The sequence below is a fragment of the Enterobacter sp. UCD-UG_FMILLET genome, from assembly GCF_000762975.1.
In the GTDB taxonomy this organism is placed as follows: Bacteria; Pseudomonadota; Gammaproteobacteria; order Enterobacterales; family Enterobacteriaceae; genus Enterobacter; species Enterobacter dykesii.
The window spans coordinates 57,189-114,859 of the sequence record NZ_JRJC01000014.1; the positions used below are offsets into that span (position 1 = coordinate 57,189).

At 55.1% G+C, this 57,671-nt stretch carries 49 protein-coding genes and 1 pseudogene (2 of these 50 cut by a window edge); 26 read left to right on the forward strand and 24 right to left on the reverse strand.

Going from position 1 to position 57,671, the window contains the following annotated elements:
• A protein-coding gene (locus LA04_RS06780) for a dihydroxyacetone kinase subunit DhaK (protein ID WP_047650949.1) crosses the window boundary here: on the reverse strand, positions 1 to 840 show its 5' portion. The gene continues 801 nt to the left of window position 1, outside the view; 840 of the gene's 1,641 nt are visible here — the first part of the coding sequence; it begins with the start codon at positions 838 to 840; its stop codon lies beyond the left edge, outside the window.
• A 138-nt stretch (positions 841 to 978) separates the two neighbouring features.
• On the opposite strand from LA04_RS06780, the gene LA04_RS06785 reads away from it, so the two are divergent.
• On the forward strand, positions 979 to 2,481 hold the full coding sequence (locus LA04_RS06785) for a helicase HerA-like C-terminal domain-containing protein (protein ID WP_023309371.1): 1,503 nt from the start codon (positions 979 to 981) through the stop codon (positions 2,479 to 2,481).
• A gap of 85 nt (positions 2,482 to 2,566) precedes the next feature.
• Here the strand turns inward: LA04_RS06785 and LA04_RS06790 are convergent, their stop codons facing one another.
• The 3 genes and pseudogenes from LA04_RS06790 to LA04_RS06800 form a co-directional block, all read right to left on the reverse strand.
• A complete protein-coding gene (locus LA04_RS06790) occupies positions 2,567 to 3,286 on the reverse strand; it encodes a T6SS immunity protein Tli3 family protein (protein ID WP_047650950.1) in 720 nt (239 codons plus the stop codon).
• A gap of 9 nt (positions 3,287 to 3,295) precedes the next feature.
• A pseudogene (locus tag LA04_RS06795) lies at positions 3,296 to 5,465 on the reverse strand (T6SS effector phospholipase Tle3 domain-containing protein).
• Positions 5,466 to 5,827: 362 nt separating this feature from the next.
• Positions 5,828 to 6,760 carry a TIGR01212 family radical SAM protein gene (locus LA04_RS06800; RefSeq protein WP_152594356.1) on the reverse strand — a complete coding sequence of 311 codons (933 nt, stop codon included), beginning with the start codon at positions 6,758 to 6,760 and terminating at the stop codon, positions 5,828 to 5,830.
• Between the two features lie 687 nt (positions 6,761 to 7,447).
• Between LA04_RS06800 and gltB the strand changes: the two genes are divergently transcribed.
• The gene (gltB, locus tag LA04_RS06805; RefSeq protein ID WP_047650952.1) at positions 7,448 to 11,908 is read left to right on the forward strand and encodes a glutamate synthase large subunit; all 4,461 of its coding nucleotides are present in this window, start codon (positions 7,448 to 7,450) and stop codon (positions 11,906 to 11,908) included.
• Positions 11,909 to 11,917: 9 nt separating this feature from the next.
• Positions 11,918 to 13,336 carry a glutamate synthase subunit GltD gene (gene gltD, locus LA04_RS06810; protein WP_029740079.1) on the forward strand — a complete coding sequence of 473 codons (1,419 nt, stop codon included), beginning with the start codon at positions 11,918 to 11,920 and terminating at the stop codon, positions 13,334 to 13,336.
• A gap of 28 nt (positions 13,337 to 13,364) precedes the next feature.
• On the opposite strand, the gene sspB is transcribed toward gltD, so the two are convergent.
• The 5 genes from sspB to zapE form a co-directional block, all read right to left on the reverse strand.
• On the reverse strand, positions 13,365 to 13,862 hold the full coding sequence (sspB, locus tag LA04_RS06815) for a ClpXP protease specificity-enhancing factor (protein WP_047650973.1): 498 nt from the start codon (positions 13,860 to 13,862) through the stop codon (positions 13,365 to 13,367).
• A 5-nt stretch (positions 13,863 to 13,867) separates the two neighbouring features.
• On the reverse strand, positions 13,868 to 14,506 hold the full coding sequence (gene sspA, locus LA04_RS06820; protein ID WP_014885418.1) for a stringent starvation protein SspA: 639 nt from the start codon (positions 14,504 to 14,506) through the stop codon (positions 13,868 to 13,870).
• A gap of 308 nt (positions 14,507 to 14,814) precedes the next feature.
• On the reverse strand, positions 14,815 to 15,207 hold the full coding sequence (gene rpsI / locus LA04_RS06835) for a 30S ribosomal protein S9 (RefSeq protein WP_003860436.1): 393 nt from the start codon (positions 15,205 to 15,207) through the stop codon (positions 14,815 to 14,817).
• Positions 15,208 to 15,222: 15 nt separating this feature from the next.
• Positions 15,223 to 15,651: a 50S ribosomal protein L13 gene (rplM, locus tag LA04_RS06840; RefSeq protein WP_003860434.1), complete on the reverse strand. Its 429-nt coding sequence runs from the start codon at positions 15,649 to 15,651 to the stop codon at positions 15,223 to 15,225.
• Between the two features lie 289 nt (positions 15,652 to 15,940).
• The gene (zapE, locus tag LA04_RS06845; protein ID WP_047650953.1) at positions 15,941 to 17,065 is read right to left on the reverse strand and encodes a cell division protein ZapE; all 1,125 of its coding nucleotides are present in this window, start codon (positions 17,063 to 17,065) and stop codon (positions 15,941 to 15,943) included.
• 189 nt (positions 17,066 to 17,254) lie between these two features.
• Between zapE and zapG the strand changes: the two genes are divergently transcribed.
• From zapG to degS, 3 genes are all read left to right on the forward strand, one after another.
• Positions 17,255 to 17,653: a Z-ring associated protein ZapG gene (zapG, locus tag LA04_RS06850; protein WP_008502832.1), complete on the forward strand. Its 399-nt coding sequence runs from the start codon at positions 17,255 to 17,257 to the stop codon at positions 17,651 to 17,653.
• Positions 17,654 to 17,824: 171 nt separating this feature from the next.
• Positions 17,825 to 19,192 (forward strand): serine endoprotease DegQ, encoded by a 1,368-nt coding sequence (gene degQ, locus LA04_RS06855; protein ID WP_047650954.1) that lies wholly within the window; start codon positions 17,825 to 17,827, stop codon positions 19,190 to 19,192.
• A gap of 91 nt (positions 19,193 to 19,283) precedes the next feature.
• Positions 19,284 to 20,351, forward strand: coding sequence for an outer membrane-stress sensor serine endopeptidase DegS (gene degS, locus LA04_RS06860; protein WP_023309386.1), 1,068 nt, complete (start codon positions 19,284 to 19,286; stop codon positions 20,349 to 20,351).
• Between the two features lie 61 nt (positions 20,352 to 20,412).
• Here degS and mdh read toward each other — a convergent pair whose 3' ends face one another.
• Positions 20,413 to 21,351: a malate dehydrogenase gene (gene mdh / locus LA04_RS06865; protein WP_023309387.1), complete on the reverse strand. Its 939-nt coding sequence runs from the start codon at positions 21,349 to 21,351 to the stop codon at positions 20,413 to 20,415.
• 397 nt (positions 21,352 to 21,748) lie between these two features.
• Here mdh and argR point away from each other — a divergent pair, with 397 nt between their 5' ends.
• The 3 genes from argR (at position 21,749) to yhcN (LA04_RS06880) (ending at position 23,235) form a co-directional block, all read left to right on the forward strand.
• Positions 21,749 to 22,219, forward strand: a complete 471-nt coding sequence (argR, locus tag LA04_RS06870) for a transcriptional regulator ArgR (protein WP_013098972.1) — start codon at positions 21,749 to 21,751, stop codon at positions 22,217 to 22,219.
• 375 nt (positions 22,220 to 22,594) lie between these two features.
• Positions 22,595 to 22,858: a peroxide/acid stress response protein YhcN gene (gene yhcN / locus LA04_RS06875; RefSeq protein WP_023309389.1), complete on the forward strand. Its 264-nt coding sequence runs from the start codon at positions 22,595 to 22,597 to the stop codon at positions 22,856 to 22,858.
• A 110-nt stretch (positions 22,859 to 22,968) separates the two neighbouring features.
• Positions 22,969 to 23,235: a peroxide/acid stress response protein YhcN gene (gene yhcN / locus LA04_RS06880; RefSeq protein WP_032659672.1), complete on the forward strand. Its 267-nt coding sequence runs from the start codon at positions 22,969 to 22,971 to the stop codon at positions 23,233 to 23,235.
• 64 nt (positions 23,236 to 23,299) lie between these two features.
• Here the strand turns inward: yhcN (LA04_RS06880) and LA04_RS06885 are convergent, their stop codons facing one another.
• From LA04_RS06885 to aaeX, 5 genes are all read right to left on the reverse strand, one after another.
• Positions 23,300 to 23,572: a barstar family protein gene (locus LA04_RS06885; RefSeq protein WP_008502839.1), complete on the reverse strand. Its 273-nt coding sequence runs from the start codon at positions 23,570 to 23,572 to the stop codon at positions 23,300 to 23,302.
• A gap of 45 nt (positions 23,573 to 23,617) precedes the next feature.
• The gene (locus LA04_RS06890; protein ID WP_045403584.1) at positions 23,618 to 25,072 is read right to left on the reverse strand and encodes an NAD-dependent succinate-semialdehyde dehydrogenase; all 1,455 of its coding nucleotides are present in this window, start codon (positions 25,070 to 25,072) and stop codon (positions 23,618 to 23,620) included.
• Positions 25,073 to 25,162: 90 nt separating this feature from the next.
• Entirely contained in the window at positions 25,163 to 27,130 is a 1,968-nt protein-coding gene (gene aaeB, locus LA04_RS06895; RefSeq protein WP_047650955.1) for a p-hydroxybenzoic acid efflux pump subunit AaeB, read from the reverse strand.
• Positions 27,131 to 27,135: 5 nt separating this feature from the next.
• Complete coding sequence (gene aaeA, locus LA04_RS06900) at positions 27,136 to 28,068, reverse strand: p-hydroxybenzoic acid efflux pump subunit AaeA (RefSeq protein WP_047650974.1); 933 nt, start codon at positions 28,066 to 28,068, stop codon at positions 27,136 to 27,138.
• A gap of 7 nt (positions 28,069 to 28,075) precedes the next feature.
• On the reverse strand, positions 28,076 to 28,279 hold the full coding sequence (gene aaeX, locus LA04_RS06905; protein WP_003860416.1) for a p-hydroxybenzoic acid efflux pump operon protein AaeX: 204 nt from the start codon (positions 28,277 to 28,279) through the stop codon (positions 28,076 to 28,078).
• A gap of 179 nt (positions 28,280 to 28,458) precedes the next feature.
• Between aaeX and aaeR the strand changes: the two genes are divergently transcribed.
• Positions 28,459 to 29,385 (forward strand): HTH-type transcriptional activator AaeR, encoded by a 927-nt coding sequence (gene aaeR / locus LA04_RS06910; protein ID WP_047650956.1) that lies wholly within the window; start codon positions 28,459 to 28,461, stop codon positions 29,383 to 29,385.
• A gap of 219 nt (positions 29,386 to 29,604) precedes the next feature.
• On the forward strand, positions 29,605 to 30,219 hold the full coding sequence (locus LA04_RS06915) for a YagU family protein (RefSeq protein ID WP_047650957.1): 615 nt from the start codon (positions 29,605 to 29,607) through the stop codon (positions 30,217 to 30,219).
• 46 nt (positions 30,220 to 30,265) lie between these two features.
• On the opposite strand, the gene tldD is transcribed toward LA04_RS06915, so the two are convergent.
• The 8 genes from tldD to csrD all read right to left on the reverse strand — a co-directional run bounded on the left by tldD (position 30,266) and on the right by csrD (position 42,537).
• Positions 30,266 to 31,711: a metalloprotease TldD gene (tldD, locus tag LA04_RS06920; RefSeq protein WP_029740073.1), complete on the reverse strand. Its 1,446-nt coding sequence runs from the start codon at positions 31,709 to 31,711 to the stop codon at positions 30,266 to 30,268.
• 84 nt (positions 31,712 to 31,795) lie between these two features.
• Positions 31,796 to 35,599 (reverse strand): AsmA2 domain-containing protein YhdP, encoded by a 3,804-nt coding sequence (gene yhdP, locus LA04_RS06925; protein WP_047650958.1) that lies wholly within the window; start codon positions 35,597 to 35,599, stop codon positions 31,796 to 31,798.
• A gap of 42 nt (positions 35,600 to 35,641) precedes the next feature.
• Positions 35,642 to 37,111, reverse strand: a complete 1,470-nt coding sequence (gene rng / locus LA04_RS06930; protein WP_010436156.1) for a ribonuclease G — start codon at positions 37,109 to 37,111, stop codon at positions 35,642 to 35,644.
• Positions 37,101 to 37,694 carry a Maf family protein gene (locus LA04_RS06935; protein ID WP_023309398.1) on the reverse strand — a complete coding sequence of 198 codons (594 nt, stop codon included), beginning with the start codon at positions 37,692 to 37,694 and terminating at the stop codon, positions 37,101 to 37,103. Before LA04_RS06935 ends, rng begins: the two co-directional genes overlap by 11 nt.
• A gap of 9 nt (positions 37,695 to 37,703) precedes the next feature.
• Positions 37,704 to 38,192 (reverse strand): rod shape-determining protein MreD, encoded by a 489-nt coding sequence (gene mreD, locus LA04_RS06940; RefSeq protein ID WP_023309399.1) that lies wholly within the window; start codon positions 38,190 to 38,192, stop codon positions 37,704 to 37,706.
• Positions 38,192 to 39,208, reverse strand: a complete 1,017-nt coding sequence (gene mreC / locus LA04_RS06945; RefSeq protein WP_023309400.1) for a rod shape-determining protein MreC — start codon at positions 39,206 to 39,208, stop codon at positions 38,192 to 38,194. Before mreC ends, mreD begins: the two co-directional genes overlap by 1 nt.
• Positions 39,209 to 39,270: 62 nt before the next feature.
• Positions 39,271 to 40,314, reverse strand: coding sequence for a rod shape-determining protein MreB (gene mreB / locus LA04_RS06950; RefSeq protein WP_000913396.1), 1,044 nt, complete (start codon positions 40,312 to 40,314; stop codon positions 39,271 to 39,273).
• Between the two features lie 282 nt (positions 40,315 to 40,596).
• A complete protein-coding gene (gene csrD / locus LA04_RS06955; protein ID WP_047650959.1) occupies positions 40,597 to 42,537 on the reverse strand; it encodes an RNase E specificity factor CsrD in 1,941 nt (646 codons plus the stop codon).
• Positions 42,538 to 42,720: 183 nt separating this feature from the next.
• On the opposite strand from csrD, the gene acuI reads away from it, so the two are divergent.
• The 14 genes from acuI to LA04_RS07025 all read left to right on the forward strand — a co-directional run bounded on the left by acuI (position 42,721) and on the right by LA04_RS07025 (position 55,636).
• Positions 42,721 to 43,695: an acrylyl-CoA reductase (NADPH) gene (acuI, locus tag LA04_RS06960; RefSeq protein ID WP_047650960.1), complete on the forward strand. Its 975-nt coding sequence runs from the start codon at positions 42,721 to 42,723 to the stop codon at positions 43,693 to 43,695.
• A gap of 77 nt (positions 43,696 to 43,772) precedes the next feature.
• Entirely contained in the window at positions 43,773 to 44,774 is a 1,002-nt protein-coding gene (gene msrP / locus LA04_RS06965; protein ID WP_032659657.1) for a protein-methionine-sulfoxide reductase catalytic subunit MsrP, read from the forward strand.
• Positions 44,775 to 45,374, forward strand: a complete 600-nt coding sequence (gene msrQ / locus LA04_RS06970) for a protein-methionine-sulfoxide reductase heme-binding subunit MsrQ (RefSeq protein WP_047650961.1) — start codon at positions 44,775 to 44,777, stop codon at positions 45,372 to 45,374.
• Between the two features lie 234 nt (positions 45,375 to 45,608).
• Positions 45,609 to 46,061: a type II 3-dehydroquinate dehydratase gene (aroQ, locus tag LA04_RS06975; RefSeq protein WP_047650962.1), complete on the forward strand. Its 453-nt coding sequence runs from the start codon at positions 45,609 to 45,611 to the stop codon at positions 46,059 to 46,061.
• A 21-nt stretch (positions 46,062 to 46,082) separates the two neighbouring features.
• On the forward strand, positions 46,083 to 46,544 hold the full coding sequence (gene accB, locus LA04_RS06980) for an acetyl-CoA carboxylase biotin carboxyl carrier protein (RefSeq protein ID WP_010436174.1): 462 nt from the start codon (positions 46,083 to 46,085) through the stop codon (positions 46,542 to 46,544).
• A 10-nt stretch (positions 46,545 to 46,554) separates the two neighbouring features.
• Entirely contained in the window at positions 46,555 to 47,904 is a 1,350-nt protein-coding gene (gene accC, locus LA04_RS06985; protein ID WP_023333644.1) for an acetyl-CoA carboxylase biotin carboxylase subunit, read from the forward strand.
• 108 nt (positions 47,905 to 48,012) lie between these two features.
• The gene (locus LA04_RS06990) at positions 48,013 to 48,255 is read left to right on the forward strand and encodes a YhdT family protein (RefSeq protein WP_006178860.1); all 243 of its coding nucleotides are present in this window, start codon (positions 48,013 to 48,015) and stop codon (positions 48,253 to 48,255) included.
• Positions 48,245 to 49,696 (forward strand): sodium/pantothenate symporter, encoded by a 1,452-nt coding sequence (gene panF, locus LA04_RS06995; RefSeq protein ID WP_047650963.1) that lies wholly within the window; start codon positions 48,245 to 48,247, stop codon positions 49,694 to 49,696. The genes LA04_RS06990 and panF overlap by 11 nt, the downstream gene beginning before the upstream one ends.
• An 11-nt stretch (positions 49,697 to 49,707) precedes the next feature.
• The gene (gene prmA, locus LA04_RS07000; RefSeq protein ID WP_047650964.1) at positions 49,708 to 50,589 is read left to right on the forward strand and encodes a 50S ribosomal protein L11 methyltransferase; all 882 of its coding nucleotides are present in this window, start codon (positions 49,708 to 49,710) and stop codon (positions 50,587 to 50,589) included.
• A 128-nt stretch (positions 50,590 to 50,717) separates the two neighbouring features.
• Positions 50,718 to 51,458 (forward strand): carbonic anhydrase, encoded by a 741-nt coding sequence (locus LA04_RS07005; RefSeq protein WP_047650965.1) that lies wholly within the window; start codon positions 50,718 to 50,720, stop codon positions 51,456 to 51,458.
• A gap of 330 nt (positions 51,459 to 51,788) precedes the next feature.
• Positions 51,789 to 52,754 carry a tRNA dihydrouridine synthase DusB gene (dusB, locus tag LA04_RS07010; protein WP_023309409.1) on the forward strand — a complete coding sequence of 322 codons (966 nt, stop codon included), beginning with the start codon at positions 51,789 to 51,791 and terminating at the stop codon, positions 52,752 to 52,754.
• Between the two features lie 23 nt (positions 52,755 to 52,777).
• Positions 52,778 to 53,074 carry a DNA-binding transcriptional regulator Fis gene (gene fis / locus LA04_RS07015; RefSeq protein WP_000462905.1) on the forward strand — a complete coding sequence of 99 codons (297 nt, stop codon included), beginning with the start codon at positions 52,778 to 52,780 and terminating at the stop codon, positions 53,072 to 53,074.
• Between the two features lie 177 nt (positions 53,075 to 53,251).
• Entirely contained in the window at positions 53,252 to 53,416 is a 165-nt protein-coding gene (locus LA04_RS07020) for a DUF2556 family protein (RefSeq protein ID WP_008502862.1), read from the forward strand.
• A 138-nt stretch (positions 53,417 to 53,554) separates the two neighbouring features.
• Entirely contained in the window at positions 53,555 to 55,636 is a 2,082-nt protein-coding gene (locus LA04_RS07025; protein ID WP_047650966.1) for a putative bifunctional diguanylate cyclase/phosphodiesterase, read from the forward strand.
• On the opposite strand, the gene envR is transcribed toward LA04_RS07025, so the two are convergent.
• Positions 55,552 to 56,271: an acrEF/envCD operon transcriptional regulator gene (gene envR, locus LA04_RS23420; RefSeq protein ID WP_072015511.1), complete on the reverse strand. Its 720-nt coding sequence runs from the start codon at positions 56,269 to 56,271 to the stop codon at positions 55,552 to 55,554. The two genes, LA04_RS07025 and envR, sit on opposite strands and share 85 nt — an antisense overlap.
• Positions 56,272 to 56,658: 387 nt before the next feature.
• Here envR and LA04_RS07030 point away from each other — a divergent pair, with 387 nt between their 5' ends.
• Positions 56,659 to 57,671: the 5' portion of an efflux RND transporter periplasmic adaptor subunit gene (locus LA04_RS07030; protein WP_047650967.1), read on the forward strand. It continues 127 nt past the right edge of the window; 1,013 of the gene's 1,140 nt are visible here — the first part of the coding sequence; it begins with the start codon at positions 56,659 to 56,661; the stop codon falls past the right edge of the window.

Here is a 57,671-nt window from a genome sequence, read left to right on the forward strand (position 1 = left end):
CAGCGCCGAATGCGCCAGCTCTTTGGTCAGCAGCGCCATCTCCAGCGCCGATACGCCGCCGAGATTGTTAATCAATACCGCAAACCGCCCCTCGCCCGCCTGCGCGCGTAACGGCGTCACCAGCGTGTCGATAATGGCTTTGCTGTTCTGCGTATCCACGACGGAAGCCCCGGGCTCTCCGTGAATGCCCAGGCCCAGCTCGACATGGCCTTGCTTAATCCGCCCCTCTTCATCATCGCTGCCCGGCAGGTTGCACGTTTGCATCGCCACGCCCAGGCTCCAGAGGTTATCGCAGGCCTGTTGCGCAATATCCCGCACCTCGCTCAGCGATTTCCCCTGCTCCGCCGCATAGCCGGCAATCTTGTGCACCAGTGCCGTACCGGCAATACCGCGCGGCTGTTTGTTATCCGGCAGCGCGATATCGTCCGCCACGATCGCCATCTCCACCTTCAGGCCGTAGCGTTTGGCCTTTTCCGCCGCCAGACCAAAGTTCAGGCGATCGCCGGTGTAGTTTTTGACGATCAGCAGACAGCCGCGATCGCCCGTGACCGCCACAATGGCGTTCAGCACCGCATCCACGCTCGGCGAGGCAAACAGATCGCCACACACTGCCGCCGTCAGCATCCCTTTGCCAACAAACCCGGCGTGCGCGGGTTCGTGGCCTGAGCCGCCGCCGGAGATCACCGCCACGCGGCTTTTGTCCCAGTCGCCGCGCGCGACGATCCTGATGGCCGGATCGATATCAAGCTTGACGAGATTTGCGTGTGGCGCAGAAAGCAGTATGCCTTCAATGGCATCGTTGACCAGCTGTTTGCGATCGTTAAAGAAGAATCTGGACATCGTTTCCCACTATTTTTGTGAACCGTATGCAAAAGCATAGTCCGCGCTGGATAATGCGCCGCAAAGTCAGGAATTTACTCAACCAAATTGCGGTCAGGTTGCCTATACTCCACCCAGGACAAAGAGAGGAAGCGCATCATGAGTACACCATTGTTAATTGCCAGGACGCTGGAAAAAGAGCTGTATTTACTGCCCGCGATGGCGAACCGCCACGGTCTGATCACCGGAGCGACCGGGACGGGGAAAACCGTCACCCTGCAAAAGCTGGCAGAGTCGCTTTCGGAGATTGGCGTACCGGTCTTTATGGCTGACGTGAAAGGCGATTTAACCGGTGTGGCTCAGGAAGGGACGGCCTCTGAGAAACTGCTCGAACGGCTGAAAAATATTGGCATCACGGACTGGACGCCGCATAACAATCCGGTGGTAGTGTGGGATATCTTTGGTGAGAAAGGCCACCCGGTGCGCGCTACCGTCTCCGATCTCGGCCCGCTGCTGCTGGCCCGTCTGCTTAACCTCAACGACGTGCAGTCCGGCGTGCTGAATATTATCTTCCGTATTGCCGACGATCAGGGGCTGCTGCTGCTTGATTTCAAAGATCTGCGCGCCATTACCCAGTACATAGGCGATAACGCCAAATCCTTCCAGAATCAGTACGGCAATATCAGCAGCGCCTCAGTGGGAGCCATTCAGCGTGGGTTATTGACGCTGGAGCAACAGGGCGCCGAGCACTTCTTCGGCGAGCCGATGCTGGATATCAAAGACTGGATGCGCACCGACAGCAGCGGCAAAGGCATCATCAACATTCTGAGCTCCGAGAAGCTCTACCAGATGCCAAAGCTCTACGCCGCCAGCCTGCTGTGGATGCTCTCCGAGCTCTACGAACAGTTACCCGAAGCGGGCGATCTGGAAAAACCGAAGCTGGTCTTCTTCTTCGACGAAGCGCACCTTCTGTTTAACGACGCGCCGCAGGTATTGCTGGATAAGATTGAACAGGTCATTCGCCTGATCCGCTCCAAAGGCGTTGGCGTCTGGTTTGTGTCGCAAAACCCGTCGGATATCCCGGATAACGTGCTCGGCCAGCTCGGTAACCGCGTGCAGCACGCCCTGCGAGCCTTCACGCCGAAAGATCAGAAAGCGGTGAAAGCCGCCGCGCAAACCATGCGCGCCAATCCTGCCTTTGATACCGAAGCGGCGATTCAGGCGTTAGGCACCGGTGAAGCGCTGATCTCGTTCCTGGATGCGAAGGGCAGCCCATCCGTGGTGGAACGCGCTATGGTGATCGCGCCCTGCTCGCGCATGGGGCCGGTGACCGACGATGAACGCAACGGCCTGATTAACCACTCGCCGGTTTACGGGAAGTACGAAGACGAGGTGGATCGCGAGTCCGCGTTCGAGATGCTGCAAAAAGGGGTACAGGCGACAACCGAATCGCAGGATGCGCCTGCCGCTAAAGGGCAGTCCGTCGCCGTGGATGACGGTATTCTCGGGGGGCTCAAAGACATCCTGTTCGGCAGCACCGGGCCGCGCGGCGGCAAGCGCGACGGCGTGGTACAGACCATGGCGAAAAGCGCGGCGCGGCAGGTCACCAATCAAATCGTGCGCGGCATGCTGGGGAGTTTGTTAGGCGGCCGTCGCCGGTAGACGGGGATAAAGTAAAACTGTCCTATACTTACCTGAGATTCGCCTGTTTGAATACCTCCCCCGTTTGGGAAGGTATTCAAACGCCTCAGTGCTTATCCATATCGCAGCGCATATGATCCCAGCCGGTATAATTTTTTACCTCCGGTACCTTATCCGGCTGTCCTTGCCAGTTGATTTTAAATTGCTCAGTACTGCTCGGAAGCCCTTCTTTGGTCATGTACACCATGCCCCATGCCGCTCCCGGAGAGCGTGGTTTAATATGATGCACAGAGCCGTCCTCAGCTTCATAGGTTATCCCCGGCCCCCCTGTTGCCAGACGGGGGTCATCATAGGGTTTGGATGACATATATAGTCGGTGTTTGGTTTGCAAGAATCCCTGATCGTTTACGACAGTGAAAGAAAGCACGTCTTTGTAGTACGGCGCATCGCTTCCGTCCGGCTCATTCGGACCACGCATTGATGCCCCCCCTCTTTCCCAGGTTCGACCATAATCTTTTGAGACAGTAAAACCACCCGTGATGGTGTCCCACCATGGTATGGCGATATATCTCTCTGAAGGATGAATAAATGGTCTGGTGAAAATCTGATAAAACTGGTAGGCAATTTGCGAGTGAATATTACGTTGTTTGTCGATGTACCAAAGCTCACCTTCGCAATTCCAACCTTTCAGCTCCAGGTAGCGGTGGTCGTCAAAACGATACACTATCTGAGCAGGACGGGTATCTGCGGCAGGCTGATTCACCACCCAGATGACCACAATGCCGATAACTAATACTACCCATAAGATAAAAAATTTCCGGCTCATGCGGCATCCCTATTTTTCGTTAATTTGGCTAAGACTTAACGCCCGTGGCATATCCCATTGCAAAATATTTTTTTCCTCGAAACTGGCTGACTTCACAATTCCCGTATCAATTTCCAGCTTATTACGTTGATTAGGTCGTGTTCTTACATAATCATTCACCACGCCAAAACATCCTTTCGGAAGTACATCTTGGGGCTTATTCATAAAATCTTTAGTATTTTCCTTATTAAGGCGTCCCGTTTTATAATAATCGGTTGCATAGCTATTTTTATTCAACGGATCCCGCCAGTCCGCACGATGCAAAAGATCCTCCCAAAAACGGCCTGCCTTAAAATCAAATGACTTACATTGACCAATTGCCAAATCAAAAGCCATGGCCTGGGAAGGTGCACACTCGCTCATCACAATGGAGGAGTGCTGGCTGTACCCAACGGGATCAGCTTTCTTCCATTCATCTTCCAGCTCATCGCGGTTTTTCAGCCAAACCAGCGTCAGGTTTCTGAACGTATCGACGCCCGACACAACTCCCTGAATCACTTTGTGCTTCCGCTCAACTGTCATCTCTTGAAGCTCGTCAGGGGTCAGCGAATGGCCTGGCTTCATCGTTGGGTAATAATATTTATCCATAGGAAACATGCCTGAGGCTGTTCTGCTCAGGGCATGGGCTTTCGCGGAATACGATATATAGGCGTCGGGACTTTCTGGATCGATATAAGCTTCATAGGGTATATCGCAGGTTTTCGGGTCGTTGTCTTTTCGATTTTTCTCACCCTGTAATTCAAATACAAATGGCTCAGGTAATTCTTCGCCATTGATGACAACATCACGAGCAGAGTAAATCGCGTTCGTAACAGAACTGTATTTCGCATCCCCTTTATGTATTGCGGGCAGTTCGAAGCACGTTTTGTCTGGCGGGAGACCGACATGACCATGCTGGTAAAAGACCCGCTGATACAGGTTTGGAATATGACAGGCGATGTTTTGCGGGATGCCGCGCCAGCCAATGCCCTGAATGTTTTTCAGGGATACCGTTCCGTCGTTCGGGCAGAAATAATTATACACCTTGCCGTTATTATCCCGTCGGAACCGAGCATCCTGCCGTAATAGGTTATCTGACGGTTTTCGTAATGTGCAAGCGGCCTCCATCGCCAGCATGTCTGCCTCAGTCACCTCGCCACCTTTATACTGCGTTGCCATCAGGGCACAGAAATTGCTGAATGTCTGCTGACGGGCAGCGCTGGTCTGGTGATGGCCAGACTGGGCATTTTCTAATAGTCGCTCTTCCAGCGAATACGGGGAGTGGGTCAGAATGGTGCAGTTAACGGGATCATAACCAGCCTGCTTCACCAGCATATTAGCCAGCATTGTAATGATGGTGCCCTGGCTGTGCGCCACGATGTTAATCACATCGTTCTCTGTGACTGGCTCTTTTCGGATTTGAATAATCAAATCCGCCAGCCGCTGAGCGGCAAAAAACTGATAGATGCGGTGCGGATTAGGAAAGATCGGGTGGGTGAAATCACCGCCATTCGCATGCAGAGTCATAAAACCGGTGGCAGCGACGACAACCCCACCCGCTCCTGGGCCGAGCATATCCGGTATGCTGGTTGTCGCATTGGCAAACGTGCCTCCTCCTTTGGCAAAATTGATATCGAGAGCGTTTTTAAAGCAGTCGTTCTGAAAATACGTAGGCGCCTTGACTGTCATTACCCAGCGCAGCTCTCTTTGTTTCGTTGTCTTCCTGATAGGCGTCGTAAGGAATATGGGCTTCGTTGCCCAGCTTACCTACTTCATCCCGATAACGTTTCTGGTCGGCACGCCACTCCTCATGCGTAACCGGCTTATAGCCCCAGTAAAAGGGAATAACAGGAGAGCGACCAGGCTCACAGATTTTCTGTTGCGCCTCTTCGTTGTGGGACATGATGAAATCTTTCCACTCGTGCGCATACAGGTCCGAACGGTTCAGGCGCTTGCTTAATCCGGCAATGATGCCTTTTTCCTGGTTCTGATAAGCCTCTCCAACGTCGTTCACCCCGTGTACCAGAATCACAATGCATGGCATCGGGCGCGGAACGCCAACTTTACGGGTCTGGGCTACCAGGCCCAAACTTTTGTGAACAGGAATATCGTTTTCAGATATAACGCGTGGACAATACGGACTTTTTCTTACACCTGTCATCAACATATCTCCAGATAATGAATACCGCTGAGACGGCTAAAGCAACATAAATTACCTTCCATACGGAATATCCTTTTTAAGAGTGGCGATGTAAGACGTTACGCCTGTAAGAAAGACATTTAAATACGAAATAAAATATCAATAAACACCACAGAAGCTCGGATTATTCATCCAGTGAATAACTCACAAAAAAGAGAAAATGGATCCACTGCGATATTAATAGTCTGAGGACTACCCACAACTGAAACGAATAAGAACCATAGCGGCTTAAATAGATAAAACTCATCAAATAAACAAATAACAGTATTCATTTATATTGATAAGTTTTCATTAATACTATTCAAATTATTTATAGCAAAACGCTAACGGTCAGAAATTGGAACCCACGGCGTTCCCAGCGCCGAACCCTGCACACCGTTCTCCTGCAGATAGCGGTCAATTTCCACCATCCCCGTCCAGCGGTTCTCACACCATAGCGGAGCCAGAAGCGTTGGACGGCGGGCGCTGGCCGAGATGCGGTGGTAGACAATTTCCGGCGGGGTGTGGCGAATCATCTCCCCCGCCGTCACCGTATAGTCCTCAAGCTCAATACCGCTCAACCGCCCGGCCTCCCAGGCTTTTGCCATAATGCTTCCCGTAACGATATGCAGCGGGTGCAGCTTAATGCCGTCCACGCCTGTATCAACCACCTTTTCCAGCGTCTCCAGGCCGTGCTGCTGCCCTTCACCCGGCAAGCCAACAATCAGATGCGAGCAGACCTTCAGCCCGCGCTCACGGGCCAGGCGCGTGGTGCGCTGGTAGCAGGCGAAATCATGGCCACGGTTAATACGGTGCAGCGTTTTGTCATGTGCGGTCTGTAAGCCCAGCTCCAGCCAGATCTCGTAGCCTTGTTCTTTGTACTCGCTGAGCAGGTCCAGCACCGCGTCCGGTATGCAGTCCGGGCGCGTGCCTACGCACAGCCCAACGATGCTGGCCTGGCTGACGGCCTGCTGATACATAGAGCGCAGCACCTGCACCTCCGCCCACGTGCTGGTGTAGGCCTGAAAATAGGCCAGATACTGCTTCGCGCGGTTCACCAGGCTGGCCTGATGGGCAAGCTGTTCAGCGATAGATTTATGCTGCTGGGCTTCGTCAGCAAAGGACGCAACGTTACAGAAAGTGCAGCCGCCGCGCCCGATGGTGCCATCGCGATTCGGGCAGCTAAACCCGCCGTGCAGCGTCAGCTTATGAACCTTTTGCCCGTACCGCTGCAAAAGATCCCCACCAAACATATTGACTAATTTCTGTAACTGCATAATCTGATAGACCGTCCCGGAGAAAGGGGACAAGCCTGCCACTTTTAGCCTCTGTCGGCGATGACCTGGATCAATCGCCCCGGTCGGCCTTTATCTATATGAATAAATACTCAGGATTACTGCAATTTCATTCACGCCGCATGTGATTACTTTTCCTTATGTTCTGATTGTTTTTTTCATTTATAGCGCCACCACTGAAAAACAGTGGGTTTATGCGGGTTTGCAGTCAATGCCAGATTATTATTCTGCTATAAAACTGCTATTCAGCACGCTACATTGATAATACCGCTTTCATATAGTGAGTCAGATCACACTCCTCTGCGTCCTGTCAGGGCATTCAATCAATGTAAAAATAGTTAAATACCCTTTAATAACAAACAGATAAACTCTATTTAGCACATTTTTGTATAAATAAGATTGCCATTTGACCTGTGTACCAATTCCCGATAAGTTGGAAATCCGCTGGAAGCTTTCTGGATGAGCGGCCTGCTCATCATATTTATGCAGTAATTGAGATTCCCTCTGAAGCAAGTCCTCAAACTTGTTTACCTGCGCGAAAGGATGAAAAAGAGGGCGAATGCGAGGTCCGCGTATGAAACGCAAACCCCGTCGCCATGCTCTTTCTGCGCCTGTGCGCCACGGTAAAGTTCAGTGGGAAGCCCGACGAGCCTGGGGAGGTTCACTGATATGTTGTACGATAAATCCCTTGAGAAGGATAACTGTGGTTTCGGCCTGATCGCCCACATAGAAGGCGAACCTAGCCACAAGGTAGTGCGTACCGCTATTCACGCACTGGCCCGTATGCAGCACCGTGGTGCCATCCTTGCCGATGGTAAAACTGGCGACGGTTGCGGCCTGCTGCTGCAAAAACCGGATCGTTTCTTCCGCATCGTGGCGGAAGAGCGCGGCTGGCGTTTAGCCAAAAACTACGCTGTCGGCATGCTGTTCCTGGACCAGGATCCTGAAAAGGCTGCCGCCTCACGCCGCATCGTCGAAGAAGAACTTCAGCGTGAAACCCTGTCGATTGTCGGCTGGCGCGATGTGCCAACCAACGAAGGGGTGCTCGGTGAAATCGCCCTCTCCTCGCTGCCTCGTATTGAACAGATTTTCGTCAACGCGCCTGCGGGCTGGCGTCCGCGTGATATGGAACGCCGTCTGTTTATCGCCCGCCGCCGCATTGAAAAACGTCTCCAGGACGATAAAGAGTTCTACGTCTGTAGCCTCTCTAACCTGGTGAACATCTATAAAGGTCTGTGTATGCCGGCTGACCTGCCGCGCTTCTACCTGGACCTGGCGGACCTGCGTCTGGAATCGGCCATTTGCCTGTTCCACCAGCGCTTCTCCACCAACACCGTTCCACGCTGGCCGCTGGCTCAGCCGTTCCGCTACCTGGCGCATAACGGCGAGATTAACACCATCACCGGTAACCGCCAGTGGGCCCGCGCCCGTACCTATAAATTCCAGACGCCGCTGATCCCTGACCTGCACGATGCCGCGCCGTTCGTGAACGAAACCGGCTCTGACTCCAGCTCCATGGATAACATGCTGGAACTGCTGCTGGCAGGCGGGATGGACATCGTGCGCGCCATGCGTCTGCTCGTGCCACCGGCCTGGCAGAACAACCCGGATATGGACCCTGAGCTGCGCGCGTTCTTCGACTTCAACTCCATGCACATGGAGCCGTGGGACGGCCCGGCGGGCATCGTCATGTCCGACGGCCGTTTTGCCGCCTGTAACCTGGACCGTAACGGTCTGCGCCCGGCGCGCTACGTCATCACCAAAGACAAGCTCATCACCTGCGCCTCTGAAGTCGGTATCTGGGATTACCAGCCTGACGAAGTGGTCGAGAAGGGCCGCGTCGGCCCGGGCGAGCTGATGGTTATCGACACCCGCGGCGGGCGCATTCTGCACTCTGCCGAAACCGATCACGATCTGAAAAGCCGCCATCCGTACAAAGAGTGGATGGAGAAGAACGTGCGTCGCCTGGTGCCGTTCGAAGATTTATCGGATGAAGAAGTGGGTCGCCGCGAACTGGACGACGATACGCTTGCAAGCTTCCAGAAACAGTTTAACTACAGCGCAGAAGAGCTGGACTCCGTTATTCGCGTGCTTGGTGAAAACGGCCAGGAAGCGGTCGGCTCAATGGGTGACGATACCCCGTTTGCCGTGCTCTCCAGCCAGCCGCGCATCATTTACGATTACTTCCGCCAGCAGTTCGCGCAGGTGACCAACCCGCCGATCGACCCGCTGCGCGAAGCGCACGTGATGTCGCTGGCCACCAGCATCGGTCGCGAGATGAACGTCTTCTGCGAGGCCGAAGGCCAGGCGCACCGTCTGACCTTTAAATCGCCGATCCTGCTGTACTCCGATTTCAAACAGCTCACCACCATGAAAGAGGAGCACTACCGCGCCGACACGCTCGATATTACCTTCGACGTGACCGAAGCGAGCCTCGAAGAGACGGTGAATGCGCTGTGTGACAAAGCCGAACAGATGGTGCGTAACGGTACCGTTCTGCTGGTGCTGTCCGACCGCAATATCGCGAAAAACCGTCTGCCGGTGCCTGCCCCGATGGCGGTCGGCGCTATCCAGACGCGTCTGGTCGACAAGAGCCTGCGCTGTGACGCCAACATCATTGTGGAAACCGCCAGCGCACGCGACCCGCACCACTTTGCCGTGCTGTTAGGCTTTGGCGCGACGGCGATTTACCCGTACCTGGCCTACGAAACGCTGGCCCGTCTGGTGGATACCTGCGCGATCGACAAAGATTACCGCGCGGTGATGCTGAACTACCGTAACGGCATCAATAAAGGCCTGTACAAGATCATGTCCAAAATGGGCATCTCGACCATTGCCTCCTACCGCTGTTCGAAGCTGTTTGAAGCGGTCGGCCTGCATGACGAGGTCGCCAACCTCTGCTTCCAGGGCGTGGTCAGCCGCATCGGCGGCGCCGGTTTTGCTGACTTCCAGCAGGATCTGGTGAACCTGTCCAAACGCGCGTGGCTGGCACGTAAGCCGCTGGATCAGGGCGGTCTGCTGAAATACGTTCACGGCGGCGAATACCACGCCTACAACCCGGACGTGGTGCGCACGCTGCAGCAGGCGGTTCAGAGCGGTGAATACAGCGATTACCAGCAGTACGCTGAGCTGGTAAACAACCGTCCGGCGGCAACGCTGCGCGACCTCATTGCCCTCAATCCGGGCGATGAAGCGGTCAGCATTGACGAGGTTGAGCCTGCATCCGAACTGTTCAAACGCTTCGATACCGCGGCGATGTCCATCGGCGCGCTGAGCCCGGAAGCCCACGAAGCGCTGGCGGAAGCCATGAACAGCATCGGCGGCAACTCCAACTCCGGCGAAGGCGGTGAAGATCCGGCCCGTTACGGCACTAATAAAGTGTCCCGTATCAAGCAGGTAGCATCCGGTCGCTTTGGCGTGACGCCTGCGTACCTGGTCAACGCCGACGTGATCCAGATTAAAGTCGCTCAGGGTGCTAAACCGGGCGAAGGCGGCCAGCTGCCGGGTGATAAAGTTACTCCGTACATCGCCAAACTGCGCTATTCCGTGCCGGGCGTGACGCTGATCTCCCCGCCGCCGCACCACGATATCTACTCTATCGAGGACCTGGCGCAGCTAATTTTCGACCTGAAGCAGGTCAACCCGAAGGCGATGATCTCCGTGAAGCTGGTTTCCGAACCGGGCGTCGGCACCATCGCTACCGGCGTGGCGAAAGCCTATGCGGACCTGATCACCATCGCCGGCTACGACGGCGGCACCGGCGCAAGCCCGCTCTCCTCCGTGAAATACGCGGGCTGCCCGTGGGAGCTTGGCCTGGTGGAAACCCAGCAGGCGCTGGTGGCTAACGGTCTGCGTCACAAGATCCGCCTGCAGGTGGACGGTGGCCTGAAAACGGGCCTCGACATCATCAAAGCGGCGATCCTCGGCGCGGAAAGCTTCGGCTTCGGTACCGGCCCAATGGTTGCGCTCGGCTGTAAATACCTGCGTATTTGCCACCTGAACAACTGCGCAACCGGCGTGGCTACCCAGGACGAGAAGCTGCGTAAGAACCACTATCACGGTCTGCCGTTCAAAGTGACCAACTACTTTGAGTTCATCGCCCGCGAAACCCGCGAGCTGATGGCGCAGCTGGGCGTGAAGCGTCTGGTGGACCTGATTGGGCGTACCGACCTGCTGAAAGAGCTGGAAGGCTTCACCGCCAAGCAGCAGAAGCTGGAGTTGAGCAAGCTGCTGGAAACCGCGCAGCCGCATCCCGGCAAAGCGGTCTACTGCACCGAGAACAACCCGCCGTTCGATAACGGCGTGCTGAACGCCCAGCTGCTGCAGCAGGCGAAGCCGTACGTGGACGACAAGCAGAGCAAAACGTTCTGGTTTGATATCCGCAACACCGACCGCTCCGTGGGTGCCTCCCTTTCCGGCTACATCGCGCAAACGCACGGTGACCAGGGGCTGGCAGCAGATCCAATTACCGCGCACTTCAGCGGTACCGCGGGTCAGAGCTTCGGCGTATGGAACGCAGGCGGCGTTGAGCTGTATCTGACCGGCGATGCCAACGACTACGTCGGTAAAGGCATGGCGGGCGGTCTGCTGGCGGTGCGTCCTCCGGTCGGCTCAGCCTTCCGCAGCCATGAAGCCAGCATCATCGGTAACACCTGTCTGTACGGCGCGACCGGCGGTCGTCTGTTTGCAGCAGGCCGTGCGGGTGAGCGTTTTGCGGTGCGTAACTCCGGTGCTATCACCGTGGTGGAAGGCATTGGCGATAACGGTTGTGAATACATGACGGGCGGGATTGTTTGCGTTCTGGGTAAAACCGGCGTGAACTTCGGCGCGGGCATGACGGGCGGTTTTGCCTACGTCCTGGATGAAGACGGTGAGTTCCGCAAACGCGTGAACCCGGAGCTGGTGGAAGTACTGGACGTTGATACGCTGGCCATTCACGAAGAACACCTGCGCGGTTTGATTACCGAACACGTGCAGCATACCGGTTCTTCGCGTGGCGAAGAGATCCTGGCGAACTGGCCGGCGTTCTCTGCGAAATTCGCGCTGGTTAAGCCGAAGTCCAGCGATGTTAAAGCCCTGTTGGGTCACCGTAGTCGTAGCGCAGCAGAGCTGCGCGTGCAGGCGCAGTAAGGAATTCAGATGAGCCAGAACGTATACCAGTTTATCGACCTGCAGCGTGTTGATCCGCCAAAGAAACCGCTGAAGATCCGCAAAATTGAATTTGTTGAAATCTACGAGCCGTTTTCAGAAGGCCAGGCCAAAGCACAGGCAGACCGCTGCCTGTCGTGCGGTAACCCTTACTGTGAGTGGAAATGCCCGGTACACAACTACATCCCGAACTGGCTGAAGCTGGCCAACGAAGGGCGTATTTTTGAAGCCGCCGAGCTGTCTCACCAGACCAACACCCTGCCGGAAGTGTGCGGCCGCGTGTGCCCTCAGGACCGTCTGTGTGAAGGTTCCTGTACGCTGAACGACGAGTTCGGTGCGGTGACCATCGGCAACATCGAGCGCTATATCAACGATAAAGCGTTCGAAATGGGCTGGCGTCCGGACATGACCGGCGTGAAGCAAACCGACAAGCGCGTGGCAATCATCGGCGCGGGCCCGGCGGGCCTGGCCTGTGCGGACGTGCTGACCCGGAACGGCGTGAAGGCGGTGGTCTTTGACCGCCATCCGGAAATCGGCGGTCTGCTGACCTTCGGCATCCCGGCCTTCAAGCTGGAAAAAGAGGTCATGACCCGTCGCCGTGAAATCTTCACCGGCATGGGCATTGAGTTCAAACTGAACGTGGAAGTGGGCCGCGACGTGCAGCTCGACGACCTGCTGAAGGATTACGACGCCGTGTTCCTGGGCGTGGGGACATATCAGTCCATGCGCGGCGGTCTGGAGAACGAAGACGCGCCGGGCGTGTTTGACGCACTGCCGTTCCTGATTGCCAACACCAAGCAGATCATGGGCTACGGCGAAACCGCCGACGAGCCGTTCGTCAGCATGGAAGGCAAACGCGTGGTGGTGTTGGGCGGCGGTGATACCGCGATGGACTGCGTGCGTACCTCCATCCGTCAGAATGCGGCACACGTGATCTGCGCCTATCGTCGTGACGAAGAGAACATGCCGGGCTCTAAGCGCGAAGTGAAAAACGCGCGTGAAGAGGGTGTGGAGTTCCAGTTCAACATCCAGCCTCTGGGTATTGAAGTGAATGCCAACGGTAAAGTGAGCGGCGTGAAGATGGCGCGCACTGAGATGGGCGCACCGGATGCGAAAGGCCGTCGTCGCGCCGAGATCGTCGCCGGTTCTGAGCACGTGATCCCGGCCGATGCCGTGGTGATGGCGTTCGGTTTCCGTCCTCACAGCATGGAATGGCTGGCGAAGCACAGTGTTGAGCTGGATTCGCAGGGCCGAGTGATTGCGCCAGAAGGCAGCGACAACGCATTCCAGACCAGCAACCCGAAAATCTTCGCCGGTGGCGATATCGTTCGCGGTTCTGACCTGGTGGTCACGGCGATTGCCGAAGGTCGTAAAGCGGCTGACGGGATCCTGAACTACCTGGAAGTGTAAAAAAAACAGGCCCGATTGGGCCTGTTTTTTATTTCACGACGCGAAGAGCCGGACGACCACCGCGCGGAGGCGGATCGTCATCAGGATCATTGTCGTCGTGATGATCGGGTTTATCGCCATCGATAAGTGACATCACCGTGTCGCTTTCGCGCTCGTCGGATGCGTTGTCATCATTCAGGCTGGTAACATCTTCATCATACGCCGCTTCCGGCTCGAACATGGTACCCGCACCGTTTTCACGCGCGTAGATAGCCAGCACGGCTGCCAGAGGTACGGAAACCTGACGCGGCACGCCGCCGAAACGCGCGTTGAAGCGCACTTCATCGTTTGCCAGCTCCAGGTTGCCCACCGCACGCGGCGCAATGTTCAGTACGATTTGTCCGTCACGCGCGTATTCCATTGGAACCAGCACGCCCGGCAACGTCACATCCACAACCAGGTGCGGCGTGAGCTGGTTATCCAGCAGCCATTCATAGAAGGCGCGCAGCAGATAAGGACGGCGTGGGGTAAGTTGTGACATTTCCACAGTCATTAGCCTCGGCCGAGACGCATTTCACGTTCCGGTTCAGTTAAAGATGCCAGGAAAGAGTCGCGTTCAAATACGCGAGTCATATAGCCCTTCAGCTCTTTCGCGCCAGGACCGCTGAACTCTACGCCCAAGGTTGGCAGACGCCACAGCAGCGGTGCCAGGTAGCAATCCACCAGGCTGAACTCATCGCTCAGGAAGAATGGTTTCTGACCAAACACAGGGGCGATTGCCAGCAGCTCTTCACGCAGTTGCTTACGTGCAGCGTCAGCTTCAGAAGCGGAACCGCTGGTAATTACGTTCATCAGCGAGTACCAGTCTTTTTCGATACGCTGCATGTACAGGCGGCTTTCACCACGCGCGACAGGGTAAACAGGCATCAGTGGCGGATGCGGGAAACGCTCATCCAGATATTCCATAATGATACGGGATTCCCACAGGGTCAGCTCGCGATCCACCAGCGTCGGTACGCTTTGGCTCGGGTTGAGATCGATCAGATCCTGAGGCGGGTTATCCTTTTCCACATGCTCGATCTCAAAACTGACACCCTTCTCGGCCAGCACGATACGAACCTGATGGCTATAAATGTCAGTAGGACCAGAAAACAGCGTCATTACCGAACGTTTGTTGGCAGCGACAGCCATGAAAACCTCCAGGTATATTCAGAATTTTTACTGCTACCAGCCCAACAGGGGCCAGCCAGATGTTGTATCGCCCATCCCAGAGAAAACACATTGTTCAAGAAACGAACAAAAATCGAGTATTCACCGATATTTGGGCAGAAAATTGGATGATAGTTTACCAGATTTTGATGGCTTTGTGGTGAGGGGATTCTGGAAATGTGGAAAAAGAGAAGATATATGCATGGATATTGTGGATAACCTGCGCATTATCCATAAAAAAACCCGCCGAAGCGGGTTTTTCGCCAATCGTTCTGCGTAAGCAGAATGGATTAACGTTTGGAGAACTGTGGACGACGACGTGCTTTACGCAGACCCACTTTCTTACGTTCAACCTGACGCGCGTCACGAGTAACGAAGCCAGCTTTACGCAGTTCAGAACGCAGGGATTCGTCGTACTCCATCAGAGCGCGGGTGATACCGTGACGGATCGCACCTGCCTGACCGGAGATACCACCACCTTTAACGGTGATGTACAGATCCAGTTTTTCTACCATGTCAACCAGTTCCAGCGGCTGGCGAACTACCATGCGGGCAGTTTCGCGACCGAAGTATTGTTCCAGAGAACGCTGGTTGATTACGATTTTACCACTGCCCGGTTTGATGAAAACGCGAGCTGCGGAACTTTTGCGGCGACCAGTGCCGTAGTATTGATTTTCAGCCATTGCCTATAATCCCGATTAGATGTCAAGAACTTGCGGTTGCTGTGCCGCGTGGTTGTGCTCGTTGCCTGCGTAAACTTTCAGTTTACGGAACATAGCACGACCCAGCGGGCCTTTTGGCAGCATGCCTTTAACCGCGATTTCAATCACACGCTCAGGACGGCGGGCAATCATCTCTTCAAAGGTCGCTTCTTTGATACCACCGATGTGGCCGGTGTGGTGGTAGTACATTTTGTCAGTACGCTTGTTGCCGGTTACAGCAACTTTATCAGCGTTCAGAACGATGATGTAATCACCGGTATCAACGTGCGGAGTGTATTCCGCTTTATGCTTACCGCGCAGGCGACGAGCCAGTTCAGTAGCCAGACGGCCCAGAGTTTTACCGGTCGCGTCAACAACATACCAGTCGCGCTGTACGGTTTCTGGTTTAGCTGTAAAAGTTTTCATTAAAAGCTTACCCAAATAATAAGTTACACGTTGGTGAACACCCAAACGTTTAGTCAGTTGAGGTTCACACGACAAAGTCCGGCAAACCTACCCCTTCGAATAGCACATGCCGACACATAGAAAGTTTCGGGAAAAAAACCTTCTCGTAACGTGGGGTCGCAAGATTATAGAGAAGTTGAGGTCAAAGATCGACCCTTAAATGTGATTTGGAATGGGTTTTTCGGGGGTGAGTGATGTGCGGTCTGGTGCCCTCCCACCCAGCCCCTCTCCCACAGGGAGAGGGTGGCATTTATGGCATATGCTCCAGCTTCAGGTATTCCTCACTCTGCATCTCCTGCAGGCGCGACAGGCAGCGCTGGAACTCAAACTTCAGCCGCTCGCCCTGGTAAATCTCATATAAAGGTACCTCGGCGCTGACCACCAGCTTGACGTGCCGCTCATAAAACTCGTCCACCAGCGCAATAAAGCGCCGTGCTTCGCTCTCCATCAGCCGCGTCATCACCGGCACGCCCAGCACCATCACGGTGTGGAACAGACGCGAAAGCGCAATATAGTCGTGCTGGCTGCGGGCATCCACGCAGAGCGTCGTAAAGGAGACCGCCAGCGTTTGGTTTTCGACGCCAAGCGTGGGCAGCGGGCGATGGTTAATCTCAAGTTCCGGAGCGTGCTCGCGTTTTGCTCCCGCCAGCGCCAGCCAGAGTGTATCCATCTCGCGGGTGGTCTCTGCATTTAACGGCGAAAGCCACAGGTGCGCCTGGGTCAGCGTGCGCAGACGATAATCGACACCTGCATCGACGTTCATGATGTCGCAGTGCTGCTTGATGGCATCGATGGCGGGCAGGAAGCGTGCCCGCTGCAGGCCGTTGCGGTACAGCTCGTCCGGCGGGATATTCGACGTGGCCACCAGCGTGATCCCGCGGGCAAAAAGGGCTTTCATCAGGCCGCCTAACAGCATGGCATCGGTGATGTCAGACACAAAAAACTCATCGAAGCAGAGTACGTCCGTTTCCGCCTTGAACCGGTCGGCCACAATCTCCAGCGGATCGCTTTTGCCCTGCAGTGCGGTCAGCTCTTCATGCACCCGCAGCATAAAACGATGGAAGTGCAGACGCTGTTTACGTGCGCCAGGCAGGCTCAGATAAAACAGGTCCATCAGCCAGGTTTTTCCACGACCGACCCCGCCCCACATATATAAACCGCGCACCGGCGCGTGAGCCTGTGGCACTTTTTTACCGAGCAACCGCCCAAACGCCGCCTTTAGCCCGCCGTTCTGTTCGACTTCGGCGGGTTTTGCCGTGAGCTCCTGATAAATTATCTCCAGACGGTTTACCGCCTCACGTTGAACGTCGTCAGGCTGATGAGTGCCCTCGTTAAGGGCCAGTTGATAACGCGATGCAGGGGACAGGTTTTGCATAATCTTATTGTTATTCCTTCAATTAACGCTCACCAGCAGACGTGACTGATGAAAAAAAGGCCGTTCTACACTACGCGATGATACGTCAGGATTCCACTTCTGCAGAAATAGCGGTTATAGTGGCATTATCAGGCACAGGCAGGAGCCGAGCCAACACCCTACGGAACAACAAGACAACGGGAGAAGTTCATGACCTGGGAATATGCGCTAATCGGTTTAGTCGTCGGCATCGTCATCGGTGCTGTGGCCATGCGTTTCGGTAATCGCAAATTGCGTCAGCAGCAGTCACTGCAGTACGAACTGGAAAAGAACAAAGCTGAACTGGAAGAGTATCGTGAAGAGCTGGTCAGCCATTTTGCCCGTAGCGCCGAGCTGCTGGACAACATGGCGACCGACTATCGTCAGCTGTATCAACATATGGCAAAAAGCTCCAGCAGCCTGCTGCCGGAAATGACCGCGGAAACCAACCCGTTCCGCAACCGTCTGGCAGACTCTGAAGCCGGTAACGATCAGGCGCCCGTTCAGATGCCTCGCGACTATTCCGATGGCGCGTCCGGCCTGCTGCGCGGCGGTGTAAAACGCGATTAATCGCACAACCAGAATTTATTTTACGGGCGCAGCGATTGCGCCCGTCCTTTCCTGATGACCCCAGCTATCATTTAGTTAAACACCTCATTGTTCAGCGGTTTAGAATTCAATAACATCAACGTGTTTTTAGGGCCGTTTTTCCTTTATTCCAGGTTACGAGAGTCAACATCGATGAAGAAAAAAAACCAGCTGTTGAGCGCTATCGCGTTAAGTGTCGGGTTATCTCTCTCGGCGTCCGTCCCTGTATTTGCCGCCCTTCCCTCCCAGGTGCCTGGCCAGGCGGCCATTCCAAGCCTCGCGCCTGTGCTGGAAAAAGTGTTGCCAGCGGTCGTCAGCGTTCAGGTTGAGGGCACCGCAGTACAAAGCCAACGCGTCCCTGAAGAACTGAAAAAATATTTTGGCGATGAGTCTCCCGACCAGCAGGCTCAGCCTTTTGAAGGCCTGGGTTCTGGCGTCATTATTGATGCAGCAAAAGGCTATATCCTGACCAACAACCACGTCATCAGCCAGGCCGATAAGATCAGCGTCCAGCTGAACGATGGCCGTGAATTTGATGCCAAACTGATCGGCGGCGATGACCAGAGCGACATCGCGCTGCTGCAGGTGCAAAACCCGAGCAATCTGACCCAGATTGCCATTGTGGATTCAGACAAACTGCGCGTCGGCGACTTTGCCGTCGCCGTGGGCAACCCCTTTGGTTTAGGGCAGACCGCCACCTCCGGGATCGTCTCGGCGCTCGGGCGCAGCGGCCTCAATCTGGAAGGGCTGGAAAACTTTATCCAGACCGATGCCTCCATCAACCGTGGTAACTCCGGCGGGGCATTGCTCAACCTTAACGGTGAGCTGATTGGGATTAACACGGCGATTCTGGCCCCGGGCGGCGGCAGCATCGGGATCGGTTTTGCTATCCCCAGCAATATGGCCAAAACCCTGGCGCAGCAGCTGATCCAGTTCGGTGAAATCAAACGCGGGCTGCTGGGTATTAAAGGGATGGAGATGAGCGCGGATATCGCAAAAGCGTTCAATATCAACGTACAGCGCGGAGCGTTTGTCAGTGAAGTGCTGCCAAACTCCGGCTCGGCAAAAGCGGGCGTGAAATCGGGGGATGTGATCGTCAGCCTGAACGACAAACCGCTGAACAGCTTTGCAGAACTGCGTTCACGGATTGCCACGACGGAACCTGGCGCCAAAGTGAAGCTGGGCCTGATACGTGACGGCAAGCCGCTTGACGTTGAAGTGACGCTGGATAAGAGCACCTCATCCTCGGCCAGTGCGGAGCTTATCGCCCCGGCGCTGCAGGGGGCGACGTTGAGCGACGGGCAGCTGAAGGACGGTACGAAAGGCATTAGCATCGACACCGTCGAGAAGAGCAGCCCTGCCGCACAGGCCGGATTGCATCAGGATGACGTGATTATCGGTGTAAACCGCAACCGCGTGCAGTCTATTGCTGAACTGCGCAAGGTGCTGGAAACTAAACCGGCGGTTATTGCCCTGCAGGTCATGCGTGGCAATGAGTCCATCTATATTCTGTTGCGCTAAGCATTTGCGACCCGGACATCACCGCTGCGTGTGATGTCCGGATAACTCATGTTATGCTGCAAATCGTTCCTTTTTTAACGACACGCGCATCATGCTTTTAAAGCTCTTACGTTCTACTGTCATCGGTTTGATTGTCGCTGGCCTGCTGCTGCTGGCGCTGCCGTCATTACGTCAATTCAATAAACTGTCGGCTCCCCAGTTCGATAGCACGGATGAAACGCCGGCCACCTATAACCAGGCCGTCCGCCGTGCCGCACCTGCCGTGGTTAACGTCTATAACCGTGGCCTGAATACCTCAGCCCATAACCAGCTGGAGATCCGCACCCTCGGCTCCGGCGTGATCATGGACGAGCGCGGCTACATTATTACCAACAAGCACGTGATTAACGATGCCGACCAGATCATCGTCGCTCTGCAGGATGGCCGCGTGTTTGAGGCGTTACTCGTTGGCTCTGACAGCCTGACCGACCTGGCCGTCCTGAAGATTAACGCCACGGGCGGTTTGCCGGTCATCCCGATCAACCGTAAACGTACCCCGCATATTGGTGACGTCGTACTGGCTATCGGTAACCCTTACAACCTTGGTCAGACCATCACACAGGGGATTATCAGCGCGACCGGTCGTATCGGTTTGAACCCCTCCGGGCGGCAGAACTTCCTGCAAACCGATGCCTCCATCAACCACGGTAACTCCGGCGGGGCGCTGGTCAACTCGCTGGGCGAGCTGATGGGTATCAATACCCTCTCGTTCGATAAAAGTAACGATGGTGAGACGCCAGAAGGGATCGGCTTCGCCATTCCGTTCCAGCTGGCGACCAAAATTATGGATAAGCTGATCCGCGACGGACGCGTGATCCGCGGCTATATCGGTATCGGCGGGCGCGAAATTGCGCCGATGCATACCCAGGGCGGCGGTATCGATCAGATTCAGGGCATCGTGGTTAACGAGGTGGCACCGGGTGGTCCGGCGGCCAACGCGGGGATTCAGGTAAACGATGTCATTGTGTCGGTCAACGGCACGCCAGCGGTCTCTGCGCTGGAGACGATGGATCAGGTGGCAGAAATTCGCCCGGGTTCTATCATCCCGGTTGAGGTCATGCGCAACGATAAGAAACTGACGCTGCACGTGACGATTCAGGAATACCCGGCCACTAACTGACAGGCATAAAAAAACCGAAGCCAGTAAGTGCTTCGGTTTTTTTGCCGGGAGACGGTTCGTATTACTTGTTAACGAACTCTTCGCCCAGGGTGATATCTTTCTTCAGCGTATCCAGCATGCCTTCCATCGCGTGTTGTTCAAACGCGCTCAGCGTACCAATAGATTTACGCTCTTCGATACCGTTTTTACCCAGCAGCAGCGGCTGAGAGAAGAAGCGAGCGTGTTCGCCATCGCCTTCAACGTAAGCGCATTCAACAACGCCTTTCTCGCCCTGCAGAGCGCGAACCAGTGACAGACCGAAACGTGCAGCCGCCTGGCCCATAGACAGGGTTGCAGAACCGCCGCCCGCCTTCGCTTCCACCACTTCGGTGCCCGCGTTCTGGATGCGTTTGGTCAGGTCAGCCACTTCCTGCTCGGTGAAGCTCACGCCTGGGATCTGCGACAGCAGAGGCAGGATGGTGACGCCAGAGTGACCGCCGATGACCGGTACTTCCACTTCTGTTGGCTGTTTGCCTTTCAGCTCAGCAACAAAGGTGTTGGAACGGATGATATCCAGCGTGGTTACGCCGAACAGTTTGTTTTTGTCGTAAACACCCGCTTTCTTCAGCACTTCTGCCGCGATAGCCACGGTGGTGTTCACCGGGTTAGTGATGATACCGATGCATGCTTTCGGGCAGATTTCTGCAATCTGCTGCACCAGGTTTTTCACGATGCCCGCGTTGACGTTGAACAGGTCTGAACGATCCATGCCTGGCTTACGCGCCACGCCTGCAGAAATCAGCACCACGTCGGCACCCTGCAGCGCAGGACGTGCATCTTCACCGGAGAAGCCTTTGATTTTTACAGCAGTTGGGATGTGGCTCAGGTCAACCGCCACGCCTGGGGTTACCGGAGCAATATCGTACAGGGAGAGTTCTGAGCCTGAAGGCAGTTGGGTTTTCAGTAGTAGGGCAAGCGCCTGGCCGATACCACCAGCAGCGCCGAGGACTGCGACTTTCATCCTAAACTCCTTATTATGGTTAACTTAAGTATCTGTAAATCCGTTGCGGCGACCATAATTCAGCAAGTAAATAATTACAATTTTCGTAGCTAAAGAATTTGAGGTCACGCGACTTTATCTCTCACCAGAAAACTATCTGACGACAGAGGGCAACGCATTAAGAGGTGGTTACAATACACCCTGCCCCGCCACCAAAACAACATCATTTTGATAACATTTAATTTACTTTTAAGCTTATTTGCGCGGCGTGACCCAGGCATGTTTTCTGATAACGAAATCTGATAAAATCACTCCCTTTCATAACATTATTTCAGCCTGGCGCTGAGTAGATAATTTGCATAAAAATTCATCCACATGCATAATAATGTTGTTTCTATCGTCATATTCCGGGTGACTTATGCGAAGCTCGTCTAAGCAAGAAGAATTAGTAAAGGCGTTTAAGGCGCTACTCAAAGAAGAGAAATTCAGTTCTCAGGGAGAAATTGTTCAGGCGCTGCAGGAACAAGGCTTCGATAACATCAATCAGTCGAAAGTCTCCCGCATGTTAACGAAATTTGGCGCGGTGCGTACGCGTAACGCCAAGATGGAGATGGTCTATTGCCTGCCGGCAGAACTTGGCGTGCCGACCACCTCCAGCCCGCTCAAAAACCTGGTTCTGGATATCGATCATAACGACGCCGTCGTGGTGATCCACACAAGCCCGGGTGCCGCGCAGCTGATTGCCCGCATGCTGGACTCGCTGGGTAAAACGGAAGGTATCCTCGGGACTATCGCCGGTGATGACACCATCTTTACCACACCGGCTAACGGTTTCTCCGTGAAAGATCTCCACGAAGCCATTCTGGTACTGTTCGAGCAGGAACTCTAATCCCCTCTCCCCGTAGCGTCGCTGCGGGGATCGTTCTGCTTCCGCTGCGTTCTCCCCTCTTTTGTACTGCCCTTCACTTTGACAAATAGTGCTTTTTACCACCCATTAACATTGATCTGGTGAATGCTAAATCAAAAAATCGCACAAAAAATCAAAAGCTGATATCCATATGATTTAATTAGATATAGCTATCCAAACTGAACAAAAAACGCCCAATATTATGCAATTTGGTTATAAAAAATAGACTACTTAATACGTAATAACAAAGGAAACCATTAGCCTGGTATTAATTTTTACCGTTATTAGTGTATACTTGATTTTGTGATGAGGGTCACGAAACAAGACCCCACTAAAAAATTCGACGAGGTAAGAATCATGAAAATCAAATCAACTGTAGCGGCGCTCAGCGTCCTGTCCGTCCTGTCATTCGGTGCTTTCGCAGCAGACTCTATCAATGCTGACCAGGCGCAATCCCGCCAGGCCATCGGTACGGTTTCTGTCGGCGCGGTCGGCACATCGCCAATGGACATGCATGAGATGCTGAACAAAAAAGCGGAAGAACAGGGTGCGTCATCCTATCGCATCATCGAAGCGCGTTCTGGTGACCACTGGCACGCCACCGCTGAGCTGTACAAATAAGTTTTAGTAATAGCTGAAAACGTAAATCTCCACTCAACGGCACCAGGCATAAAAATAGCGGTTCAACCCTTCTCGCCGTTGAGTAAAAACCCTATTCAGGAGTAAAGACTATGAAAACCAAATTGATCATCGCAACCCTCGGTCTGGCATCCGTTCTCTCTTTCGGCGCGAGCGCAGCGGTACAGCAGGTAAATGCCGACCAGGCACAAAATCTACAGCGTATGGGCAGCGTCTCCGTAACGTCTGTCACCGGTTCACCGATGGATATTCGTCATGAACTTGCCGCCAAAGCTGAAAAAGCAGGCGCCAGCAGCTATCGCGTCACCGAACTGAATCAGGGTGACCACTGGCATGCAACGGCAGAGCTGTATAAATAAACCCTCGTCGTATCTCATCATACGACTTGCCCCTGGCCTCATGGTCAGGGGCTTTTTTTTTCATTCAATGCCGAGCGTTAAAGCGCAGCTGCCCTTCAAGCTCTTCTTCCGCTTCATCGAACAGCAAGATCAGCGCACCAAAACGTCTTCGCAGCTTATCGGGCAAATGGATGAACTCAATTTCCAGCGGTAGCGGCAACAGACTGCCGGTGACCACGTCCCACAGCGTATCCAGATTCGTCACGCTTTCCCGCTCAAGATCAAACACCCGGATAAATTCACGGTAGAAGTCTTCCTGACTGTCGATCTCGTCAAAATCAAACGTATAGGTTTTCATTGCCAGCCACCCAGTCCAGGCGAGCGGCAGATGCCGCCCTGTCTATTATAATCCCCCAATATGCAGGGTTTTAACTTCCAGATACTCTTCCAGCCCCAGCACGGAGCCCTCTCGTCCAAGGCCTGACTCTTTTACGCCGCCAAAGGGGCCGAGCTCCGTGGAGACGGCGCACTCGTTGATGCCGATCATCCCGCTCTCGATGGCCTGTGAAACGCGGAAGACCCGTGAGAGATTCTGGGTGTAGAAGTAAGCCGCCAGCCCATAAGGGGTGTTGTTGGCGCGCTGGATGACTTCATCTTCCGAGGTGAAACGGAAGCACGCCGCCACCGGGCCAAACGTCTCTTCTTCTGCCAGCTTCATGCCCTCATGGCAGTCGCCCAGTACGGTTGGCATCCAGAAATTCCCGCCAAGCGGATGAGGCTTACCCCCTGCCAGGATGGTCGCGCCCCGGGCAACGGCATCGTCGACATGCTCACGCACCTTGTTGACCGCAGAAGGTTCAATCAGCGGCCCGACGACCACCCCCTCCTCAAGACCATTACCCACCTTCAGCGCATTCACCGCATCGGCGAGTTTATTCACAAATTTGTCGTAGACGGTTTCCTGAATATAAAAACGGTTCACGCTGACGCAGACCTGCCCGGCATTGCGGAACTTGTTGGCGATCGCGCCCTTAACCGCTGCGTCGATGTCCGCATCCTCAAAAACGATATACGGGGCATTTCCCCCCAGCTCCATCGAGACTTTTTTCATGGTTTCCGCGGCGTTACGCACCAGCGTTTTGCCGACGGAGGTTGAGCCGGTAAAGGAGATTTTACGCACGTCGCGGCTGGCCATGATCGCATCGCTGATTTCATGCGTATTCCCGGCCACGGCGTTGAGCACGCCGTCGGGCACTCCGGCCTGTTTCGCCAGCGTAAGCAGCGCAAAGGCGCTGAGCGGCGTGTTATTGGCCGGTTTAATGACCCCGGTGCATCCGGCCGCAAGCGCCGGGCCTAACTTGCGGGTGAGCATGGCCATCGGGAAGTTCCACGGCGTAATCGCCGCAACCACACCAATAGGCTCACGGGTCGCCAGAATGCGCGAGCCGGGTTTGATCGGCGGAATAATTTCACCGTTCGCGCGTTTGGCCTCTTCAGCAAACCACTGGATAAAGCTGGCGGCGTACTCGACTTCTCCCTCCGCCTCTTTCAGGGGTTTGCCCTGTTCGGTGGTCATCAACCGCCCGAGCCAGCTTTTATTCTCAATAATCAGTTCGTACCAGCGGTAGAGAATCGCCGAGCGCTCTTTCGCGGTTTTGGCACGCCATGCAGGGAAGGCCTGGGTAGCCGCTGCGATAGCGTCTTCGGTTTGCGCTTTACCCGCTTTTGCAACTTTAGCAATGACCTCGCCGGTCGCGGGATTCAGCACATCAAAGGTTGTATCCAGCGTTTTCCAGATTCCGTTGACCAGATAACCGGTCTGAAAAAGGATGTGGTCCTGAAGCGCCTGGGTCGTCATGTGTTCTCCCTTTCTGAAATGTAAGAACGTGCTGGAATAAGTATAGCCACAAAAAAACCGACGCTTTTGGCGTCGGTTTTTTTACTTCAGTCAGTTATCAGTGAGGGCATTCTGGTAGCGATGCAGCATAAACACCAGCCGTCCTACCGGCTCGGTCACCTGAGGCGGTGCCTCCCAGTGCTTGAGCTTTTCCTGATAGGTATCGAGCTCTTCAAGAAGCTGCGTAAAGTAGCGACGCCGTTTGTCATCGCTGCTGGCAGAAAGCACGTGATCGGCGGTACGACGCAGCTGGCGGTGGTATGCCGACAGATCGTCGTTGATCGGCACGGGCGCGTTACGCAAACGCTGGTGTGCGATGATCATGGTTAACGCCAGGCGGAACTTCGCGATATCGCCCGGGAACTTGTTCAGCAGCAAAAACAGCTGCTGGTAGAGCGCGGGCAGGTGGTTCTCTTTACGGCGCGCGGTATTGGTTGTTAAAGACGACACGGCAGCCGACACAAACTGGTTCAGCAGCACGCGGCCCGTTCTTGCCTGCGAGTTATCCCGCACCAGCAGTATCACCATCATGGCCAGGAAACAGCCCACCAGCTGACCTAACGCACTGTCGAGGAACTGGCTGAAATGAAAGGTCATCGGGTTATCGAGCACGATAATGTTAATCGTACTCGCCAGCGCCCCCAGCGATCCCAGGCGCCGCTTTTGCACTTCAATGCCGATAAAGAACGCCATGACCGCCAGGCTAATACAGAGCAGCAGCATGCTCTGTTGCGTCGACGGGATGATGACCAGGAAATAGAGCGCGCCTATCGGCAACGCGGCAATCGTGCCGTAAAGGAAATCAATGGCGACCATACGCGGGTTAGGCAGACGCATCGCCAGTGCGGTCACGACGGCAATCATCACCATCGCGCCGCTGCCGGACGTCCAGCCCGTCCACAGCCAGAACAGCGTGCCGAGCATGCAGGCAAGCGTCGTACGCCAGAAGTTAACCATCGCGTGATGGCGCTCGGCGGATTCCGCCTTGATCACCACTTCCCCCTGCAGCACCTCTTCTTCCGCCGCGCTGATTTTAGTGTTACCGATCACACCGCGCTTCAGCAGCAGATAGCGCGTCGCGGCGCCGACCCAGGTGTAGATGGTCACCGGCGTGTCGCGCTCCCCGGTCCAGGCAATCACCCGGCGCATGCGCTTAAGCTGCTTATGCACGTCCTGCACGGTTTCCACCGGCTCGGCAAACAGTTCGCGGAACGTATCGGTGACCACTTCCGGCCGGGTGTTCTGAATCAGATAGGTTTCACAGGCCTGGGTAATCAGCGTCAGAGAGACGGTGTTGAGGGCTTTAAGGCGACGATTCGCTCGGGCCCAGCGCGAGGACTCCATATTAAGATTGCTGCGCATCCCTTCCAGCGCCTGCGTACGACGTACCAGCCCGCTCCAGGCTTTATCCACCTCTTCGCTGTCGCCATGCTTAATGCACAGCTGCATCAGCTGATACTGGGCAACGATCAGCGCGTCAAGCTCACGGTCGACTTCCTGCTTGATGGAGCGCGGGGAGAAAAGCAGGTCAGCGACGATCGCGCTGACAATACCAATCACAATCTCGCTGCAGCGCTCAACCGCAAACTGCGGTGCCAGCAGCGGCTCGGACTGGATGGTGATGATAATAATCAGCGCGGTATAGCCCGCCAGGCCCCAGGCGTAGGAGTTCTCCACTTTCACCAGAGACGAGATCCAGGTGCAGAAACCCGCCCAGATGCAGCAGACCATCAGCATCAGCAGCGGGGTGCGGATCATCAAAATAATAATGGTCAGCGCCGCGAAGCAGCCGATAAACGTCCCGATGATACGCAGCATCCCGCGATAGCGGATCGCGCCTGAATAGGGTTCCCCGCCCGCGGCAAAGGCCGGGCCTGCCGCGACAATCGCAGCCGTCAGCACTGCCCAGCGAGGGGTTTCAAGCTGGAAGTGGAAGCCAACAAACAGCGCCAGCACGATGGCGCACGCCAGCTTCACGGCGAAGCGAATGTGCTGGCTGGCGATGGAAAAGATACCCATGGCGATTAACCAAACTCGCGCAGGCGGTGGGCAATTTTACGGAAGAACGAGTCCTGGCTGGCATCCCGGTCCTTTTCACCGGTAATCACCACCGTCGCCGTGGTACCCGCAGGCCACAGATTTCCCTGCTGTTCATCCAGATGAATACGTACCGGCACGCGCTGGGCCAGACGCACCCACTCCAGGTTGGAATCGACCGTCGCCATCCCTTTGGCATCGTTAGAGCTGCTGGAGTTAGTCACCCCTGCGGCAACGCTGTCGACGGTGCCTTTAAAGACGCGGTTGCTGCCGAGTGGCGTGATTTCAGCCCGGTAACCCGGACGCACGCCTTCCAGCTTGGTCTCTTCCATATAGGCGAGCACGTAGAAGGAGTTCTGTTTAACCAGCGCCACGGCGGTTGAGCCACGGGTAATGAATTCCCCGGCATAGACGTTGAGGTTGGTGACCCAGCCATCGGACGGCGCGCGGATCACGGTGCGCTCGAGATCGAGCTTCGCCAGATCGCGCGTTGCCTGCGCTTTCGCCAGCTGGTGCAGCACGGTTTGCAGCACGTTGTTGGACTGGTCAATCTCTTCGCGGGACATTGCCTGAACGCCCAGCTGATTACGGCGGCCTGCCTCGCGGCGTTTCTCCGCAGCGAGCGCCTGATAATAGGCCACGTCCGCTTCCGCCTCTTCCAGCGCTTTCTGGTAACGAGGCTGGTCGATGGTGAACAGGACCTGATCTTTTTTCACCAGCTGGTTATCGTGGACGTTAACCGCCGTGATAAGACCGGCTACGTCGGGGGCGATGGCCACCACATCGGCGCTGAAGCGTGCATCACGCGTCCACGGCGATTCGGTGTAATAAACCCAGGCGCGGAAAATAGCGATGAAGGCGAGGATAACCAGCGCCATGGTGATGGCAGTGCGGGAGATATTTCTTGTTAGCGTTTTCACATCAACCTCAGACAAACATGCGCGATATCAGGTAAAACAGGCAGCAATACAGCGCGGTATTGAACAATGCAGGGTGCCAGACGAAATCGTAGATCCCGGTAGGGACCAGCACCTTGCGCACCAGCCAGAAGATCGCCAGTGATAAAAGAAGCTCGAAAAATATCGGTGGGAACGACAAACCGAACACCACGATAACGGGAAACAGACTCATGTTGACCTTGATAAGAGAGAGTGCAGGCTTCAGAATTTTTTAGCGCACGCCACCGCAGGAGAGCAAGAAACGCCGGGCGAGAATGGCGCAGCCGTTATGTAATTAATAATATATTAACGTAACTGTTATGCTGTTATCTATAATATGTGATCTAAATCACTTTTAAGCCAGAGTGAACAATGGAACGTTTAAAACGCATGTCGGTCTTCGCCAAAGTGGTTGAGCTGGGCTCGTTTACCGCCGCTGCACGCCAGCTTCAGATGAGCGTCTCATCCATCAGCCAGACGGTGTCCAAACTGGAAGATGAGCTTCAGGTCAAGCTGCTCAACCGCAGTACCCGCAGCATTGGGCTGACGGAAGCGGGTAAAATTTACTATCAGGGCTGTCGCCGCATGCTGCTTGAAGTGCAGGATGTCCACGAACAGCTCTATGCCTTTAACAACACCCCCATCGGCACGCTGCGCATCGGGTGTTCTTCAACTATGGCACAAAATGTTCTCGCTGCCATGACGGCAGATATGCTGAAAGAATATCCCGGGCTTACCGTTAATCTGGTGACGGGTATCCCGGCGCCGGACCTGATTGCCGACGGCCTGGACGTGGTGATCCGCGTCGGCGCACTGCAGGATTCCAGCCTGTTCTCGCGACGGCTGGGCAGCATGCCGATGGTCGTCTGCGCCTCGAAAAGCTATCTGGCGCAGTACGGTGTTCCGGAGAAACCCGCCGATCTCGCCAACCACTCGTGGCTGGAGTATAGCGTGCGGCCCGATAATGAATTTGAGCTGATCGCTCCGGAAGGGATCTCCACCAGGCTGCTGCCGGAAGGGCGGTTTGTCACCAACGATCCGATGACCATTTCACGCTGGCTGGTGGCCGGCGCCGGGATCGCCTACGTGCCGTTAATGTGGGTGATCAACGAGATCAACAGCGGCGTGCTGGAGATCCTCTTCCCGCGCTACCAGTCCGATCCGCGTCCGGTGTACGCCCTGTATACCGAAAAAGACAAACTCCCGCTCAAGGTACAGGTGTGTATTAACTATCTGACCGAATATTTTGTGGACGTGGCGGAGCTGTTTCAGGGGATGCGGGGGAGAAGGAAGGAATAATCGATTTAACGCTGAAAATATATGAGCGTTGAATATTTCCAGGATGAAACCCCTCTGCATTCTGGAATATTCCTTCGTCACTATCAGGAATAGAGAATTGACACTGCCGCCGTCTGCCCTTTACCTTAATAACAGTCAGCCTTTCAGACTGTTATTAATTTGTTGCTGATATGAATAATAAAATGAATTCCGCAGGATGATGTTAAACAAGGAAAACAAATGAATCTATTTGAACAAACACCGCCTTCACGCAGGCGCTATGGGCTCGCTGCGTTCATCGGTTTAATTGCAGGGATTGTCTCCGCCTTTGTCAAATGGGGAGCCGAGGTGCCGCTTCCGCCACGCAGTCCCACCGATGTATTCACCGGCGCATGCGGGCCCGAGCAATTAATAAGAGCCGCCAGCCAGATTGACTGCTCACGAAACTTCTTAAACCCTCCCTATGTATTTTTACGCGACTGGCTGGGCGTCGTCGATCCTAACGAGGCGGTTTATACATTTGCCGGACATATATTTAACTGGGTCGGCGTAACACATATTATTTTCTCAATCGTGTTCGCTGTAGGTTATTGTGTAGTTGCGGAAGTCTTTCCGAAAATTAAACTCTGGCAGGGTTTGCTGGCGGGTGCGTTAGCTCAGCTTTTTGTTCATATGATCTCCTTCCCTCTGATGGGGCTGACGCCACCGCTGTTTGAGCTACCGTGGTATGAACACGTGTCAGAGATCGTGGGCCATCTGATCTGGTTCTGGTCGATCGAAATCATTCGTCGTGATTTGCGTAATCGCATCACTCACGAGCCGGATCCGGAGATACCGCTGAGTAACTTACGCTAAAAAAAGGCGCTACATCAGTAGCGCCATTTTTTTAAGCAGGGTCAGGTCAGGCTGTGCCGCCCACCGTCAGGTTGTCTACCTTCAGCGTTGGCTGGCCTACACCAACCGGCAGGCTCTGGCCCTCTTTACCGCAGACGCCCACGCCGTTATCCAGCTTCAGATCGTTACCGACCATGGAGATCTGCTGCATGGCTTCAATACCGGAACCAATCAGCGTCGCACCCTTCACCGCTTTGGTCACTTTGCCTTTCTCGATCAGATACGCTTCTGACGTGGAGAAAACAAACTTACCGGAGGTAATGTCCACCTGGCCGCCGCCAAAGTTTGGCGCAAAGATACCGTAATCGACGGATTCGATAATCTCCTGCGGCGTGGATTTGCCCGGCAGCATGTACGTGTTGGTCATGCGCGGCATCGGCAGGTGCGCGTAGGATTCACGACGGCCATTACCCGTCGGCGCCACGCCCATCAGGCGCGCGTTGAGTTTGTCCTGCATGTAGCCTTTCAGCACGCCGTTTTCGATCAGCACGTTGTACTGGCCTGGCGTGCCTTCGTCGTCGATAGCCACCGAGCCGCGACGATCGCGCATGGTGCCGTCATCCACAACGGTGCACAGTTCAGAGGAGACAAGCTGCCCGATCTGACCGCTGAATACGGACGTCCCGCGACGATTAAAGTCGCCTTCCAGACCGTGGCCTACCGCCTCGTGCAACAGCACGCCCGGCCAGCCAGCGCCCAGCACCACCGGGAATGAGCCCGCCGGCGCCGCGACGGCATTCAAATTCACCAGCGCCATGCGCACGGCTTCTTTCGCCCACGCGTCGGCGCGCGCTTCACCGTCAACATCGCCCAGGAACCAGTCATAGCCGAAACGACCGCCGCCACCGCTTGAGCCGCGCTCGCGTTTGCCGTCGTCATCGACCTGCACGCTGATTGAGAGACGCACCAGCGGACGAACATCCGCTGCCAGAGTGCCATCCGTTGCCGCCACCAGAATCAGTTCATAGACACCGCTCAGGCTGGCAGAGACTTCCTGCACGCGTTTGTCCGCCGCGCGGGCGACTTTGTCTACGCGACGCAGGATATCCAGCTTCTCTTCACGACTCATGCTCTGCAGCGGATCGATGCTGGTATAGAGCGCAGAGTGCTGCACTTCTCCCAGGGTTTTCACGCGACCATCGCCGGTATCACGCACAATAGTACGTGCGGCCTGCGCGCTCTGTTCAAGTGCGGTGAGGCTAATCTGATCGGCATAGGCGAAACCGGTTTTCTCGCCGCTGACGGCACGGACGCCGACGCCCTGGTCAATGTTGTAGGAGCCATCTTTGATGATGCTGTCTTCTAAAACCCAGGATTCGTGATAGCTCGACTGGAAATAAAGGTCGCCGTAGTCGAGACGGCGTTCGGTCAGTTGACCAAGAATGGAAAACAGGTCCTGATGGCTCAGGCCGTTCGCTGCGAGCAAATGTTCACTTACCAGGTTCAGACTCATCGTATTGCTACTCGTTCGTTGCCGCCCGTGGCGGTATAAAGATCGTATTTATTGAGAGTGAGGCAATTACCTGCCCACGTCAAATCATTGCTGTTCATCTTTGCGCGGCTGGCGCAGCACCTCGTTAATCTGCGGTTTATCTACCGGACCGGTAATGCGGTAGCGCAGAATGGAGACCTTGCTCCACAGCGGACCCAGCACTTTGCTGGCAGCAAACACCGCCGCACCGACAATCGGGTTCACCACAAAGGCCGCCGCCACGCCCACGCTCGCGGAAATTTCCGGCGCCACCACGGCTTCCATATCCAGCTCGCGACGCACGAGGTTAACGGAGCCTTTCATGGCGATATCCGCTTCCAGGCCATCCACCAGCGTGTCGTCCGTATGCAGAACGCCGTCCTTGATCCACGCCGTGCTGCGGATGGAATCGTAGTAGAAACCTTCGCTGAAGGTATCGCTGAAATCGAAGCGCAGCTTGCGCAGCAGCGCATCAAAACTCAGCAGGCGCAGGATCTGCCCGGCGCGCCCCGTGCTCACGTCGGCAATTTCACCTTTGCCGAAGCGGGTTTTCAGAATGCCGTTCAGCGAGGCCGCATCCGGCTTCCACGGGGCGTCACGCCAGTGAAGATCGTAATCGACGTCAAATGACGAGCCGCGCAGCGGCGTGCTGATACCAAAGAAATTGGCTGCCGCATCCAGCTTGTTGCCTTTAATGTCGCCCTTCAGGGACGTTCGCTGCTCGCCCGGGTTATTCACCCATTCCCCTGCGGCCGTCATGCGGCCAAAACCGGTATCAACCAGGCCGCCGGAGAGCGTAAGCGTGTTGGCCTGAATAGTGAAATCACCGTCGATACGGCCATATTTCTGCCCCCACAGCCAGCACTCCGCACAGCGCAGTTGGAGATCGGGCCAGCCGCTAAAATCGACGCGGGAGACATTACTCAACGGCGACGCCGCTGCCGTTTTGTCTTTCCCGCTCGCGGCGCTTGCCGGGTTGTAATAGAGGTAGCGGATCGCCGCCTGCCACGGCGCGTGATTGCGCATGGTCAGCGTGCCGTTGATCTCCCTTCCCTGGGCCTCCACCTTCGTACCGTTAGCGCCAGGCTGTGAAACAAGGCTCAGGTTGTTCCACTGCTGTCCGCCCAGCATCAGCGACGGCGTGCGTACGGTAATGGTTTGCGGGAACTGGGCAGCTTCATCAACGTTCTGCCCGACGCCTTTCTGGAACAGCGCCAGCCACTCAGCACCGTCCATCGGCGGGAGATTCAGCTCAATGCCCGACTGCTCCGGCAGAGGCGGCGTGGAGCGGCTATCCGTTGTCCAGATGGCTTTGTCGAGGGTGAGCTTGCGGTTAAGCAGCCAGCGGCTGTTGAAGTGGTTTGTCCCGCCCGCGCTTCCGGTCAGCGCGAAGCTGTTCAGGTTGCCATCGACGTTCAGCTTTACCGGCAGCGGCTGTCCGGCCTGTTTATCCAGCGGCGCAGGCAGCTGGCTCTGAAGGTTTTTCAGATCGCCCGTGATGTCGACCTTATACTGAGCACCCGCGTGATATGGCAGGTCGATTGCCACTTTACCCTGCCAGGCGACTGCGCCCTGCACTGACGCCTCAATGGGCTTCGGCAGGACGTCCATACGCGCGGGCTGCCAGTTACCGTCCAGATTGACGGCCACCTGATAAGCCTTTTCACCCTCTGTGGTCGTGAAGTCGATATTAACGGGCTGATTAAACCAGCTGGCCGTAAGCGGCTCGCTCTTCAGGTTACCGTTCTCAAAGCTGAACTGCCCGCTGAGATTTTTCAGGGTGCTCTCAAGGGGTTTGATGAACAGGCTGTTGTTCTTCAGACGGACGTCGCCTTTGGCGGTGGTCATGTCTCCGTCCAGAGGGATATCAAGATGTAAGCGAGCATTCACATCGCCATCAAGCTGCAGCTGCTGAAGCGTCGCCGCCAGCGACTCTTTCAGCGGCGTCTCCTCAAAGTACGGTCCTACCGCTTTGCCCGGGCCGTTGATGTCGGCATCAATCAGCAGCTTCTCTTTTGAGTAATCCGGGATGTTGGCCGTCAGGTTACTGGCCGTCACGCCGCCCAGCGCCACGCTGTCGGACTTCATCCAGAGTCCGTCATTGAGGAAATTAAGTTCGATATCCAGGTTTTTCAGCGCGGGCCAGCCGGGCTGGAACGCGAAGGTAGCGTCATGCAGCGGGACCAGAACCTGGAACTGACCTTCATTGTGTTTGTACGGGAACAGATGGGGATTACCGCCGTAGACCAGCGTGGCATTATCCGCCTGACCGCCCTGAATCGCGCCGCTGAGATAGTCTACCAGGGCTTTTCCCATCAGGTTTTCCGGGAAGTAGCGCCAGGCCTGAGAGCCGTCATCGGTGCTGATCCCGGCCAGAATACCCAGCCACGGCTCGTCACCTACAGGCTGCAGATAGCGGAAATCGCCGCGCGCGTGCACCGCTTTGGCTTTCACGTCGATATGCCGGCCATCAAGCTGGAAACCCTTATCGTTACGGAGCCAGTTAAGCACCGCGCTGCCCTGCTCGATTTCCAGCGGCGCGCGGAAGACCGTCTCGTAAGGCATTTTGGCGTCGTGCATATCAACCGTCAGCCTGCCGTTCTCCACGCTGCCTTCCAGCTTGCCGCTAAAGTGCTCCGCCCCCGGCAGCAGCTTCCACTGCTTCCAGGCAAGATCTTTCCACGTTGCCTGGAAGCGGGTTTTTTCCGTCGCCTGGAGCGGGATATCCAGCCCCAGAGCGTCGATCGTCCCGCTCGGCTGCGTAGCCAGCCAGATCTCGCCCAGGTCAGGAGAGAGCTTAGCCGCCATCGATCGCAGCCCTTCAATGGCAGCCAAATCCAGGTTGCTGGCGCGGATGCGCAGCTCGTCGCTGCGTTTACTGGCCGCGCCGCCGACGTCCTGCTCCGGCATCCAGGCCAGCGTCAGCGCACCGCGCGGCCACGGCTTGCCGTCCATGGTGATGCGTGTATCCGGAATGGCAAACTGCCAGCCCTCTTTCTCCTGCGTCACGTGCGCGGTGAGGTTATCGACGGAAAGCTGATGCTGCTGTTTTTCACCTTTCCAGCTCGCGCCCCCCTGCTTGAGCCAGATATCGCCGCTGGCAAATTCGCCTTTCGTCAGGGTCAGCCAGCCTTCAAGACTGAAGCGGGCCGTTTCCAGCTGCATATTTTGCTGGAGCCAGTCGCCCAGCCACGGCTTGACGTCCACATCGTCGGCCTGTAGCCAGACTTTGCCGTTATTTAACAGGCCGTCATCGTCGCGCAGATCCATCCGCACCTGCATCACGCCGTGCTGGCCGTTCAGGCTTGAGAGATTGACCTGCCCCTCGGCGCGGTGCCGATCCTTACCGTTGAGCCAGGTCAGCTGCGGGATCGCCAGTTCGGCGCGCTGGCCGGAAAGGGTAATAAAGCTCACTTCGCTGTCGCGCAGATCGAAGTGATCGAACTGACGGAGGAAAAGATCGCTGAAGCGGTTGGCTTCCAGACCCTGACCGCTATCGCCGCCGGACAGCGGCGTATTGGTCAGGAACTGGAGCTGATAAAAGGTGAGATCGCGAAACTGCCAGCGCAGATGCAGCAGGCTTTGCCAGACGTCCAGCGCCAGGGTCACGCGTTTGATTTTCAGGTGGCCGCCATCTTTGAGGCTGGCGTTGATATCCCGGACATCGAGCGTCGGGCCAAAATTCTGCCAGTTAGCGCTAATCTGGCTTACGTTCACCGGCACGCCGGTGGTGGATTCGATTTTAGCCAGCAGCTGCGGACGCCAGCTGTCCAGATGCGGTAATACGAGGCGTAGCCCGCTCACGAGCAACGCGACAATCACGACCAGCGTTGCCCCTGTAAGCAATAAAATCCCCGGCAATCGCCTCACGCATCTCTCCTTGTCAGCTTTCGTCACGCAGCGTACTGCGTCTTACATCATCACGACGTCAAACTGCTCCTGGTTATAGAGCGGTTCAATTTGTACTTTTACCTGTTTGCCGACAAAGATTTCCACTTCCGCCAGCGCGTGCGACTCTTCGCCTTTCAGCGCTTCAGCCACCGCAGGGGAAGCATAGACCAGAAAACGATCGGAGTCGTAGGCATGATGAACACGGACGATTTCGCGCATAATTTCATAGCAGACGGTCTCAACCGTCTTTACCGTTCCGCGTCCATGGCAGGTTGGGCATTCATTACACAGCACATGCTCAACGCTTTCACGGGTACGCTTACGCGTCATTTCCACCAGCCCCAGCTGCGAGAAGCCGTTAATGCTGGTTTTCACGCGGTCTTTGCTCAGCGCCTGCTCAAGCGAGTGCAGCACGCGGCGACGATGGTCTTCATTACTCATATCGATGAAGTCGATGATGATAATGCCGCCCAGATTGCGCAGACGAAGCTGGCGCGCAATCGCCTGCGTGGCTTCGATGTTGGTGTTGAAGATAGTGTCATCGAGATTGCGATGGCCGACGAACGCGCCGGTGTTGATATCGACGGTGGTCATCGCTTCGGTCTGATCGATGATCAGATAGCCGCCGGACTTCAGCTCGACCTTACGCTCCAGCGCGCGCTGGATCTCGTTTTCGACATCATAGAGATCGAAGATCGGCTGACGCCCTGAATAATGCTCCAGCAGGCCCGGCATCTCCGGGATATATTCGGCGGTAAATTCCAGCAGCGCTTCATAGGTCAGGCGCGAGTCCACGCGAATGCGGTCAAGCTGCGCATCGGCAAAGTCGCGCAGCACGCGCTGAGCCAGCGCCAGCTCACCGTAGAGCTGGTAGCGGGTCTGGTTGCGTTTTTTACGCTCCATCACTTTGGTCCAGACGCGCTTCAGATAAGCCGCATCCGACGCCAGGTCTTCTTCGCTGATCCCTTCCGCAGCGGTACGGATGATAAACCCGCCCTGTTCATCGCAGTAGGCGCTGACCACTTTCTTCAGACGCTCGCGCTCGGTTTCGCTCTCAATACGCTGCGAAACGCCCACGTGCGACGCGCCGGGCATAAAGACCAGATAGCGGGAAGGTAAGGTGATGTCGGTGGTCAGACGGGCGCCTTTGGTACCGAGGGGATCTTTCACCACCTGCACCATCAGATCCTGCCCCTGACGCACCAGTTCAGAAATATCGCGCACGGCAAACTGCTTTTGCTCTTCGCCCGCGACGCACTCGGTGTGCGGCATGATATCGGAGGCATGTAAAAACGCCGCCTTATCCAGTCCAATATCTACAAAAGCCGCCTGCATACCCGGTAGTACACGACTGACACGACCTTTGTAGATATTGCCTACTATTCCGCGCCGCGCTTCACGCTCAATATGAATTTCCTGAAGAATGCCACCATCAATATAGGCCACACGGGTTTCCGATGGCGTTACGTTTACCAACAATTCAGCCGTCATAATTATCCCTTCCCTCACGCAGTGAGTTAAAATTGCTCAGCAACTCATACGTTTCCACCAGCGGTAAGCCGACTACGGCGTGATAGCTGCCATTAATCTTCCTGACAAAACAGCCACCCAGCCCCTGAATACCGTATGCACCTGCTTTATCCATTGGTTCACCGCTGGCAATATAAGCGGCGATGTCGTCGTCGGTAAGTACTCTGAACGTCACTTCGGTCACCACCAGGCAATCCAGCACGTGCTGGCGGTCAGCCAGCGCGACGGCCGTCATCACCTGATGCGTTTGTCCGGACATTTTGTGCAGCATGCGCGCCGCATGATCGGCGTCGCGCGGTTTCTCAAGCACTTCACCGTTCAGAATAACGATGGTATCTGCTCCCAGCACGGGAAGATCGCGCGGCACACTGGCCACGCCCGCCTGCGCTTTCTCGCGCGCCAGGCGAGACACGTACTGTTGAGCGCTTTCGCCCTCAGCACGTTTTTCTTCAATGCCGGTAACGATGCGTTCAAAAGAGACCCCTAGCTGCGTCAGGAGTTCCTGACGGCGCGGGGAGCCGGAAGCGAGATACAAAGACGTCATAGAAACCTTTTATTGCACAGCAAACTGCTGGCGAACCTTACGCATCAGCAGGAATAACCATGGCCAGAGCACACCGTTTACTACACTACTCCAGAACACTTCCGGTCGGAAAGAGACGTTGATCACTAAAAACTCTGCCCAGAAAACAACGATATCCGCAGCGAGCGACAATAGCATCACCACCAGGGCCTGTTGCCAGAGCGCAAGGTTACGAAAGAGCTGGAATTTGAGTGCGACGAGGTACGCAATAATGCTCATGGACAAGGCGCGCACGCCAAGCGTAGAGCCGCTAATGAGATCCAGTATGGCACCCATCACGAAACCTGTGCCGACATTTACGCGATGCGGCAGGGCAAGGATCCAGTAGAGTAAAATGAGCAATACCCAGTTTGGCCGGAAAACGAGAATGTCATCCGGCCAGGGCATCACTTGCAGTAACAGTGCAATGAGAAACGAGAGCCAGATGACCCAGCGTCCCTGGCTACGATAGCTTGCCACTACTGCCCTCCCGAAGAGAGTTTAGGCGGTGGCGGCGCATCCGGCAGCGGCTGCGTTAACCCGGTTGCCGGCGCCGGTACTGGCGCAGGCGGCCCCATGGAATCCGCAGGCGGGAGAACCTGCGGCATCATCTGCATCAGGCGCTCATTTGCTACGCGATGCACCTCTTCAGGCGTCATCGGATTAGCACCATTACGATCGGCGCCCCACAGCAGCAGCAGATAGCGCAGACGCTGCAAACCGGCGGTTGGACGCGCCTGAATCACGGTATAGGCACGCTGGGTATCCAGCTTGACCGAAGAGACCACCGCAACCGGATAGCCTTCAGGGAAGCGTCCCCCCAGGCCGGACGTCACCAGCACGTCGCCCACGCGAATATCCGTGTTTGCCGGCAGATGTTCCAGCTGCAGATCGTCCGTACAGCCGTTACCGGCCGCTATCACGCGAATGTCGTTGCGCAGAACCTGGATCGGCAGCGCATGCGTGGCATCGCAAATCAGCAGCACGCGGCTAGTCAGTTTGGCTACGGCAACAACCTGGCCCACAACGCCTTTATCGCTAATAACAGGCTGACCTTCATACACCCCGTTCACGCTCCCTTTGTCGATCACAACCTGATCGCTGTAGGGGTCGTTTACGGTAGAGATCACCTGCGTGACCATCTTCTGCTCATCCTGACGCAGCGGCGAGCCGAGCAGTTCACGCAGGCGCGCGTTTTCCTGCTTGTATTGCCCCAGCATCAGCAGTTCGCTGTTTTTCAGCAGCAGTTCCTGACGTAATGCCCGGTTTTCGAGTTCGAGTTGGTCGCGCGAAGACAGCGTTTGAGAAACGGAGTCGAGCAGTTCACGGGGACCATTTGAAACAAAGTAGAAAGGACTGACGGCGGTATCCATGTACGTTCTGATCTGGCTGAACGTACCGAGGCGGCTATCGGCAATAATGACCCCAAGCGCAACCAGAACCGCCAGAATAAGGCGAAACTGTAGCGATGGGCCACGGCTAAAAATTGGCTTCATAGGCTATGCGTATTCTCGCGTCAGAGAGAAAGGGTAGCAAATTGCTACCCTCTCAAACTCGACTACTCTTCGCTGAACAAATCGCCGCCGTGCATGTCGATCATTTCCAGCGCCTTGCCACCACCACGGGCGACGCAAGTCAGTGGATCTTCTGCAACTACGACAGGAATACCTGTCTCTTCCATTAACAGGCGGTCGAGGTTACGCAGCAGCGCACCACCACCGGTCAGAACCATACCGCGCTCGGAGATATCGGACGCCAGCTCTGGTGGGCACTGTTCCAGCGCAACCATTACCGCGCTCACGATGCCCGTCAGTGGTTCCTGCAGAGCTTCCAGAATTTCGTTGGAGTTCAGGGTGAAACCGCGCGGAACACCTTCAGCCAGGTTACGGCCACGAACTTCGATCTCACGCACTTCATCGCCCGGATACGCAGAGCCGATTTCGTGTTTGATACGCTCTGCGGTGGCTTCACCGATCAGAGAGCCGTAGTTACGGCGCACATAATTAATGATGGCTTCATCGAAGCGGTCACCACCGATACGTACGGAAGAGGAGTACACCACGCCGTTCAGAGAGATAACGGCCACTTCAGTGGTACCACCACCGATGTCCACCACCATAGAACCGGTCGCTTCGGAAACAGGCAGACCCGCACCGATGGCCGCAGCCATTGGCTCTTCAATCAGGAACACTTCACGTGCACCTGCACCCTGGGCAGATTCACGGATTGCGCGACGCTCTACCTGGGTTGCGCCAACCGGCACACACACCAGAACACGCGGGCTTGGACGCATGAAGCTGTTGCTGTGAACCTGCTTGATGAAGTGCTGAAGCATTTTTTCAGTCACGAAGAAGTCGGCGATAACGCCGTCTTTCATTGGGCGAATGGCGGCGATGTTGCCAGGGGTACGACCCAGCATCTGCTTCGCGTCATGACCCACTGCAGCCACGCTTTTCGGCGAGCCTGCACGATCCTGACGAATGGCCACAACGGAAGGCTCATTCAATACGATGCCTTGTCCTTTTACATAAATAAGGGTATTCGCGGTACCCAGGTCAATGGACAGGTCATTGGAAAACATGCCACGAAATTTTTTCAACATACTAAGGGATAATCCTGAAAGCTGGGGCGGAAAACAAAATCCGCTTACTTTACCAACCACACGCAGCAGCGACAAGGCGCAAAAATCATCTGCAACGGTGAAAATTTGTGCAGTACGTTTCCTGATGTTACAAAAACATCCCCTGACTCCCTCAGGGCTGAGTAAACAGTAGCGTTCCCCACTGACGTTTGTAACCCGTTACAGGTCGTTCACTGGCTTTTTGCTCGACATACTCAAAGCTACAGGCGCGATATTCTACGTGAAAACAGCGTAAACGGCAGGTCAAACAGAGTATCTTTGCAAATATTTTTTCACGTTGGTGTCAAGCGGTTGAGAGGCAGCAAAAAAATCCCCCTGACCGCCCATCACGCCGCGCGCTGTTAACATCTGCCATTCGCTTCTGGAGCGCACGCCCGTGGCAAATACTTGTGTTCGCGTACCCTTACACGCTTCTACCAGACTCTGTACCAGCAGCTGGTTTTCCGTACGCTTCTCAATATTCCTTACCAGCCCCGGATGTAGCTTTAATAACTCCACATCCAGCTCCTTGATCCAGTTAGTGCTGACCAGCGTTAAACCTGCCTGCGTCACAGCGATACGTGCACCGAGCGCATTGATCAAACGCACCACCGGACGTAACCGGCTGATGTGTTGACCTACATCGGCCTCAGCAAGTTCAAAAATAATGTGTTTGCGTTGCGATTTTTCGCATTGCATTAACGTATCACGTAGCCAGCGCTGAAAACGTGGGCGTATTAACGACTCCACGGTGACCTGTAACGCCAGGTTTTCTTCAGGCCAGAAGGATAAAAACGGAATCAACCGGGTAATCTGCTGGCGGTCATACTCTTCGGACAGGCCAAATTGCAGCACCATCGGCAGATATTCCGCAGAGATGACCTCTTCGGTACCATCAAAAATACGACACATCAGTTCACGGTGATGAACGTTGCCGTTTTTCATGACCGCGGGTTTTTGATAAATACGCGGTCCGCCGCGGCTGAGCATCTGCTCAATCAGGGTGCGCCAGCGCACGTTGCCGCGCCCTTTTTCCGGCAGCGAGTCATCGTAAACCGCCCATCCATTGGCCCCCTGCAACACGGCGTTGCGGGTAGCGGCTTCCGCATGTTCCATCACCTGCTCTGTGGATTGTCCGCCACGCCAGGCGCAAATCCCCATGTGGACCATATCGTCCCTGTCGAGCATTTTGCTCTGCGGCAGCGCATCTACCGCCTTCAGCAGCTGGCTGGCGATGCTTTCGGATTCCTTCAGCGTACGATGAGGCAACAGCACGGCAAAGTCGCTGCGGTGATAGCGGGCCAGCAGCGCGCCCGGGTAGCGCATAATAAAGGTGGAGAGCAGGTTGATCAGCGTAAAGAGGTTTTCTTCCGCGGCCCGCTGTCCCCAGGTGTCGCGCAGGAGATCGAAATCGGGCAGGCGAATCATCATCACCACCCCGTGTGTCCCCACTTTTTCCGGATCCTCAAGCAGCGTGGCGAGCTGATTATCAAAGAAAAGACGGTTGTTAAGACCGGTTTTATTATCCTGCGCGGCATAAGAGCGGATCAGCGTATCCATACGGCTGCGCTGGTCGCTGGCAAACTGGATTTCGGAGAGCAGGGTATCGAGCGCGCTGCTGGCGCGTGAAGGCCACTCGTGGACAGAGCCACGCACCTGAGGGCCGCGTTCACCGTTCAGGATCCGCACGGAGCGCATCTCCAGCAGCTCCTGCCCGGAAAGCTGGCGGCGCAGCCAGCGGACCGCGAGAAAGATCAGCAGGACGATAAACGCAACGGCGATGGTGAGCGGCGCGGTGGTCATCATGGAACGGAAATAGCTGGCCATCGGATCGAGATAGACCATACGTATGGTCATCCCCGGATTTTTGAGGGAATGCACCGTCACTTCCCGATACTGGCTCACCACGCCCGCAGGGCGATAGCTTCCCGGTCGTTCATGGCTTAAAACACGATGCTTTCCCTGCTGAATGTCGATCTGAACAATATCAACAGGAACCATCAACTCATCAAGCTCACTGGTGAGCGTTGGTAGCGGCGTCGTTAGCAGACGCGTATCAATCACCGATGCCACAGACTGCACCCGGTTGACCAGCTTGTCCTGAATGGCGTTGTAAAAGCTCAGAGAGCAGCCCAGAAGGGTGACAAAAATGGTAAGCCCCGTCAGCAAGGTGATAAAAGCTGAGAACTTCGTCGTTAATCGCATCCTTGAGATTACTCCGTGGGTTGATGGGGGTAGCGAGTAAGCGCTAACTTGCATTTCAAATGCGGCATACTACCAAATCGGGTGTATCTGGCAATTTATTGCGTTAAATCGGCACTGCTATTCCCTGAGCGAGTATAGTCTTCAGAAATTATTTTCCAATCATATGAGTCGTGAGGACCCCGTATGCAGGCTTTGATCTTAGAACAGCAGGACGGCAAAACGCTTGCCTCAGTGCAGCCGGTAGAAGAGAGCCGCCTGCCGGAGGGCGAAGTAACCGTCGACATCGACTGGTCCAGTTTAAATTATAAAGATGCGCTGGCTATTACCGGTAAGGGTAAAATCATCCGAAATTTCCCTATGGTGCCGGGGATCGATTTCGCTGGCCGGGTTCATGCCAGCGAGGATCCTCGCTTCCATCCAGGCCAGCATGTACTGCTCACCGGCTGGGGCGTGGGTGAAAATCACTGGGGCGGGCTGGCCACGCAGGCGCGCGTGAAGGGCGACTGGCTGGTGCCTATGCCGAAAGGCATGGATGGCCGCAAGGCGATGATCGTCGGCACGGCAGGCTTTACCGCCATGCTTTGCGTGATGGCGCTGGAAGATGCGGGTATCCGCCCTGAGTCAGGTGAAATTGTCGTCACCGGCGCCAGCGGCGGCGTGGGCAGCACGGCAGTCACGCTGCTCCACAAGCTGGGCTATCAGGTCGCTGCGGTTTCCGGCCGGGAAAGCACCCATGACTATCTGCGCCAGCTTGGCGCCAGCCGCATTCTCAGCCGCGACGAATTTGCCGAAACCCGTCCGCTGGAAAAACAGGTTTGGGCAGGGGCGGTGGATACCGTCGGTGATAAGGTGCTGGCAAAAGTTCTGGCGCAGATGAACTACGGCGGCTGCGTGGCAGCCTGCGGTCTGGCGGGCGGATTTGCCCTGCCAACCACTGTGATGCCATTTATTCTGCGTAACGTACGCCTGCAGGGCGTGGATTCCGTGATGACCCCGCCGGCCCGTCGTCATCAAGCCTGGGAACGGCTGGTGCGCGATCTGCCGGAATCTTTCTATACCCAGAGCGCAACGGAGATAACCCTCAGCCAGGCGCCGGAATACGCCAGTAAGATCATGGACAACCAGTTCCACGGCCGCGCGCTGGTGAAAATCGCCTAATCTTCAAATTTTCGTGACATATTCGCGCGAATCCCTCTCCTCCGTCATGCTTAGAAAAACGCATGACGGAGGATGCCATGAAAAACCGAAAACTGACGGAAGCCGACGTAACGTCTGAGTCTGTCTTTATGTTACAGCGCCGCCAGATCCTGAAAATGCTTGGCATCAGCGCCACAGCCCTGACGCTCTCTCCGGCGGCACACGCCGACCTGCTCGACTGGTTTAAAGGCAACGATCGGCCAAAGGCCCCATCCGGCGCCCCGCTCACCTTTACGAAACCGGCCGAATGGCAAAACAAGCTGACGCTCACGCCGGAAGATAAAGTTACCGGCTACAACAACTTCTACGAATTTGGTCTCGATAAGGCCGATCCTGCTGCCAACGCGGGGAGCCTCAAAACCGATCCCTGGACGCTGAAAATTGATGGCGAAGTGGCAAAACCGCTGACGCTGGACCATCACGATCTCACCACCCGTTTCCCGCTCGAAGAGCGTATCTATCGCATGCGCTGCGTGGAAGCCTGGTCGATGGTGGTGCCCTGGGTCGGCTTCCCGCTGCATAAACTGCTGGCGATGGTTGAACCCACCAGCAACGCAAAATATGTCGCTTTCCAGACGCGCTATGCGCCGGACGAGATGCCCGGACAAAAAGATCGGTTTATCGGCGGCGGGCTTGAGTATCCCTATGTGGAAGGGCTACGTCTCGACGAAGCGATGCACCCCCTCACCCTGCTGACCGTCGGCGTTTATGGCAAAGCGCTTCCGCCGCAGAACGGCGCGCCCATCCGTTTAACCGTACCGTGGAAATATGGCTTCAAAGGGATTAAATCTATCGTCAGCATTAAGCTTACCCGCGAACGTCCGCCAACCACGTGGAATCTGGCGGCCCCGGACGAATACGGCTTCTTCGCCAACGTGAACCCGCACGTGGATCATCCGCGCTGGTCGCAGGCAACCGAGCGGTTTATCGGTTCCGGCGGTGCGCTGGACGTGAAGCGCCAGCCGACGCTGCTGTTTAACGGCTATGCGGATGAAGTGGCCTCGCTTTACCGTGGTCTCAACTTACGGGAGAACTTCTGAGTGCGTTTAACGGCAAAACAGATTACCTGGCTGAAAGTGCTGCTGCACCTGGCCGGGCTGCTTCCTTTTATATGGCTGTTCTGGGCCGCCAGCCAGGGGCTTTTTAGCGCAGATCCGGCAAAGGATATCCAGCATTTTACCGGTCGGATGGCTCTGAAATTTTTGCTGGCCACCTTGCTCGTCTCGCCGCTGGCGCGCTACGCTAAACAGCCATTATTGGTACGCACCCGTCGGCTGTTAGGGCTATGGTGTTTTGCCTGGGCGACGCTGCACCTCACCAGCTACGCCCTGCTGGAACTGGGAATTAACAATCTGGCACTGCTTGGCCGCGAACTGGTGACACGTCCTTATCTGACGCTAGGTATCGTGAGCTGGGTGGTTTTACTGGCGTTAGCGCTGACATCCACGCAATATGCGCAGCGAAAACTGGGCAGGCGCTGGCAGCTTCTGCACAACTTCGTCTATCTTGTCGCGATCCTCGCTCCCATTCATTACCTGTGGTCGGTGAAGATCCTCTCGCCACAGCCGATCCTTTATGCACTGGCGGCCGTGGCGCTTTTAGCATGGCGTTACAAGAAGTTCCGCCAGTGGTTGCGATAGTTCGCGAAACTGTGCGTTTTCCCGCAGATTACCGGTCAACCGCAAATCTTTTTCGGATAGCGGTTGATAATCTTCCCTGATAAGACCAGTATTTAGCTGCTAAATGCTACGAAATCGTTATAATGTGCGACCTTGGTTCGCCTGACAGCGGTTTTAAGCCTCTGAAAAGGTGACATTTGCGTTTCGAAGGTATATTTTGTTTTTTACCCGAAAATCGCAGGAGATAGCGGCATTATGACTGATAAGTTCCATATCTTAGTTTTGAACGGACCGAACCTGAACATGCTCGGCACCCGTGAGCCAGAGAAGTACGGCACGCTAACATTGAGTGAAATTGTTAACCGTCTGGGAACGGAAGCAGCGTCACTGAATGTGGATTTGGATCATTTTCAGTCGAATGCGGAGTACGCACTCATCGACCGTATTCATCAGGCTAAAGACAATGTGGACTATATCCTGATCAATCCGGCCGCGTTTACGCACACCAGTGTTGCTATCCGCGACGCACTGCTCGCGGTGGGTATCCCGTTTATCGAGATCCACCTGAGTAATGTGCACGCCCGAGAGCCGTTCCGTCACCATTCGTATCTGTCGGATATCGCTGCTGGCGTTATCTGTGGACTGGGCGCAGACGGCTATTCATACGCTTTACAGACAGCGGTAAAACGCTTGTCACAATCACACTAAACAAGAGTACGGAACCCACTCATGGATATTCGTAAGATTAAAAAACTGATCGAGCTGGTTGAAGAATCAGGCATCTCCGAACTGGAAATTTCTGAAGGCGAAGAGTCTGTACGCATCAGCCGTGCAGCCCCAGCCGCTAGCTTCCCGGTAATGCAGCAAGCTTATGCTGCGCCAGTGCAGCAGCCTGCGCTCTCCGCAGCCGTTGCGCCAGCAGCTGAAGCCGCACCTGCCGCTGCAGCAGAAATCAGTGGTCACATCGTACGTTCCCCAATGGTTGGTACTTTCTACCGCACCCCGAGCCCGGACGCGAAGGCGTTCATCGAAGTGGGTCAGAAAGTCAACGTAGGCGATACCCTGTGCATCGTTGAAGCGATGAAAATGATGAACCAGATCGAAGCAGACAAATCAGGTACTGTGAAAGCGATTCTGGTCGAAAGTGGTCAGCCGGTTGAATTTGACGAGCCGCTGGTCGTCATCGAGTAACGAGGCGTACATGCTGGATAAAATTGTTATCGCCAACCGCGGCGAGATCGCACTGCGTATACTTCGTGCCTGTAAAGAACTGGGCATCAAGACCGTCGCTGTGCACTCAAGCGCGGATCGCGATTTAAAACACGTATTGCTGGCGGATGAGACGGTTTGTATTGGCCCGGCTCCGTCCGTAAAAAGCTATCTGAACATCCCGGCTATCATCAGCGCCGCTGAAATCACCGGCGCGGTGGCAATTCATCCGGGTTACGGCTTCCTCTCTGAGAACGCCAACTTTGCTGAGCAGGTTGAACGCTCTGGCTTCATCTTCATCGGCCCGAAAGCCGACACTATCCGCCTGATGGGCGACAAAGTGTCTGCAATCACCGCGATGAAAAAAGCCGGTGTTCCAACCGTACCAGGCTCTGACGGCCCTCTGACCGACGACATGGATGCTAACCGTGCTCATGCTAAACGCATTGGCTACCCGGTTATCATCAAGGCGTCCGGCGGCGGCGGCGGTCGCGGTATGCGCGTTGTGCGTAGCGATGCTGAACTGGCGCAGTCCATCTCCATGACCAAAGCAGAAGCGAAAGCCGCTTTCAGCAATGACATGGTGTACATGGAAAAATACCTGGAAAACCCACGCCACATCGAAATTCAGGTGCTGGCAGACGGTCAGGGTAACGCGATCTATCTGGCAGAACGTGACTGCTCCATGCAGCGTCGTCACCAGAAAGTGGTCGAAGAAGCACCTGCACCGGGCATTACCCCGGAACTGCGTCGCTACATCGGCGAGCGTTGCTCCAAAGCGTGTGTCGATATCGGCTATCGCGGTGCAGGTACCTTTGAGTTCCTGTTCGAGAACGGCGAGTTCTATTTCATCGAAATGAACACCCGTATTCAGGTTGAACACCCGGTTACCGAAATGATCACCGGCGTTGACCTGATCAAAGAACAGCTGCGTATCGCTGCAGGCCAGCCGCTGTCCATCAAGCAGGAAGAAGTTGTGGTGAAAGGCCATGCGGTAGAGTGCCGTATCAACGCCGAAGACCCGAACACCTTCCTGCCAAGCCCGGGTAAAATCACGCGTTTCCACGCGCCGGGTGGCTTTGGCGTGCGCTGGGAGTCTCATATCTACGCCGGTTACACCGTACCGCCGTACTATGACTCAATGATCGGCAAGCTTATCTGCTACGGCGAAAACCGTGACGTGGCGATTGCCCGCATGAAAAACGCCCTGCAGGAACTGATCATCGACGGTATCAAAACCAACGTTGATCTGCAGATGCGTATCATGAGCGATGAACACTTCCAGAATGGTGGAACTAATATCCACTATCTGGAGAAAAAACTCGGTCTGAACGAGAAGTAAGAGACCTGTGTTGCTAAAAGGCCGGATTATCCGGCCTTTTTTATTTCTGGGGATCGCCAGGCCCCATCATGTACAATCCCCGCTTTCTTCATCCACAAGGGACAAAAAATGGACAAACGTTTTGTTCAGGCCCATAAAGAAGCGCGCTGGGCGCTGTGGCTGACCCTTCTCTATCTCGCTGCATGGTTAGTAACTGCTTACTTACCTGACTCCGCTATTGGCATCACCGGCCTGCCGCACTGGTTCGAAATGGCGTGTCTGCTGGTACCGCTGGTCTTCATCCTGCTGTGCTGGGCAATGGTGAAATTCATCTATCGCGATATTCCGCTGGAGGACGATGATGCAGCTTGAAGTCATTCTGCCGCTTATCGCTTACCTGTTAGTGGTATTTGGTTTATCCGTTTACGCCATGCGTAAAAGAACGACGGGCACCTTCCTGAACGAGTATTTTTTGGGTAGCCGCTCGATGGGCGGCGTCGTGCTGGCCATGACGCTGACCGCGACCTACATCAGCGCCAGTTCGTTTATCGGCGGACCCGGCGCAGCCTATAAATACGGGTTAGGCTGGGTGCTGCTGGCGATGATCCAGCTTCCAGCCGTCTGGCTCTCGCTGGGCATACTGGGTAAAAAATTTGCCATTCTGGCGCGCCGTTATAATGCCGTGACGCTCAACGATATGCTGTTTGCCCGCTATCAGAGCCGTTTACTGGTGTGGCTGGCCAGCTTAAGCCTGCTGGTGGCCTTTATTGGCGCAATGACGGTGCAGTTTATCGGCGGGGCACGCCTGCTGGAAACGGCTGCCGGGATCCCCTACGAGACAGGCCTGATTATCTTCGGCGTCAGCATTGCGCTCTACACCGCGTTTGGCGGATTCCGCGCCAGCGTGCTGAACGATACGATGCAGGGTTTGGTAATGCTTGTTGGCACTCTTGTCCTGCTGGTCGGCATCGTCCACGCCGCGGGTGGCCTGAGCCACGCCGTCGAAACGCTGGAAACCATCGACCCGAAACTGGTCTCTCCGCAGGGCGCGGATGACATCCTTTCGCCAACCTTTATGACCTCGTTCTGGGTGTTGGTGTGCTTTGGGGTGATTGGCCTGCCGCATACCGCCGTGCGCTGTATCTCTTACAAAGACAGCAAAGCCGTGCACAGAGGTATCATTATCGGCACTATCGTTGTCGCAATCCTGATGTTTGGTATGCACCTGGCGGGCGCGTTAGGTCGGGCAGTTATTCCTGACCTTACCGTACCCGATCTGGTTATCCCAACCCTGATGGTTAAAGTGCTGCCGCCATTTGCCGCCGGGATCTTCCTTGCCGCACCGATGGCCGCCATTATGTCGACAATCAACGCTCAGCTGCTGCAAAGTTCCGCTACGATCATTAAAGATCTCTATCTGAACCTGCGTCCTGAGCAGGTAGAGAATGAACGACGCCTGAAGCGCATGTCGGCCGTTATTACTCTGGCGTTAGGGGCATTGCTGCTGTTAGCCGCGTGGCGCCCGCCGGAGATGATCATCTGGCTGAACCTGCTGGCATTTGGTGGGCTTGAAGCGGTATTCCTGTGGCCGCTGGTGTTAGGGCTCTACTGGGAGCGCGCGAATGCCGCCGGTGCGCTGAGCGCGATGATTGTCGGCGGCGTGCTTTACGCCGTCCTCGCAACGTTTAAGATTCAGTACCTGGGCTTCCATCCGATTGTGCCTTCGTTACTGCTAAGTTTACTGGCGTTTGTGGTGGGGAACCGTTTCGGTCAGCCCGTCCCACAGCCCGCTATGATTTCTACTGATAAATAAAGAGTTTTGCCATGCCGTGGATCCAACTAAAACTGAACACAACCGGCGCTAACGCCGAAGAGCTGAGCGATGCGCTGATGGAGGCCGGTTCGGTCTCTATCACCTTCCAGGACACGCATGATACGCCGGTCTTTGAGCCGCTGCCGGGCGAAACCCGCCTGTGGGGTGATACCGACGTTATTGGCCTGTTTGATGCCGAAACCGACATGAAAGAGGTTGTCGCGATTCTGGAGAATCATCCTCTGCTGGGCGCGGGTTTCGTGCATAAAATCGAACAGCTGGAAGATAAAGACTGGGAACGCGAGTGGATGGATAACTTCCACCCGATGCAGTTCGGCAAACGTCTGTGGATCTGCCCGAGCTGGCGCGACGTCCCTGATGAAAGCGCAGTCAACGTGATGCTCGATCCGGGTCTGGCGTTTGGTACCGGCACTCACCCAACCACGTCTCTGTGCCTGCAGTGGCTGGATGGTCTGGATCTGGACGGTAAGACAGTGATCGACTTCGGCTGTGGATCCGGGATCCTCGCGATTGCAGCCCTGAAGCTGGGCGCGGCAAAAGCCATCGGGATCGATATCGATCCGCAGGCGATTCAGGCCAGCCGCGATAATGCCGAGCGTAACGGCGTCTCCGATCGTCTGGAGCTGTATCTGCCGGATGCACAGCCAGACGCCATGAAAGCCGATGTGGTGGTCGCTAACATTCTGGCGGGCCCGCTGCGCGAACTGGCTCCGTTAATCAGCGTGCTGCCCGTTGAGGGCGGTCTGCTGGGGCTTTCCGGTATCCTGGCAAGCCAGGCCGACAGCGTGTGTGAAGCCTATGCCGATCTCTTTGCTCTCGACCCGGTGGTGGAAAAAGAAGAGTGGTGCCGCATCACCGGTCGTAAAAAATAAGAATCTGGCGTGGTCATCTGACCACGCCTCTCCCCCTCTGATAATCCTCTCTCCACCGGTCATTCTTCGGTAAAATAACCCTACAAATCATGTTGATTTGTATTACAAAAATTCACCGGAAGAATATGATGACACACGTTACAGGCAAGGCAGCGCTGCTGGCGCTGAGCATGATCTCGGCTTCAGCATTCGCATCACACTGGAGCTACGAAGGGGAAGGTTCACCGGAACACTGGAGTGAGCTGGACGGGGCATACAAGACCTGTCAAAGCGGAATGAACCAGTCTCCCATTAATATTGATTCCACCACTAACGCCCATCTCTCCCCGCTACAAACCCACTACGTTGATGGCCCTGTTACGCTGACGAACAATGGTCACACCATTCAGGCCACTGAACAGGCGAACACCCGAGATACCCTTATTCTTGATAAGCAAACCTGGACGTTACAGCAGTTCCATTTCCACGCGCCGAGCGAAAACACCGTGCATGGCAAGAGGTACGCGATGGAAATGCATCTGGTTCATAAAAATGCCGGCGGGGAACTGACGGTGGTGGCGGTCATGTTTGATAAAGGGGCCGTAAACCCGGAGCTTGAAAAGCTATGGCGCGTTATGCCTCAGCAGGCCGAGCAGAACGTCTCCATCAAACAGGATCTCAACCTGAACAAACTGCTGCCGAAAGATAAAACGTACTGGCGCTTTAGCGGTTCACTGACCACCCCACCGTGTTCAGAAGGCGTCACCTGGATTGTGCTTAAACAGCCCCTGACGGTTTCTGCAGAACAGCTGGCCAGATTCACCCAGACGATGCATCACGATAATAACCGTCCGGTACAGTCGCTGCATGGGCGCGTCGTGGTCGAATAACACACATTTTTCGCATGATGATCATGTTCTAAAATGCGACGCAGATCGCAAAGAAGTAGGGAAATCTGCTGCTAAAAACAGCAGATTATCCCGCTTCACCTGGGCATTTATTCAGAAATGATGAGAAGTTACGGGAAATTGTAAGCGCCCATAAAATAACCATTATCATATAACTTAATGATTTAAATAATGAATAATTTTGAACTGAAAGATTGGGCGGCGATTCCTTGATCTACAACAGTGGATTGTTCAAAGTTTGGCCTTTCATCTCGTGCAAAAAATGCGTAATATACGCCGCCTTGCAGTCACAGTATGGTCATTTCTTAACTCATGCGCATCGGACACCACCAGCTTAGAAATCGCCTGATCGCAGCCCCTATGGCAGGTATTACAGACCGGCCGTTCAGGACGCTGTGCTATGAGATGGGAGCCGGTTTAACCGTATCCGAGATGATGTCGTCTAACCCGCAGGTTTGGGAAAGCGATAAATCCCGCCTTCGGATGGTGCACGTTGATGAACCAGGTATTCGCACCGTGCAAATTGCCGGAAGCGTGCCTGAAGAGATGGCAGATGCCGCGCGGATTAACGTGGAAAGTGGTGCCCAGATTATTGATATCAATATGGGGTGCCCGGCCAAAAAGGTGAATCGCAAGCTTGCAGGTTCAGCCCTTCTGCAATACCCCGACCAGGTGAAAGCTATCCTGACGGCGGTTGTCAGCGCGGTGGACGTTCCTGTTACGTTGAAGATTCGCACGGGTTGGTCGCCGGAACACCGTAACTGTGTAGAGATTGCCCAACTGGCCGAAGACTGTGGCATTCAGGCCCTGACCATCCATGGACGCACTCGCGCCTGTTTGTTCAACGGTGAAGCTGAATACGACAGCATTCGGGCAGTTAAGCAGAAAGTTTCCATTCCGATTATCGCGAATGGCGACATAACTGACCCGCTTAAAGCCAGGGCTGTACTCGACTATACGGGAGCTGATGCTCTGATGATAGGACGTGCAGCTCAGGGAAGACCCTGGATCTTCCGGGAAATCCAGCATTATCTGGACACTGGGGAGCTGCTTGCCCCGCTGCCTCTGGCAGAGGTTAAGCGCTTGCTTTGCTCGCATGTTCGGGAACTGCATGACCACTACGGTCAGGCAAAAGGGTACCGAATTGCGCGTAAACACGTCTCCTGGTATCTCCAGGAGCACGCTCCAGATGACCAGTTTCGGCGCACATTCAACGCCATAGAGGATGCCAGCGTACAGCTGGAGGCGTTGGAGGCATACTTCGAAAATCTTGCGTAATGAAATAAAGAGCTGACAGAACTATGTTCGAACAACGCGTAAATTCTGACGTACTGACCGTTTCTACCGTTAACTCTCAGGACCAGGTAACTCAAAAGCCCCTGCGTGACTCGGTTAAACAGGCACTGAAGAACTATTTTGCTCAACTGAACGGTCAGGATGTTAATGACCTGTATGAGCTGGTACTGGCTGAAGTTGAACAGCCACTGTTGGACATGGTGATGCAATACACCCGCGGTAACCAAACCCGCGCTGCGCTGATGATGGGTATCAACCGTGGTACTCTGCGTAAGAAACTGAAAAAATACGGCATGAACTGATACTAATCAGTTAAATGCTTGTTTAAAAAGGCGCTCTTCGGCATGGGGAAGCGCCTTTTTTATTATCTGTGCCTCTCCGTCAACGCATTGTAAACCTTCGCGTCTCCCGCTTTTCAACCCCGGTTTTTCGTGTATATTTCCCCCACCTTACTGGCGATTTTCTCGCGGAATGACACAATGATTCGTAAATACTGGTGGCTGGTTGTCTTTGCAATCTCCGTTCTCATTTTCGATGCACTCCTGATGCAGTGGATTGAACTGATGAGTACCGAAACCGATAAGTGTCGCAATATGAACTCCGTGAATCCCCTTAAACTCGTTAACTGCTCAGAGCTCGACTAAGCGCCAGATTGCGCAAATCACCTGTTATTACCCACTAAAAACGGGGATTTAAATCCCTTTGAGCCATTACCTGACGGTGATAATGTCTCGCCCTTCTCAACCGCTCTAGCGTAACCCCACACTCGAGTAGAACCGTCCATGCTGGTCAGCCAATACAACCCTATCCTTGTCGTCCTCTCCTTTGTTGTTGCCATCCTTGCTGCGTATACCGCGCTGAACATGGCTGCACGCGTCGCCGGGAGTCATGGCGTCGCTGCCCGCATCTGGCTTGCTGGCGGCGGTATTGCTATGGGCATCGGCGTGTGGGCCATGCATTTTATCGGCATGCTGGCGATGGACCTCTCCATGAGCATGAGCTACAACGCCACCCTGACGGTGTTATCTATGGCCATCGCCGTGGGTTCGTCGCTGTTTGCGCTATGGCTTGTGAGCTGCGAGCAACTACGCCTGCGCCGACTGCTGCCCGGCGCGCTGGTGATGGGGAGCGGTATTGTTGCTATGCATTACACCGGCATGGCGGCGCTGGAAGTGATGCCCGGGATTATCTGGAACAAGATGTGGGTGGCCATTTCGGTCGTGATTGCGCTTGCCGCTTCGCTCGCGGCATTATGGCTGACCTTCCGCCTGCGTCGCGAAGCCGCGCAGGTCGTGCTGATGCGCATGGGTGCCGCCATCACGATGGGTATTGCCATTGCCGGCATGCACTATGCCGGGATGAAAGCGGCGCAGTTTCCAATGTCCACAATGGTTCACCATGAGGGGATTAACGGGAGCTGGCTGGCGGTGCTGGTCAGCGTCGTCGCGCTCTCTATTCTTGGGATCACCCTGCTGGTTTCGATGCTGGATGCCCTCCTTCAGGCACGCACCGCCCTTCTGGCCTCGTCGCTGGCAGAAGCTAACCGGGAACTCGCTCAACTGGCGCTACACGATACCCTGACGCGCCTGCCCAACCGTATCCTGCTGGAAGACAGACTCGATCAGGCCATCAGCAAAGCCGATCGTGAAGGAAACCACTTTGCCCTGATGTTCATGGATCTTGACGGCTTCAAAGCCATAAATGATGCCTACGGCCATGATGTCGGTGACAGGCTGCTGGTCGCCGTTACGCAGCGTCTGCTGCTGCTTCTGAAAGGCCAGTTCACCCTTGCACGTATCGGCGGTGATGAGTTTGTTCTGCTGGCAGAGGGAGAAGGTCCGGACGACGCGGCATCGCTGGCGAATTCGCTGGTGCGCGCGATCGATAGCCCGTTCAATCTCAGCCCCTATGAACTGGTGGTGACCCTCAGCATAGGTATTGCGCTGTACCCTCACGACGGAAAAACCGAGCGTGAGCTGATGTTTAACGCCGATGCGGCGATGTATCACACGAAGCATATGGGCCGTAACGGTTACCACTTTTTCCAGCCCTCCATGAACACCCTGGCGCAGACCCATCTCCAGTTAATGAACGATCTGTGGATGGCGATCGATCGCAATGAGCTGCGCCTGCTGTATCAGCCAAAATTTCACGCCCCGGCGGGCCCGGTCCTCGGATTCGAGGCGTTATTGCGCTGGCAGCATCCTAAGCAGGGGTTACTGACGCCGGACCTTTTTCTGCCGCTGGCGGAAAAAACGGGGCTAATCGTCCCCATTGGCAACTGGGTGATTAATGAAGCCTGTCGCCAGCTGCGGGAATGGCATCTTCAGGGACATCAAAGCTGGTCAATGGCGGTAAACCTGTCGACACTGCAGTTTGAACAACCTTCGCTGGTTAAAACGGTTCTCGACTGCTTGGCACTTCATCAGGTGCCACCGGAAATGTTGATCCTCGAAGTGACGGAAACCACGGCGATGAGCAACCCGGATGAGAGCGTACGGGTGCTGACAGAGCTGACGAATGCGGGGGTGAAGGCCTCCATTGATGATTTTGGCACCGGATATTCGAGCCTGCTGTACCTCAAGCGCTTACCGGCCTGCGAGCTAAAAATCGACAGGGCGTTTGTGCAAGAGCTCAGCGGCGAGAGCGAGGATGCCACTATTGTCTCAGCGATTGTGGCCCTCGCTAAAACACTTAACCTGAAAGTCGTGGCTGAAGGTGTGGAAACCGAAGCGCAGCAAGCCTTTTTGACCGAGCTGGGCTGTAACACCCTTCAGGGTTATCTGCTAGGTAAACCCGTCAGCGCGCAGACCATAGAAGCACTTTGTGCCCGCGGGGAAATGTTACCTGGCGCTGAGCAGTAACCGCCCTCATCTGGCGACACGCGAATAACCGGGAGTGTCGCCAGTATGCTATCGACCAGAGCGGGAGCCTGCTGATGAAGATTAAAACTGTCGTTATTCATTAACCAGTTTTTAATTATTCCGCTAAAAAAACCGTGGAATACAATTAAGGTGAGATCAACATTCACCTGTGGCGAAATGATGTTCCGCGAAATACAGGTTTCAAGCGCGGCACGTAGCGTATCATCGTTAAGCCCGATACGCGTTCTGATTTCGCGCTCTGAAATCATATCGCTGCTAAATTCACACTTATGATACAGAATTTGTAAAAGCGCACATTGCCGGGGTTCATTGGCAATATACTGCAGCGCAGTAATAAATTGCTCACGAAGTTTTAACAATGGATCGTCACTATCGGAAAGCGAAAGCCTGTCGTGAATCATATCGCGAAGCGGTAATTGTTGTTCCCAGATGGCATTAAATATTTCAGATTTACTGGTGAAGTGCCAGTAGATCGCGCCGCGCGTCACCTTAGCGGCATCAGCGATATCCGTCAGCGTCGTGCTGGCTACGCCACGCGTGGCAAACTGTCCGATAGCCGCCTCAATCAGCTGCTGCCGGGTTTGTTGAGCCTCTTCTTTCTTTTTACGCGCCATAGGCAACTACTCGTTACTCACAAGGGTTAAAGGTCATATTGCGTTCATGCAAATGTAAGTATTCACTAAAAATCGTTTTAATTTTGCACAAAAAAAGTCACACCTCTGGATTTATAATTAATACAAATAAGTCCAATCAATTAAATTGACGGAGTGAATAATTATAAAATATTAAACTCATTTATCTAATTAACATACCTGAACTATATCCCAGAATGGAGCCGGTCTTATTCTGATTTTCGTCTACAAGCCTGATGATTCGCACTTATAAATTAAAAAACATTAAATACCCTCATTATTATACGCAGCTACATTTTATTTTTATCCCTCTGCCCCTGCTACCGATTCGCAGCATATATCGGTTAATGGGTATTTAAAGGAACAGTAATGACGAATCATTTCAGACGCTTGCCCTTATCCGGTTTCATTGTCTGCGCGGTACTGCTCACTGGATGCGATGATCAGGAAAATCAACAACAGCATCTGCAGGCGCCTCAGGTCAGCGTGCATATTGTGAAAAGCGCGCCTCTGGCTGTCACCACTGAACTCCCGGGCAGAACAGATGCATTTCGCGTTGCGGAGGTTCGTCCTCAGGTTAGCGGCATTATCCTGCGCCGTAACTTCGCGGAGGGTAGCGATGTAAAAGCGGGCGAGTCACTTTACCAGATTGATCCTGCGCCCTATCAGGCCACCTATGACAGCGCGAAGGGTGAGCTGGCGAAGGCTCAGGCGGCGGCCAATATTGCGCACCTGACGGTGAAACGTTATCTCCCGCTGGTAGGCACCCAGTATGTCAGTAAGCAGGAGTATGACCAGGCCGTGGCGACGGCTCAGCAGGCAGATGCCAGCGTGGTTGCCTCAAAAGCGGGTGTTGAAAGCGCACGTATCAACCTTGCCTACACCAAAGTGACCTCTCCGGTTGATGGTCGTATCGGAAAATCCAGCGTGACAGAAGGGGCGCTGGTGACGAACGGGCAAGCCGCAGCGCTGGCAACGGTTCAGCTGCTCGATCCGATTTATGTTGATGTCACCCAGTCCAGTAATGATTTTATGCGCCTGAAACAGACGAGCCTGCAAAAAGGGGATATCGCCAGCAACGTTGAGCTGCTGATGGAGAACGAGCAGCCCTACCCGCTAAAAGGCACATTGCAGTTCTCTGACGTCACGGTCGATGAAAGTACCGGCTCGATTACCCTGCGCGCCATTTTCCGGAACCCTCAGCATCTGTTGTTACCCGGCATGTTCGTTCGCGCCCGCATTGATGAGGGCACCCAGCCGGATGCGATTCTGGTACCACAGCAGGGCGTAACCCGTACACCGCGAGGCGATGCAACCGTGCTGGTGGTGAACGATAAAAACCAGGTTGAGCCGCGAACCGTCGTGGCCCCTCAGGCAATTGG

Coding starts and splice junctions, on each gene's coding strand:
- yhcN (WP_032659672.1), top strand. CDS start 22,969: ATGAAAACCAAATTGATCATCGCAACCCTCGGTCTGGCATCCGTTCTC.
- zapE (WP_047650953.1), bottom strand. CDS start 17,065: ATGCAAAACCTGTCCCCTGCATCGCGTTATCAACTGGCCCTTAACGAG.
- LA04_RS07025 (WP_047650966.1), top strand. CDS start 53,555: ATGCTGGTCAGCCAATACAACCCTATCCTTGTCGTCCTCTCCTTTGTT.
- argR (WP_013098972.1), top strand. CDS start 21,749: ATGCGAAGCTCGTCTAAGCAAGAAGAATTAGTAAAGGCGTTTAAGGCG.
- rplM (WP_003860434.1), bottom strand. CDS start 15,651: ATGAAAACTTTTACAGCTAAACCAGAAACCGTACAGCGCGACTGGTAT.
- gltB (WP_047650952.1), top strand. CDS start 7,448: ATGTTGTACGATAAATCCCTTGAGAAGGATAACTGTGGTTTCGGCCTG.
- aaeX (WP_003860416.1), bottom strand. CDS start 28,279: ATGAGTCTGTTTCCCGTTATCGTGGTGTTCGGTTTGTCGTTCCCACCG.
- msrP (WP_032659657.1), top strand. CDS start 43,773: ATGAAAAACCGAAAACTGACGGAAGCCGACGTAACGTCTGAGTCTGTC.
- LA04_RS06885 (WP_008502839.1), bottom strand. CDS start 23,572: ATGAAAACCTATACGTTTGATTTTGACGAGATCGACAGTCAGGAAGAC.
- mdh (WP_023309387.1), bottom strand. CDS start 21,351: ATGAAAGTCGCAGTCCTCGGCGCTGCTGGTGGTATCGGCCAGGCGCTT.
- tldD (WP_029740073.1), bottom strand. CDS start 31,711: ATGAGTCTGAACCTGGTAAGTGAACATTTGCTCGCAGCGAACGGCCTG.
- LA04_RS06990 (WP_006178860.1), top strand. CDS start 48,013: ATGGACAAACGTTTTGTTCAGGCCCATAAAGAAGCGCGCTGGGCGCTG.
- aaeB (WP_047650955.1), bottom strand. CDS start 27,130: ATGGGTATCTTTTCCATCGCCAGCCAGCACATTCGCTTCGCCGTGAAG.
- fis (WP_000462905.1), top strand. CDS start 52,778: ATGTTCGAACAACGCGTAAATTCTGACGTACTGACCGTTTCTACCGTT.
- LA04_RS06915 (WP_047650957.1), top strand. CDS start 29,605: ATGAATCTATTTGAACAAACACCGCCTTCACGCAGGCGCTATGGGCTC.
- envR (WP_072015511.1), bottom strand. CDS start 56,271: ATGGCGCGTAAAAAGAAAGAAGAGGCTCAACAAACCCGGCAGCAGCTG.
- gltD (WP_029740079.1), top strand. CDS start 11,918: ATGAGCCAGAACGTATACCAGTTTATCGACCTGCAGCGTGTTGATCCG.
- sspA (WP_014885418.1), bottom strand. CDS start 14,506: ATGGCTGTCGCTGCCAACAAACGTTCGGTAATGACGCTGTTTTCTGGT.
- LA04_RS06935 (WP_023309398.1), bottom strand. CDS start 37,694: ATGACGTCTTTGTATCTCGCTTCCGGCTCCCCGCGCCGTCAGGAACTC.
- mreB (WP_000913396.1), bottom strand. CDS start 40,314: ATGTTGAAAAAATTTCGTGGCATGTTTTCCAATGACCTGTCCATTGAC.
- zapG (WP_008502832.1), top strand. CDS start 17,255: ATGACCTGGGAATATGCGCTAATCGGTTTAGTCGTCGGCATCGTCATC.
- LA04_RS07020 (WP_008502862.1), top strand. CDS start 53,252: ATGATTCGTAAATACTGGTGGCTGGTTGTCTTTGCAATCTCCGTTCTC.
- rng (WP_010436156.1), bottom strand. CDS start 37,111: ATGACGGCTGAATTGTTGGTAAACGTAACGCCATCGGAAACCCGTGTG.
- accB (WP_010436174.1), top strand. CDS start 46,083: ATGGATATTCGTAAGATTAAAAAACTGATCGAGCTGGTTGAAGAATCA.
- LA04_RS07005 (WP_047650965.1), top strand. CDS start 50,718: ATGACACACGTTACAGGCAAGGCAGCGCTGCTGGCGCTGAGCATGATC.
- aaeR (WP_047650956.1), top strand. CDS start 28,459: ATGGAACGTTTAAAACGCATGTCGGTCTTCGCCAAAGTGGTTGAGCTG.
- aroQ (WP_047650962.1), top strand. CDS start 45,609: ATGACTGATAAGTTCCATATCTTAGTTTTGAACGGACCGAACCTGAAC.
- dusB (WP_023309409.1), top strand. CDS start 51,789: ATGCGCATCGGACACCACCAGCTTAGAAATCGCCTGATCGCAGCCCCT.
- acuI (WP_047650960.1), top strand. CDS start 42,721: ATGCAGGCTTTGATCTTAGAACAGCAGGACGGCAAAACGCTTGCCTCA.
- csrD (WP_047650959.1), bottom strand. CDS start 42,537: ATGCGATTAACGACGAAGTTCTCAGCTTTTATCACCTTGCTGACGGGG.
- LA04_RS06890 (WP_045403584.1), bottom strand. CDS start 25,072: ATGACGACCCAGGCGCTTCAGGACCACATCCTTTTTCAGACCGGTTAT.
- rpsI (WP_003860436.1), bottom strand. CDS start 15,207: ATGGCTGAAAATCAATACTACGGCACTGGTCGCCGCAAAAGTTCCGCA.
- mreC (WP_023309400.1), bottom strand. CDS start 39,208: ATGAAGCCAATTTTTAGCCGTGGCCCATCGCTACAGTTTCGCCTTATT.
- degQ (WP_047650954.1), top strand. CDS start 17,825: ATGAAGAAAAAAAACCAGCTGTTGAGCGCTATCGCGTTAAGTGTCGGG.
- LA04_RS06790 (WP_047650950.1), bottom strand. CDS start 3,286: ATGAGCCGGAAATTTTTTATCTTATGGGTAGTATTAGTTATCGGCATT.
- accC (WP_023333644.1), top strand. CDS start 46,555: ATGCTGGATAAAATTGTTATCGCCAACCGCGGCGAGATCGCACTGCGT.
- yhcN (WP_023309389.1), top strand. CDS start 22,595: ATGAAAATCAAATCAACTGTAGCGGCGCTCAGCGTCCTGTCCGTCCTG.
- degS (WP_023309386.1), top strand. CDS start 19,284: ATGCTTTTAAAGCTCTTACGTTCTACTGTCATCGGTTTGATTGTCGCT.
- LA04_RS06785 (WP_023309371.1), top strand. CDS start 979: ATGAGTACACCATTGTTAATTGCCAGGACGCTGGAAAAAGAGCTGTAT.
- prmA (WP_047650964.1), top strand. CDS start 49,708: ATGCCGTGGATCCAACTAAAACTGAACACAACCGGCGCTAACGCCGAA.
- LA04_RS06800 (WP_152594356.1), bottom strand. CDS start 6,760: ATGCAGTTACAGAAATTAGTCAATATGTTTGGTGGGGATCTTTTGCAG.
- panF (WP_047650963.1), top strand. CDS start 48,245: ATGCAGCTTGAAGTCATTCTGCCGCTTATCGCTTACCTGTTAGTGGTA.